63 protein-coding genes and 3 pseudogenes (1 of these 66 running past the window's edge) are annotated in these 57,671 nt (G+C 23.2%); 35 read left to right on the forward strand and 31 right to left on the reverse strand.

All coding sequences use genetic code 4. The features are described 5' to 3' along the window. The 4 genes from AAHM95_RS00005 to AAHM95_RS00020 form a co-directional block, all read left to right on the forward strand. Positions 1-643, forward strand: a 643-nt coding sequence (locus AAHM95_RS00005; protein WP_342273751.1) for a hypothetical protein, incomplete at its 5' end; no start/stop codon positions are given. A 3-nt stretch (positions 644-646) separates the two neighbouring features. Continuing rightward, positions 647-2,929, forward strand: coding sequence for a hypothetical protein (locus AAHM95_RS00010; RefSeq protein ID WP_342273752.1), 2,283 nt, complete (start codon positions 647-649; stop codon positions 2,927-2,929). 143 nt (positions 2,930-3,072) lie between these two features. After that, the gene (locus AAHM95_RS00015) at positions 3,073-4,314 is read left to right on the forward strand and encodes a hypothetical protein (protein ID WP_342273753.1); all 1,242 of its coding nucleotides are present in this window, start codon (positions 3,073-3,075) and stop codon (positions 4,312-4,314) included. Then, a complete protein-coding gene (locus AAHM95_RS00020; RefSeq protein ID WP_342273754.1) occupies positions 4,265-6,283 on the forward strand; it encodes a hypothetical protein in 2,019 nt (672 codons plus the stop codon). The genes AAHM95_RS00015 and AAHM95_RS00020 overlap by 50 nt, the downstream gene beginning before the upstream one ends. On the opposite strand, the gene AAHM95_RS00025 is transcribed toward AAHM95_RS00020, so the two are convergent. After that, positions 6,280-6,585, reverse strand: coding sequence for a hypothetical protein (locus AAHM95_RS00025; protein WP_342273755.1), 306 nt, complete (start codon positions 6,583-6,585; stop codon positions 6,280-6,282). The genes AAHM95_RS00020 and AAHM95_RS00025 overlap by 4 nt on opposite strands. A gap of 150 nt (positions 6,586-6,735) precedes the next feature. Next, positions 6,736-8,442 carry a hypothetical protein gene (locus AAHM95_RS00030; RefSeq protein ID WP_342273756.1) on the reverse strand — a complete coding sequence of 569 codons (1,707 nt, stop codon included), beginning with the start codon at positions 8,440-8,442 and terminating at the stop codon, positions 6,736-6,738. Positions 8,443-8,505: 63 nt separating this feature from the next. Here AAHM95_RS00030 and AAHM95_RS00035 point away from each other — a divergent pair, with 63 nt between their 5' ends. Further along, positions 8,506-9,666, forward strand: a complete 1,161-nt coding sequence (locus tag AAHM95_RS00035) for an Mbov_0401 family ICE element transposase-like protein (RefSeq protein WP_342273757.1) — start codon at positions 8,506-8,508, stop codon at positions 9,664-9,666. Between the two features lie 304 nt (positions 9,667-9,970). On the opposite strand, the pseudogene AAHM95_RS00040 reads toward AAHM95_RS00035, so the two are convergent. The 4 genes and pseudogenes from AAHM95_RS00040 to AAHM95_RS00055 all read right to left on the reverse strand — a co-directional run. After that, positions 9,971-10,501 (reverse strand): annotated as a pseudogene (locus AAHM95_RS00040) (lipoate--protein ligase family protein); the annotation flags it as partial. Positions 10,502-10,538: 37 nt separating this feature from the next. After that, the gene (locus tag AAHM95_RS00045; RefSeq protein ID WP_342273759.1) at positions 10,539-10,874 is read right to left on the reverse strand and encodes a biotin/lipoyl attachment domain-containing protein; all 336 of its coding nucleotides are present in this window, start codon (positions 10,872-10,874) and stop codon (positions 10,539-10,541) included. Positions 10,875-10,963: 89 nt separating this feature from the next. After that, complete coding sequence (locus tag AAHM95_RS00050; RefSeq protein ID WP_342273760.1) at positions 10,964-12,013, reverse strand: alpha/beta hydrolase; 1,050 nt, start codon at positions 12,011-12,013, stop codon at positions 10,964-10,966. 256 nt (positions 12,014-12,269) lie between these two features. Then, a complete protein-coding gene (locus tag AAHM95_RS00055; protein WP_342273761.1) occupies positions 12,270-12,716 on the reverse strand; it encodes a hypothetical protein in 447 nt (148 codons plus the stop codon). Here AAHM95_RS00055 and AAHM95_RS00060 point away from each other — a divergent pair. Beyond that, entirely contained in the window at positions 12,715-12,936 is a 222-nt protein-coding gene (locus AAHM95_RS00060) for a hypothetical protein (protein WP_342218931.1), read from the forward strand. The two genes, AAHM95_RS00055 and AAHM95_RS00060, sit on opposite strands and share 2 nt — an antisense overlap. A gap of 191 nt (positions 12,937-13,127) precedes the next feature. Here the strand turns inward: AAHM95_RS00060 and AAHM95_RS00065 are convergent, their stop codons facing one another. The 14 genes from AAHM95_RS00065 to rpsB all read right to left on the reverse strand — a co-directional run bounded on the left by AAHM95_RS00065 (position 13,128) and on the right by rpsB (position 27,749). Further along, a complete protein-coding gene (locus tag AAHM95_RS00065) occupies positions 13,128-15,818 on the reverse strand; it encodes an endo-beta-N-acetylglucosaminidase (RefSeq protein WP_342273762.1) in 2,691 nt (896 codons plus the stop codon). 6 nt (positions 15,819-15,824) lie between these two features. Next, positions 15,825-16,703 carry a hypothetical protein gene (locus tag AAHM95_RS00070; RefSeq protein WP_342273763.1) on the reverse strand — a complete coding sequence of 293 codons (879 nt, stop codon included), beginning with the start codon at positions 16,701-16,703 and terminating at the stop codon, positions 15,825-15,827. Further along, on the reverse strand, positions 16,684-17,388 hold the full coding sequence (locus tag AAHM95_RS00075; protein WP_338974972.1) for an ATP-binding cassette domain-containing protein: 705 nt from the start codon (positions 17,386-17,388) through the stop codon (positions 16,684-16,686). Before AAHM95_RS00075 ends, AAHM95_RS00070 begins: the two co-directional genes overlap by 20 nt. Before the next feature lie 2 nt (positions 17,389-17,390). After that, entirely contained in the window at positions 17,391-18,119 is a 729-nt protein-coding gene (locus AAHM95_RS00080) for a hypothetical protein (RefSeq protein WP_338974971.1), read from the reverse strand. A gap of 88 nt (positions 18,120-18,207) precedes the next feature. Then, a complete protein-coding gene (lplA, locus tag AAHM95_RS00085) occupies positions 18,208-19,200 on the reverse strand; it encodes a lipoate--protein ligase (RefSeq protein WP_338975246.1) in 993 nt (330 codons plus the stop codon). Positions 19,201-19,207: 7 nt separating this feature from the next. Next, on the reverse strand, positions 19,208-20,344 hold the full coding sequence (locus tag AAHM95_RS00090; protein ID WP_338974969.1) for an alpha/beta hydrolase: 1,137 nt from the start codon (positions 20,342-20,344) through the stop codon (positions 19,208-19,210). Positions 20,345-20,383: 39 nt separating this feature from the next. Further along, complete coding sequence (locus AAHM95_RS00095) at positions 20,384-21,886, reverse strand: FAD-dependent oxidoreductase (RefSeq protein ID WP_342273764.1); 1,503 nt, start codon at positions 21,884-21,886, stop codon at positions 20,384-20,386. 142 nt (positions 21,887-22,028) lie between these two features. After that, the gene (locus tag AAHM95_RS00100; protein ID WP_338975244.1) at positions 22,029-22,190 is read right to left on the reverse strand and encodes a hypothetical protein; all 162 of its coding nucleotides are present in this window, start codon (positions 22,188-22,190) and stop codon (positions 22,029-22,031) included. Between the two features lie 204 nt (positions 22,191-22,394). Further along, positions 22,395-23,648, reverse strand: a complete 1,254-nt coding sequence (locus tag AAHM95_RS00105) for an acetate kinase (RefSeq protein ID WP_342273765.1) — start codon at positions 23,646-23,648, stop codon at positions 22,395-22,397. Positions 23,649-23,666: 18 nt separating this feature from the next. Next, positions 23,667-24,659, reverse strand: a complete 993-nt coding sequence (pta, locus tag AAHM95_RS00110; protein ID WP_342273766.1) for a phosphate acetyltransferase — start codon at positions 24,657-24,659, stop codon at positions 23,667-23,669. Positions 24,660-24,682: 23 nt separating this feature from the next. Continuing rightward, a complete protein-coding gene (gene pyrH / locus AAHM95_RS00115; RefSeq protein ID WP_174481596.1) occupies positions 24,683-25,411 on the reverse strand; it encodes a UMP kinase in 729 nt (242 codons plus the stop codon). Between the two features lie 63 nt (positions 25,412-25,474). After that, complete coding sequence (locus tag AAHM95_RS00120) at positions 25,475-26,059, reverse strand: hypothetical protein (RefSeq protein WP_342273767.1); 585 nt, start codon at positions 26,057-26,059, stop codon at positions 25,475-25,477. A 20-nt stretch (positions 26,060-26,079) separates the two neighbouring features. Then, entirely contained in the window at positions 26,080-26,958 is an 879-nt protein-coding gene (gene tsf / locus AAHM95_RS00125) for a translation elongation factor Ts (RefSeq protein WP_338974964.1), read from the reverse strand. Positions 26,959-26,963: 5 nt separating this feature from the next. Continuing rightward, positions 26,964-27,749: a 30S ribosomal protein S2 gene (gene rpsB / locus AAHM95_RS00130; RefSeq protein ID WP_342273768.1), complete on the reverse strand. Its 786-nt coding sequence runs from the start codon at positions 27,747-27,749 to the stop codon at positions 26,964-26,966. 404 nt (positions 27,750-28,153) lie between these two features. Between rpsB and AAHM95_RS00135 the strand changes: the two genes are divergently transcribed. Both AAHM95_RS00135 and AAHM95_RS00140 read left to right on the forward strand, forming a co-directional pair. Then, positions 28,154-28,357 (forward strand): hypothetical protein, encoded by a 204-nt coding sequence (locus tag AAHM95_RS00135; protein ID WP_342273769.1) that lies wholly within the window; start codon positions 28,154-28,156, stop codon positions 28,355-28,357. 136 nt (positions 28,358-28,493) lie between these two features. Continuing rightward, on the forward strand, positions 28,494-28,622 hold the full coding sequence (locus AAHM95_RS00140) for a hypothetical protein (RefSeq protein ID WP_338974961.1): 129 nt from the start codon (positions 28,494-28,496) through the stop codon (positions 28,620-28,622). Between the two features lie 76 nt (positions 28,623-28,698). Here the strand turns inward: AAHM95_RS00140 and AAHM95_RS00145 are convergent. Further along, positions 28,699-28,917: pseudogene (locus tag AAHM95_RS00145) on the reverse strand (transposase); the annotation flags it as partial. Between the two features lie 74 nt (positions 28,918-28,991). On the opposite strand from AAHM95_RS00145, the gene AAHM95_RS00150 reads away from it, so the two are divergent. The 3 genes from AAHM95_RS00150 (at position 28,992) to AAHM95_RS00160 (ending at position 30,867) form a co-directional block, all read left to right on the forward strand. Next, positions 28,992-29,270 carry a transposase gene (locus AAHM95_RS00150; protein WP_338975565.1) on the forward strand — a complete coding sequence of 93 codons (279 nt, stop codon included), beginning with the start codon at positions 28,992-28,994 and terminating at the stop codon, positions 29,268-29,270. Between the two features lie 41 nt (positions 29,271-29,311). Beyond that, complete coding sequence (locus tag AAHM95_RS00155) at positions 29,312-29,710, forward strand: IS3 family transposase (protein WP_342273770.1); 399 nt, start codon at positions 29,312-29,314, stop codon at positions 29,708-29,710. A gap of 39 nt (positions 29,711-29,749) precedes the next feature. Then, positions 29,750-30,867 (forward strand): IS3 family transposase gene (locus tag AAHM95_RS00160; RefSeq protein WP_338975281.1). Its coding sequence is split into 2 segments (ribosomal slippage): positions 29,750-30,020 and positions 30,020-30,867, totalling 1,119 coding nucleotides; the frame shifts between segments, so codons are not numbered across the junction. Between the two features lie 525 nt (positions 30,868-31,392). Here the strand turns inward: AAHM95_RS00160 and AAHM95_RS00165 are convergent. The 7 genes from AAHM95_RS00165 to AAHM95_RS00195 all read right to left on the reverse strand — a co-directional run bounded on the left by AAHM95_RS00165 (position 31,393) and on the right by AAHM95_RS00195 (position 38,541). Continuing rightward, complete coding sequence (locus AAHM95_RS00165; RefSeq protein WP_252319773.1) at positions 31,393-31,992, reverse strand: LemA family protein; 600 nt, start codon at positions 31,990-31,992, stop codon at positions 31,393-31,395. 143 nt (positions 31,993-32,135) lie between these two features. Beyond that, entirely contained in the window at positions 32,136-32,825 is a 690-nt protein-coding gene (gene radC / locus AAHM95_RS00170; RefSeq protein ID WP_338974938.1) for a RadC family protein, read from the reverse strand. Continuing rightward, positions 32,815-33,096 (reverse strand): hypothetical protein, encoded by a 282-nt coding sequence (locus AAHM95_RS00175; protein ID WP_338979221.1) that lies wholly within the window; start codon positions 33,094-33,096, stop codon positions 32,815-32,817. Before AAHM95_RS00175 ends, radC begins: the two co-directional genes overlap by 11 nt. 67 nt (positions 33,097-33,163) lie before the next feature. Next, complete coding sequence (locus tag AAHM95_RS00180; protein WP_338976242.1) at positions 33,164-33,940, reverse strand: Nif3-like dinuclear metal center hexameric protein; 777 nt, start codon at positions 33,938-33,940, stop codon at positions 33,164-33,166. Positions 33,941-33,948: 8 nt separating this feature from the next. Beyond that, on the reverse strand, positions 33,949-35,301 hold the full coding sequence (locus AAHM95_RS00185) for a sigma-70 family RNA polymerase sigma factor (protein WP_342273771.1): 1,353 nt from the start codon (positions 35,299-35,301) through the stop codon (positions 33,949-33,951). Between the two features lie 32 nt (positions 35,302-35,333). Continuing rightward, entirely contained in the window at positions 35,334-37,109 is a 1,776-nt protein-coding gene (gene dnaG / locus AAHM95_RS00190) for a DNA primase (RefSeq protein WP_342273772.1), read from the reverse strand. Between the two features lie 16 nt (positions 37,110-37,125). Next, a complete protein-coding gene (locus tag AAHM95_RS00195) occupies positions 37,126-38,541 on the reverse strand; it encodes a glycine--tRNA ligase (protein WP_338974931.1) in 1,416 nt (471 codons plus the stop codon). A gap of 1,034 nt (positions 38,542-39,575) precedes the next feature. Here AAHM95_RS00195 and AAHM95_RS00200 point away from each other — a divergent pair. Beyond that, a complete protein-coding gene (locus AAHM95_RS00200) occupies positions 39,576-40,202 on the forward strand; it encodes an Mbov_0401 family ICE element transposase-like protein (RefSeq protein ID WP_342273773.1) in 627 nt (208 codons plus the stop codon). Here AAHM95_RS00200 and AAHM95_RS00205 read toward each other — a convergent pair. After that, a pseudogene (locus AAHM95_RS00205) lies at positions 40,199-41,438 on the reverse strand (IS256 family transposase). The gene AAHM95_RS00200 and the pseudogene AAHM95_RS00205 sit on opposite strands and share 4 nt — an antisense overlap. 284 nt (positions 41,439-41,722) lie before the next feature. Here AAHM95_RS00205 and AAHM95_RS00210 point away from each other — a divergent pair. Beyond that, positions 41,723-42,586 carry a DegV family protein gene (locus tag AAHM95_RS00210; RefSeq protein ID WP_281748924.1) on the forward strand — a complete coding sequence of 288 codons (864 nt, stop codon included), beginning with the start codon at positions 41,723-41,725 and terminating at the stop codon, positions 42,584-42,586. A 353-nt stretch (positions 42,587-42,939) separates the two neighbouring features. Here AAHM95_RS00210 and AAHM95_RS00215 read toward each other — a convergent pair whose 3' ends face one another. Continuing rightward, entirely contained in the window at positions 42,940-43,182 is a 243-nt protein-coding gene (locus AAHM95_RS00215) for a hypothetical protein (RefSeq protein ID WP_342273774.1), read from the reverse strand. A gap of 642 nt (positions 43,183-43,824) precedes the next feature. Here AAHM95_RS00215 and AAHM95_RS00220 point away from each other — a divergent pair. From AAHM95_RS00220 to AAHM95_RS00260, 9 genes are all read left to right on the forward strand, one after another. Further along, positions 43,825-44,172 carry a SemiSWEET family sugar transporter gene (locus AAHM95_RS00220; protein ID WP_342273775.1) on the forward strand — a complete coding sequence of 116 codons (348 nt, stop codon included), beginning with the start codon at positions 43,825-43,827 and terminating at the stop codon, positions 44,170-44,172. A gap of 5 nt (positions 44,173-44,177) precedes the next feature. Next, positions 44,178-44,546 (forward strand): SemiSWEET family sugar transporter, encoded by a 369-nt coding sequence (locus AAHM95_RS00225; protein WP_342273776.1) that lies wholly within the window; start codon positions 44,178-44,180, stop codon positions 44,544-44,546. A 155-nt stretch (positions 44,547-44,701) separates the two neighbouring features. Further along, positions 44,702-45,985 (forward strand): methyltransferase domain-containing protein, encoded by a 1,284-nt coding sequence (locus tag AAHM95_RS00230; protein ID WP_338974905.1) that lies wholly within the window; start codon positions 44,702-44,704, stop codon positions 45,983-45,985. Between the two features lie 11 nt (positions 45,986-45,996). Continuing rightward, the gene (locus AAHM95_RS00235; protein ID WP_342273777.1) at positions 45,997-46,746 is read left to right on the forward strand and encodes a protein phosphatase 2C domain-containing protein; all 750 of its coding nucleotides are present in this window, start codon (positions 45,997-45,999) and stop codon (positions 46,744-46,746) included. An 84-nt stretch (positions 46,747-46,830) separates the two neighbouring features. Then, complete coding sequence (locus AAHM95_RS00240) at positions 46,831-47,802, forward strand: serine/threonine-protein kinase (RefSeq protein WP_338977401.1); 972 nt, start codon at positions 46,831-46,833, stop codon at positions 47,800-47,802. 12 nt (positions 47,803-47,814) lie between these two features. Beyond that, a complete protein-coding gene (rsgA, locus tag AAHM95_RS00245) occupies positions 47,815-48,696 on the forward strand; it encodes a ribosome small subunit-dependent GTPase A (protein WP_281749493.1) in 882 nt (293 codons plus the stop codon). 13 nt (positions 48,697-48,709) lie between these two features. Then, positions 48,710-49,396, forward strand: coding sequence for a ribulose-phosphate 3-epimerase (locus AAHM95_RS00250; protein WP_281749492.1), 687 nt, complete (start codon positions 48,710-48,712; stop codon positions 49,394-49,396). Next, on the forward strand, positions 49,386-50,048 hold the full coding sequence (locus AAHM95_RS00255) for a hypothetical protein (RefSeq protein ID WP_342273778.1): 663 nt from the start codon (positions 49,386-49,388) through the stop codon (positions 50,046-50,048). The genes AAHM95_RS00250 and AAHM95_RS00255 overlap by 11 nt, the downstream gene beginning before the upstream one ends. Positions 50,049-50,221: 173 nt before the next feature. Beyond that, a complete protein-coding gene (locus tag AAHM95_RS00260; protein WP_342273779.1) occupies positions 50,222-51,127 on the forward strand; it encodes a hypothetical protein in 906 nt (301 codons plus the stop codon). A gap of 144 nt (positions 51,128-51,271) precedes the next feature. Here AAHM95_RS00260 and AAHM95_RS00265 read toward each other — a convergent pair whose 3' ends face one another. Then, positions 51,272-51,421: a hypothetical protein gene (locus tag AAHM95_RS00265; protein ID WP_342273780.1), complete on the reverse strand. Its 150-nt coding sequence runs from the start codon at positions 51,419-51,421 to the stop codon at positions 51,272-51,274. Between the two features lie 748 nt (positions 51,422-52,169). Between AAHM95_RS00265 and AAHM95_RS00270 the strand changes: the two genes are divergently transcribed. The 13 genes from AAHM95_RS00270 to AAHM95_RS00330 all read left to right on the forward strand — a co-directional run. Then, positions 52,170-52,688, forward strand: a complete 519-nt coding sequence (locus AAHM95_RS00270; RefSeq protein WP_342273781.1) for a hypothetical protein — start codon at positions 52,170-52,172, stop codon at positions 52,686-52,688. Positions 52,689-52,822: 134 nt separating this feature from the next. Beyond that, positions 52,823-52,978 carry a hypothetical protein gene (locus tag AAHM95_RS00275; RefSeq protein WP_342273782.1) on the forward strand — a complete coding sequence of 52 codons (156 nt, stop codon included), beginning with the start codon at positions 52,823-52,825 and terminating at the stop codon, positions 52,976-52,978. 2 nt (positions 52,979-52,980) lie between these two features. Next, positions 52,981-53,445 (forward strand): hypothetical protein, encoded by a 465-nt coding sequence (locus tag AAHM95_RS00280; RefSeq protein WP_342273783.1) that lies wholly within the window; start codon positions 52,981-52,983, stop codon positions 53,443-53,445. A gap of 2 nt (positions 53,446-53,447) precedes the next feature. Continuing rightward, positions 53,448-53,741, forward strand: coding sequence for a hypothetical protein (locus AAHM95_RS00285; RefSeq protein ID WP_342273784.1), 294 nt, complete (start codon positions 53,448-53,450; stop codon positions 53,739-53,741). A gap of 4 nt (positions 53,742-53,745) precedes the next feature. After that, entirely contained in the window at positions 53,746-53,904 is a 159-nt protein-coding gene (locus AAHM95_RS00290) for a hypothetical protein (protein WP_342273785.1), read from the forward strand. 3 nt (positions 53,905-53,907) lie between these two features. Next, entirely contained in the window at positions 53,908-54,144 is a 237-nt protein-coding gene (locus AAHM95_RS00295) for a hypothetical protein (RefSeq protein WP_339041654.1), read from the forward strand. Between the two features lie 11 nt (positions 54,145-54,155). Beyond that, positions 54,156-54,983: a hypothetical protein gene (locus AAHM95_RS00300; protein ID WP_342273786.1), complete on the forward strand. Its 828-nt coding sequence runs from the start codon at positions 54,156-54,158 to the stop codon at positions 54,981-54,983. Between the two features lie 16 nt (positions 54,984-54,999). Further along, the gene (locus AAHM95_RS00305) at positions 55,000-55,158 is read left to right on the forward strand and encodes a hypothetical protein (protein WP_281747961.1); all 159 of its coding nucleotides are present in this window, start codon (positions 55,000-55,002) and stop codon (positions 55,156-55,158) included. Between the two features lie 34 nt (positions 55,159-55,192). Continuing rightward, a complete protein-coding gene (locus AAHM95_RS00310) occupies positions 55,193-55,381 on the forward strand; it encodes a hypothetical protein (protein WP_174481134.1) in 189 nt (62 codons plus the stop codon). Between the two features lies 1 nt (position 55,382). Next, positions 55,383-55,568, forward strand: coding sequence for a hypothetical protein (locus AAHM95_RS00315; protein WP_281748210.1), 186 nt, complete (start codon positions 55,383-55,385; stop codon positions 55,566-55,568). Positions 55,569-55,585: 17 nt separating this feature from the next. Continuing rightward, the gene (locus tag AAHM95_RS00320) at positions 55,586-55,960 is read left to right on the forward strand and encodes a hypothetical protein (RefSeq protein ID WP_338961095.1); all 375 of its coding nucleotides are present in this window, start codon (positions 55,586-55,588) and stop codon (positions 55,958-55,960) included. 18 nt (positions 55,961-55,978) lie between these two features. Further along, on the forward strand, positions 55,979-57,160 hold the full coding sequence (locus tag AAHM95_RS00325; RefSeq protein ID WP_342273787.1) for a hypothetical protein: 1,182 nt from the start codon (positions 55,979-55,981) through the stop codon (positions 57,158-57,160). 14 nt (positions 57,161-57,174) lie between these two features. Next, positions 57,175-57,671 carry the 5' portion of a hypothetical protein gene (locus AAHM95_RS00330; RefSeq protein ID WP_342273788.1) on the forward strand. The gene runs 586 nt beyond the window's last position, so only the first 497 of its 1,083 coding nucleotides appear in the window; its start codon is at positions 57,175-57,177; its stop codon lies off the right edge, out of view.

The raw sequence follows: 57,671 nt of genomic DNA on the forward strand, positions 1-57,671 counted from the left end.
AATTAATAAATTAAAAGAAAAAGCAACTGATTTATTTACTAGTGCAGAAAAAAGAGCAATTAAACACGCACAATTAATTCCATTAAATTCACCAGTATTTATGGGTTGTAAAATTCAACCTTTGTCATTAGATAAATGTGCAATTACTATTTATCATCGTAATCCTAAATATAAACCAATTACAGTTGTTGATAGTATTCTTAAAGCAAAAACTTTTGTTACTCAAATACATCCATTTCATTGATATCGTTGATATAGTGGTTGATACATTGGTTATGGTGTTAATCGTAATAAATGATTAAAAGCAATAGCATTTGCTCCACCAGTTGTTCAACAAGTAATTAGAGATAGTTTTAAAGTATATAGAGAAATATTTAGAACTATTAGAACTTATCATAAAGTAGTAAATGTTATTAATAATCCTATTGAAAATATTAACAAATCATTTAAAAATGTTGGTTTAAAATTTTCAGTAAACACTTTATTTGGTACTGGATTATTACATCATTTAGAAAAATTTGCATATAGTCAAGTTGTAGAAAAGGGTAAGAAAAAGTTGCAAAAAGAAATTATCCATATTTCACATAGAAAAACTAAAACAAAAACTAAGCATTATAAAAAAGCATTTTTTAAGGAATGATAAATTATGATTAATAAACTTTGAACTGATGTCAGTCTTGAAAATTATAATAACTGATATCCATTAACTGGAAAAATTACAGAAACCCCACAGCAATATATACAAACATGATCTAATGTTAATGATTGATTTAAAACTTTTGCTATTCGTGCTCAAAATGATATTAATGCTTATCTTGATTTTATTTTATCTAAATTTCCTTTCGATAGTTTTAAAGATGAATTAATTAAAGAAACATTAAGAGATATGGTTTATGTTATGGTTGAACATTGAGTATTTAATCGTACACCAATTGAATTTAATGTTGATGCTACTATTCAATTTAATAATGGTACTCAATTTAGTGCAAATAGTACTCCTACAATTAATGTTTGAGATTTAGCACCTAGTAGAATGAAAATATGAGCAAGATTAACAGAATTAAAACAAATATTTTCAAGTTATAATGATGATGAAATAGATGTTGAAAAAATTGACTTAAAAGCATTTTATACTAGAAATCAAGTTGATGAATTAATTGAACAACAAAAAGAATTTACATTATCAAAACAAATTAAATTATATGATGATTTAGTTGATGATAATGAAAATGAAATATATAGAGGTCCTGTTAGTAAATTTATTAATAAAGGTTATGTTGCAACAGATTATGATAAAGAAACTGAAACAATGATTTTAGATTGACCAGATGAAATTGGAACATTACCACCAGAAGCATTACAAAATAATCCGCAAATTGGTGATTTTACTCATGCACCAACTTGTGATTTTTCTGCTAAACAACAAAAACGAATTACTACTAATGAAAATGAAATTACCAAATTAAATACTGAATTAATTAAAGCAAATGAAAATATTAATGATGTTAAAAATAATTGATTTAATATTGAAACTAGTCCTTTATGAAAGAAAGTTAAAAATGAAAATATTAAAACAGATATATGATATATTATTGATTGAACATATTATTTTATCGATAGTAAACAACTTATTATAAGTAATAATAAATTAACTAAATCTAATATAAGAATTACTAATAGTCAAATAGAACAAAAGCAAATAATAATTGAAAATATTGATGTTAATATTGATAAAGTAACATTATTATATGATGTTGATTTAATAAAGTTTATTGCTACTAATAACACAAAAAAGTATAAACCAATAATTCATAATATATATCAATATCAAGGAATAGGTACACCAACTGAATTTATAGCAGAAGAAAATACTGAACGTGATTATTATACAAAACTAGAAACTAATAATTTATTAGATAAAAAACAAAATAAATTAATTGCTGGTACTAATATAACTATTGATGAAAATAATAAAATTAGTGCTATTGGTGGTTCTACTGATTTAACTGATTATTATAAAAAAGAAGAAATAGATAAAAAATTAGAAGATACAAAAGCATTATTTCCAATTGCTTTTTCTATGAATGCTATTGGTCAAGAAATTCCTAATTTAGAAACTACTAATAAAACAGTTGTTGGTGCTATTAATGAAAATAAAAGTAATATTGATAAAAAACAAGATAAAGAAAATTGAAAAATAATAGGTAAAAGTCTTGATAATCGTACATGAGAAGATTTTGCTCTTAGTTTTAATAAATATTATAGAGTATTTATAACATGAGATAAACCACCTTTTAATCAAACAAGTGTAAAACTAAAAATAGAGTTTAAGAGTTCTGCATATATAGGTGGAGATTATATGCTTGTTAAAGGTAAAATTGATAATGAAGATGCTTCATTAATTATTAAACTAGGAACTGTTGATGGTAATAAAAGTCAATTAATTATTATTGGTGGAAATAAACAATATGGGAATATATTTTCATTAGAAGAATTACAAGATACTATTAAAGTTGATATTAAATCAAAATTACAAATAAGGTCTGGTAGTTTAACTACAAATGAAATAGAAGAAAATATTTGAGATATTGAATTAAAAAATAATCCAACACCAAGTCCAAGTGGTTCAAATTGAAAAGAAGTAGGAACAAGAGAGAAAAATAAATGAGATAATTGACAAATTACTTATTATTTTCAAGAGAATAAACATTATAGAGTTTATTATTCTTGAAGTATATATAATCCAGTTTATACTATTCAAGAATTTATTATAACTGATAAAAAAATTGCTGGTGTACCAATACAAACCTTTAATGATAGTGCTAATATAGTAATTTTATCAGTTCAACATGCTAAATTTATTACTATTTATAGTGGAAAAGGTAATTTAAAAGGTAATGTATGAAAATTAGAAGAATTACAAGAATAATATTATGTTTTTTAAAATTATAAAAATTATTTTAGGTTTAATTGGAGTAATTCTGTCATCAGCAACAGCGGGTTTAATTATATTTATCATTGTAAAAATAATATTAAAAATTAATCAAATATTTTAGAAAGGTGGTGAATATTATGTTAAGTTTATTTAAAAGAAAAGATAAAACAAATACTAGTGATAATCAAAATGAAAAAGTAAAATTTTTAACTAATAAAAATAAAAGTACACATGCTTCTATTTTAAATTATTTTGGTTTTAATGATTTTAATCATGAAACTTATTTTACTGATTTTGTAGCAGAAAATAATGCTAATTTATATAATGCTCCATTAGATATTAATAATGAAACTATTAAACAATATTTAATTCAACAAGAATTTTATAGAAAAAATTGAAATTCTATTTTTAAGTTAAGTAAATTAGGAATTAGTGGTTATTTAATTTATATTGCTAATGATGACTTATATTTTCAAGTAGTGGATATACAACAAAGAGTTTATGATATTACTGGTAAATTAATTCAATGTACTATTTTTTATGATAGTTATCAACAAAATGCACAAACTGTAAGATTATTTGAAATTTATACACTAAATAATGAACAAGTAACTATTAATCGTGCAATTTATAGTATTAATGATAATAAAAAACAATTTCCATTATCTTTTAAAGAATATAGTAATAATCCTAATTTAGAACAAGAACAAACACTAAATATTAATTATATACCAATAGCAATTATGCGAAATAAAGCAAATGAATTAGCAGATTGTAATAAAGTAATGGATAAAATTAAAGCATTAGATGTCATTTATGAACAAATTGTTTTAGATACCATTTTAAATTCACCTAAATTTATATTTAGTCAAACTTATGGTAATGTTCAATCAGCATTAGAAGAAGCAGTAAGAACATTAGTTACTAAAAACTACATATTTAAAAGTGGTGGAGATAATAATGAACAAAACGAAAATATCAATATGACAAATAGTAATTTTAAAGGTAAAAATTTAACTGATATATATGATTGAAATGTTAATGAAATATTTAAACGTTGTGGTATTCATATACCAAGTCAAAAGAAATCTGCACAACAATCAGTACCCGAAAGTACAGCTGTAAATATTTCTACTATTAATTATATTGAACAAAAATTATGGCAATTTAATATTGATATTCTTAAATTTATTCAAATATTAGTACGTTTAGATAAAGATTTATTAAATAGTAAAACATTTAATATTAATGATGAACAAGAAATTAATAATTTAACTGTTAAATTAAAATTATTTAATCCCGAAAATAACCAATTAATAGGAGAGAACAATGGAAAACAACAACAAACCACAAACGAAGTTTCCACAGAAACAAACTAAACTTAATCAAGCAGAAGTAGAAAATGATTATTTAATTGATAATATTCCTTATGATTTTACAAATATGATGGGTGCTACTAGTGACCCAGATATTAATAGAGCATATGATGAATTTAAAAAAAGAACAATTTATATTTATGAAATTGAACGTTTATTTAAAAATAATGAAAATAATAGTTTAAAATTTTCAGCAAATACTATTAAAATAGGTTTTATTGATATTGATAAAGTATTAAAAACTACTGCTGTTGAAACATCTGATTTTACTATGCAATTAAATCAAAGAGCAAGTACTAATATTAATGATAATACAATTGAATATAGTATGACTGATATTAAAAATTTAATATTTCAAGAAATAAATTTATTAAATCAATTTAAGTTATATGCAGTTAATATAAATGAACCTTTAACTGAAAATAATATTGATAATTTATATATAATTAATAATTATTCACAACCTTATCAAAATCCAAAAACTAGAAGTACTAAAAGTATAACTATTATTAAAATTAAAGATTTTAAAACAAGAGATGGTTATCCAATCATTATTAAATTACAAAAACCATTAGATAAAGATACAAAAGTTACTGGTTTAAAAATTAAAGCCCCTAGAAGCATGATTTTTGGCAATATAAAGGTACTTGGTGAAGTTGACAATATGGAAGTATACCCAAAGTTATTTGTTAAAGATAAGATAGCATTTCCGCTATTATCAATGCCTATTGAAACTCAACCAAAAGTTAGAATATTACAACAATGATTTAGTGAACAAATATTACCTTGAAACTTAGCAAAACAATTTATAGGACAAGAAAAATCAGTTTTAGATTTAATTAAAATTAGTACTGGAACTGAAACAAGAAGAGAAGTTATTAAAAATGCAAGAGTGACACATGCTTGATTAGGATATGAAATGGGTACTGTTTGAGATGGTAAGTGACCATTAAAAAAACAAAAAGAATTAAAAGATAAAGAAGTTTGAAATTTTGCTGGTGAAAGTCAATTTTATAGTTATGTTGCTACAAATGATAAATTTGATGATATTGAAATTGAAATAAAAGACGCACCAACTAATGATAGTTTACAAAAAGTATTATTAGGCATGCTAAGTTATACATATAATTATAATAGGAATTTTGATGGTTTTAAACCAGATACTTTAAATTCAAAAATAGCAGAATTACGTGCTAAATTTGAAGGACAAAAACCAGAAGAAGTTATTACAAATTTATTTAAACAATGGGAATTAGATTATCCAAATTATGTAAAATTACAACAAATACAAATTTTAAAAAAAATAATAAATATGCTTTCTAAATATATTTATTCTACTAGTTCAATTAATAAGGGTTTGAATGATGATTATAAACTTTTATTACCTTATTATTTTGAATTAAAATCAAATCCAATTCATACAAATCCAACTGATGTTTGAGAATTTAAAGATGTAAAAGTAATATTAAAATCTGAATATTTTGATTTTACAGATATTAATAATATTAAATTAAAAAATAATGATATTAGTCAAAATGAATTATTTAAACTAGATGATAACCAATTTAACTGACTATCTATTACAAATGAATTAGAAAGTAATAATATTCCATCATTAATTCCTGCTGATTGAACACTAGGTAATGGTGAATATGGTAAGTATTTTACAAGAGCAATTATTGATAAAAATAAAATTGAAAATGCTTTAAATTTATATGGTTCAAATAAATCTCAATTATTTTCTAAATTAGAATTTTATAAAGAAATTGCACAAATTGATAATAATAGTGAATTTAAATTACAAATCGAAAATCCGATTAATAACTTAAATCGGATTGAACTTAGTGGTATATTTGGCTCTGGAAATTATGATTTAATTTTAATAACTGATAAACAAGAAATAAATTTAACTAATATTAATTTATTTGATAAATATAACGAAAATATTTCTTATATAAATTTAGAAATTTAGATTTTTTTATTGAAATATCCAACTGGATAAATTCCATCTCACTTTATATCAACATTAGGATAAGTTGGATTAATAGATAAATATAAAGTTATTTTATGAATATCATCTGTTTTTCTTTCTCATATTGTTGTACAAGACCCCCCCCAGTGAACATTACCATCATAATCTAAGTAATATTTTAAATCATTTACTTTATTATGTGCTATTGAACCAATTATTAAACCAGTTACTCCACTTACTGCACCAGTTAGTGCTAATGCTAATGTTATTTTACTTAAATTTGTTTTTATTCATGTTTTCATAATAAATTTCTCCTTTTTTCCTTGATTTTACTTATAAATTGTACTATTTTTGATTATTTTTACAAGTATGCTTTTAAATGGAAAATAATGCCTAAATAAAAGGCGTTTATTTTGTGATACCTATACTATTAATGATATTCAACTTGTTTATTATATAGCAAATGTGAAGATGCTTTTTTTGACACTAGCATTATTTTTACCCCTAATTACATTTTTATATGGATATAGTGAATAAAATAAAGCATCGTAAGGGTCTTGGTACATATTTTTATCAGGAATGTTAGTTTTTGTTTCATCATAACGTAATTCTTCTAAACATTGAGTAGTTTTTGGTAAATCATCTTGATTTGCATAAAAGTTTCCATAACTCATAATATTTCTCATTCAAACTACTCTATTAGTTAATCCTGCTTCTTGATTTAAATTTGAAGCATGTTTAATAGCAGTTTGTGTTATTAGAATAGTATTATGCTCATCTATTAATTTTTGATTTAATCAATCAATTGCTGTTCTTGCTTTATCATCATAAAAATAAATTGCTTGGTCAAAATTTTCAAAATTATCCATTAATCCTAAAATTTCATTTACATAAGCATTAATTTTTTCATTTTCATTAATAAAATCATTAGGTGTAACTACTAATTCACAAATAATATAAGCATCATAATATCCAGTATTATTATATTGTTTAAAACCAACTATCATAAATACAGTATGGTCTTTATGTCCAGTTGCTCAATCAACACCAACTGAATAAAAATCAAATTTATACATATCTTTTTCTTCATTATAAAATTGTTTTAAATCATATGGTTGTCAATATTTTACTGTTTTTTGAAATGGAAAAATTGTTGCATCACTATCTAAAAATTCAAAACCATAAAAAACAGTATTAAATTCATCGGGATTACTTTTTTTCATTTCTAATAATGTTCTTTTTTGAATGTCTGGTAATTTATTTCAAAATGGTTGAATAGTAAATCTTAATATAAATAAACCTAAACCACTAAAAATTTCTTTATTTTCATAATAAACTTTACCAACTTTTTTAAGATTTTCCATAATTTTATCATTTAATGGTAAAAATGGCGTGCAATACTTTAAATAAAATGGATGGTATTTATCGTATGGATTACATGTAAAAGTAATGAAAAAACTTTTATAAAAATAACGAGTAATCTTTTGTCCAAAGGTAGAACTATATATATTTTTATCAATAAATGTTCAACTTCACTCTTTAATAGGTTCATTTGATACTTTAATACGATTACTTCTAAACATAGAGTTTTGTAAACGTTCATATCGATATGTTAATTGCTTTTCAGTTAATGTTTCTTTTTCTTCTGCCATAATAATTTCATCTGTTCTTGAACCTAAAAAACTTGAACCACCTGCTTCTTTTCCAAAAATTTTATTACCATTAGCATAACCAATAAAGTCAATTTGTTGATTATTAGGAAAAATAATACAACCACCATCCTTAGTAATTTTTCATTTAATTCCATGTGGATTATTAGGTAGTAAATTAATATTATATGTATCTAATAAAACTTGACAAACATTCATTAAAGCACCAATTGTAGTTTCACTATGAGTATTTTCATATCTTCTTACTTCTTGAACACTACTATCACTAAAATTACAACATATAAATAAATCAAATGCTAAGCAATTTCAAGTTTTTCTTGTTCCACGTGCTGTTGGTATAAAACGATAAAAACAATTAGTAGTAAAATATTCGGCTCATTCATCACCAACAAATTTTTTAAAAATATCTCAACTAAAACCATAATTATTATCACTAAAATTAAGATTATATTTTTTATTTAATTGTGCATAACTAGTGATAAAAGCCATATTTACTCCTTATTAACATATATAAGTTAAAATTAAATTATTTAAAAGAAAGGAACATTAAAAATGTTAACACTACCATTCCCTAATCATTTTGATTGAGACAAACACTATTTTAATCAAGATGAATTAAATTTACAACAAACAGAAGAATTATTTAAAAAAATAGATGATTATTTATGAAATACATGTAATAAATCTTTATATAAATCATATAGATTTAGAAAAAGAAAATTAAAAACAAAAAAAGGTTTATTAAATTATAAACGACGTATTTGTACATATTATAACCCAAAAACACAAAAAAAGGAATTTGTTTCATTATTAGATATATATCTTGGTGTTAAAAAGTATAGTAAATTAGCACCAGATGTTATTAAACAAATTTTAAAATATTTTGCTGATGGTAAAAAGTATCGTGATGTTTGTGATACTTTTATTGAAGATTTAATAAGTAATAGTACAGTTTGTAGAAGATATCAAAAATTTGAATTACCAAAAGCAAATATTCCCAAAATACCATTACAACCAAATCAAAATTTATATGTAAATATTGATGATGGTCATCGAAAATTTAAGTTTAATGAAAAACACAATACTAAAAATTGTAAAAAATGTTCGATGAGATTAATAGTAATGTGTACTGGTAAAAAGAAAAATGGAAAATTAATTAATAAAAGAGCAGTTTGTAAAATAAGAGTTTCAAAAACAGAAATTGGTGCTGAAAAAACCGCAAAATTAATAGAAAAATATGGTAATTTATTTTTTGAAAACTTTGACCAAGCAAATTTAATAGTTTGTGGTGATAGTGCAAAATGAATTAGAAAAACTGCTACAATTTTAAATGCCAAATTTATTTTAGATAAATTTCATGCTTTTCATGTTTTATTTCTTGGTATCATGGCTGGAAGAAGAAAAAATCAAATTGCTAAATTACACTATCAAAATGCAATAAATTTATTTGCCAAAGGTGAATATTATGAATTAATTGATTTTTTACAATCATTAACTTTACAATATAAAAAATTAAAAGTTGGTTATTTTATTAATGCAAAAGATGGTGTATTAAACCAAGCATTAGTTGAAAATATTGGTTGCTTTACTGAAACTAATATTAAACAAATTTTAAAGCATATGATTGGTGATAGAACTTATAACATTGATATGTATACAAAAATGGTTAATTTTAAATGCTATCAAATAAATACTGCCATCCAGTTATTATAAATTAAAATAAAAATCCCTAATTAAGGGATTTGCCTAAGAGACCACGTACTTTACATACGCTTAGTAATCATAACGGTATACGGTTTATCTTAAAGGACTTTATTACATTATAACATATTAAAAACTTATTAAAGATGCTTTAATAAGAATTTTTGAGTTATAAAAGTAAGTATTATTGTTGACTAATATTTTTCAAGTGTTAAGATTAACATACAATTGCATATTGAAGTCAAAATTATTCTCGTCTAACTTTATAATTTTAAGACAAATTTGAATATTATTGACAACATCGGTACGCTCCCATTTTACGACTTGGTTTAAGTGCCAAGATCATAGCATCCAAATCAATATCATAAAGTAATGAATAACCACCATAAATAATATTTTCTTCTTTTAACATAGCTGCTCCAGAAACTTTTTTACCATTAATTGTCAAATCATTTTTTCCACTTTGCATGATATTTTTAATCCCCATATCTTTAAGCACTTTTATAATTGGCTTATAGAATTCTTGGTAATTAGCATAAATCGAATTAGTATTAGAATTTAATGGAATTAAAAAACAAAAATTTACTGAATTTGAATCAATAAAAATAGCTCCTCCTCCAGTATCACGACGCACAACTGGAATATTATTTTTATCCAAATATTCTTTATTAACTTCAACCTCTGGATTTTGAAAATATCCCAATTGAATATGAGGATCACAAATAAAAGGAAATATTATCGTTTTGTTTTTTACTTTTAAATTATGTAGTGCTCATACTTGAATCGCTAAAGCATAAGCTCCATCTTTGATATATTTACCATTTCTTATAGGTTCAATTAAAATCATAATATTCCTCCAATTTTATTAAGTTTGTAAATCAATTTTAATTATCTTCAAGTTCTAAAAATTCTTTTTCAACTACATCTGTTAATTTCAAAATTCAATTATCTTTAGACTTTTTTGAATTGAAAAGAGTTGGATTTTCAATTGCTCTTTGATTATATTCCAAAACCTTTCTTGTTAGTGGACTGCGCGCATGCAAAATAGCTTTTGAAGCCTCTACTGTTAATACTAAATCATTTTTATTAACTACATCATTTTCTGTATTATATTTAACATAACACGCCATACCCATATCATCTTGTAATTTGGGTGTAGGACTAATTATGTATATATTATCTTTTTTTTCTATTATTAAACAATTTGCATTTTTTTTCATTTTTTACCCCCTAAAATAAAATAAGAAATGTTCAATGAATAAATTAAGACTATAGTAACTTTTCTTAACTCTATCTAATTATTATTCATTTAATATTTATTAATAAAATTTTTTATCTCATTAATATAAGTTTGATGAGCATTTGGCAAAGTTTCAACATGACCAATATTTTCTAAAAATAAATAATTATAATTTTTATTATTACCTTTAATTTGAAAATTATGAATAACATTTGACATGAAAAATGGGACAAAATCATCTTTTTTACCATGAATTAATAAGGTAGGAACTTTAAATCCTGTTTTTAGTTTTTTTAATAAATCATATTCTAAAATATTTGTATTTGTAAATTTTTGATATCTTTTAGATATACCATTACTAATTAATCATCAAGGTTTTTTATAACGATATTGCATAACGTAACGAAATTGAACAAGTAAATTAGAGAATCCACAATCAGTAATTGCTCAATTAATTGAACTGATTGGTGCATAATTCAACAAATAATAATTAATTGTTGATGCACCCATACTATTACCAATTAAACCAATTGTTTCAACTTGATAATTAGTCTTTAATCAATTAATTAAACAATTAACATCTTGCGCACAAGTAAGACCAGTATCACTATATTGACCATAAGTTTTACCATGAGCAACACTATCAAATGTTAAAATATTATATCCTTCTTGATAAAATCAAGACACTAACCTTAAAGCTAAATATTTATTTTCAGTTCAACCATGAAAACCAATAACTCATTTCTTGCTTTTATTTTTTTGAATAACAGCTAAACAACTAATATCTTCATTATTATTATTTTTAATAACAAATTCTTGATAATTTTCTTTTTTTCAATCAATTGGATAACCATATTTATTAAGTTCTTTAATCTTACAATCATAATAATGATAATCAAAACTATTAATATCAACTAATTGATCATCATTAATTTTAACATTTCCTTCTTTTTGATAAGTAAAACAAAATTTAAAAAATTGTTTTTGATATTTTTTTGAATAAAAATAAACAAAAGGAAATAATAAAATAACTAATAAAATTTTGCTAAAAGAATAACAAAATTTTTGATAACCATTCATTAAAATTTCGTCACTAACAGAATCATTTATTACCTTCATTTCCCGGTCTCTCCTATCTAACAAATTTGTATCAAATCCATATTTGATTAAAAAATAACTAGTTTTATTTCTTATGTACCATGTCCTTTTTTTGTTACAATCTAATTTTCCTTAAAAAATATTTTTTTTCAAGATCTATTTTTAAATTTTATAATTTTTCTTTTTTTAATTATAAAAATAATATATTATTCAATATTTAAATAAACTTATTGTATTTTTAAAAATTAAAAAATAAGAATATATTTTGTTTAATTGCTTATTTTCTAGTACCATGTAAAAAAGAAAAATATGATCCAACACCAAACAAACCAATAAATGTTAGGCAAGAAAATACTGGTTGATAAATATTGGTGAATGATAGTTTATAATCAACTGAAGGAACAATCTGAAAAAAATTATAATAATTTTTATCACTTTGACTATAAAAAATAAAATTAATTCAAGTTATATATTTTTGTGGTACAAAATATCCAATAATAATGGTTGGTGTTGAAATTGTATATGTCATATCAATAAAAAAGTCACCAAATAAAATAGAAGTTAAAAAAATAATTATATTAATTGTTTGAATTATATAAGGATTTTTTATAGAACCAGAAATTAATAAAGCCAAGAAAAAAATAACAATAATATTTAGACTAATACTAAATATAAGACCAAATCATTGTGAAAAAGTTTTCATTGCTAATATTCATACTGTCATGATATTAGTTCCTTGTAACTGATCAAGAAAAAATAAATATCCAAGTAATATAAATACTGTACAAAAAGAAATAACAAAAATAACAATTAATAAACTTAAAATAAATGCAATCTTATTGATACCAAAATTGTGTAATTGTTTTAAAAAAACTGATTCGCGTCATTGACAAATAAGATGACCAATTAAAAAAATATTAAATAATATTGGTAATAAAATATAACTAGAAACTATAATATAACGATTATATTTAATAATTGACTGTGATGTTAAAAAATAAACTAAACTAAGTAAAATAACGGGCATTATTAAAAAGTAAATATAAGTTCTAAATGTTTTTAAAATTGTTTTAAACATATAACTTATACAATGACTAAAAATTACTATACTATTTTTATTTTTCATATTTCACCTTTAAATTTCTATATTAAACACAAATGATTGTTGAGCAATAACATTATTGTTATAAACTGGTTTAATCATTAATTTTAACTGATTATGAATAGATTTTAAATTTTTTAAAAAATAATAGTTTTGATTAGTTTCGCCAACACGATATCATTTTTTTTCATCAAAATAATAAATAGCATAATAACTTAAATTTTCAATATTAACAGCATCTCATTGAAAACGAGCATTGTATAGTATTTGATTATTAACTGTTCGATTAATTACGTATTCTGATTTTGGATTTGAAATTACTGTATTTTCTTTGATTTGATTATTAGTTGTTGGACTATTTATTTCAAATTCACCAACATTAAACTTAAAATTATTATTAGTTGCTTTAATTTGTAATCCTAATTTAGAAATACGATTAAAAGTATTAATACCACCAATTTTCTTTAAATCCAAAGTAATTTTAACTCAACCACCTTGTAACTCTTCTTCATTATTTGGTGAAAAAGTTTGACGGTTTGCTATTAACGATTTTTGATCAGTAGTAGTAACTAAAAAATTAACTTTAGCATTATTATCACCATTAGTATTATAAATAAAACTGATCTGATGGTCATTTTTAATTAAATTAGTTCCCATAATATCTCAATCATAAACTTTACTTGTATTTCAATCGCCATTAATTATACTACCTTCTTCATTAAAACCCGAACCAATAGCAATTGAATTTCCTTTTTCATACAGTTGATCATAATCATAAAAACCAGAAATTTTAGAGATATCTAATGGTTGTTCTGGATGAGCATCATCATAAATTTTTCATTGATAAGTTGGTAAAATATCAGTTAATCTACGATTTGTTCATGGATAATCATTAGCAACAATACTATTACCATTTTGATCATGATTAACAAATTTAATACCACTACCCATTGAAAAATTAGTTTTCTTATTTAAAATTTGATTATCATCAAATAAAGTAGTTCGTTCTTTAACTAAATCACCAATGCCATAACTTGATGAGTTATAACCATTATTAGTTAAATAATTATAAATAGTATCTTTAACAAATGGATTTGGTTTTCCTTTAGTAACTGCAGTTTTTATTCTAGGATCCGATATAAATGCTGCCTCTTGATAATTATCACTTGCATTTCAACCTTGATAATCATTTGCATTATTATTTGCTTGCATACCAATATTATTATTTCTAATAAAAGTATTTGTTCCTGAAAATTGAATATTATTAAATAAATTTGTTGTTTGTGTCGCAAATAAATAAGCTCTAGTACCATTAACATTATGATTTTTAGCTCAATTATAAGCATAAGATCCAAATGTTCCAGCACCATTATCTAAAAAATCAGAAATTCCAGTATACACATTTTTATTATATTGAGGTTTACCAGCAATCATTGTTTCTGCATACCCTAATTGTCGAAAATCATAACTTCCAAAAAATTGGGCATTAGCTCCAGCATCAAGAATAGTATTTAAATTTTTACCACTATAATTTGGATAATCTGTTAAAAATGATGTTGTTTTATCTGGTGTTTCACCAAAAGTTAATTGAATATCAGTTGGTGTAACTTCACCATTAGTTTTACGATAACCACTATCTGCCATTTTTAATGTTTCTATATCATTATATCCACTAACACCTTTTGAAACTGTAGCACCATTACGATAAAAAATTATTTTTAATGCTTGAATATTTGGATCACTAGCAGTAGCTACTTTATAATTAAATTCTTTAATAATTTCGGCCATAACATTATAATCTAAAACTGTACCATTGGGAGCAGCGCCGTTTGGTTCATTATTAATAAATCAACCATCAAAGCCATTATAATTAGCAATATTAATTAAAATATCAACTATTTTATAAGTACCATCACTATTTTTGCTAAGAAAATCTTTTAACATTTCTTTTGTTAAACCATGATATCCATCAAGAAAAAGATTACCAAATATTGGTGTTCCATTAATGTGTGCACTATCAATAACATCAGCTGGTGGTGGAACAATTGGCCCTTCAAATCAAGAACCTGATCAATTAATAAAATAATTAGTATATTGTCAATTTAATGGTGTATTTTCAAATGGATTTTTTGTCCCTACTATTGTATTATCAAAAGTACGATGTTTTCGTGTTGAAAATCCTAGTTGATTATAATTAATATTCTCATCTTGGTTACTTGAGTTGTATGTTGCTACAAATTGACGTTTCTGTAAAGGTACTGTTGCTCGATTATACTTTGCATCATAATCTTTTTGTGGATTCCAATCTAAAATTGAATTCATTCTTAAATATTTTCGAGCTGAAGAAGTTATACCAAAATCAGAAGCATAATTACCATTAGGCATAAAACCTTTATTCAAAGGAACGCCAGTCACTGCTTGTTTTTTAATGTTTTGTGTTCATTGAAAACCAGTATTAAATTTTGAATAATTTAAATAATGACCAGTATTGCTTGGTTTAACATTTCCCAAATCATTAATATTACCAATATTATTAATAATATTTTGCGAGTTAGTATTATCAAAATTAATACCATCTCCATAATCTGAATTTGTTCAGTCAAAATTTGGTAAACCATTTAAATAATCACTACCATCTAAACTACCAATATTACAAGCAACTACTAAACTAGCAGGAGCAGAAATTAAACTAAAAACACCAAAAAGTAATAATATTTTTTTCATTATTTTTTATCCTTTCATTCCTCAATTAAAAAATCTTTTTGATAAATAAGAAAACAACATAGTAAATATCAAGATTCCAATTAATGTTTGCCAAATACTAGTAAAAACAACAAATGATATTTCATTATAATTTTGAATAATTTGACTTATTCCTAGTGGATCTAAAAATTGATATGAAGTAATCAACATATTAAACCAAATAAAATATTTAGTTGGACACAAATAACCAATAATAATAAATATTAAATTATTGTTAGTTACTGTTGGTTGAATTAAAACATCCGAAAAAATAATGAAAAATATGGTAAAAACAGCAAGCATTACAAATGATAAATTAAACTTAGGGAAAAATGTTGTAATAAATATGTTAGCAACTGTTAAAAAAAATGTTAATAATATCATAGCAAATATATAGAAAATTCAAATAAATCATCTAATATTAGAAAGCAAATTTAGATGAAAATTAAATATTGAAATTAAAGAATAAATATTATAACAAATAATATTAATACTTACTGATAATGATACCATTATTAAATTTGATAAAAAAATTGTTAAAATAATATAATATTCATTAATACCAATTATTTTTATTCTTTTTAAAAAGTTTTTCTTTCGCCACTCAATCATAAATATTCCTAAATAAAAAGATGAAATAAAAACTGATATTGATAAAAAATTTAACAAAATGGGAGGTAAAATTTGATAGTAACTATAATTATTTCATAATCATGATGATAATGCAGAAATTAAAAAACCTAATAAAAATACAAAAATGTAAGTTCTAGGATTTACAAAAATTACTTTTGAAATTAAAGAAAAAAATCTTGAAAATTTAGAAACAGTACTTTGTTTGAATAATTCTTTAGTTACCATTAACTTCATTTTGATAATACTCCACCATCATTTTACGTAAACTACCATATTTTTTTATAATTGCATCAATACTTTGGTCTTGATAAATTTCACCATTTTTTAAAATTACTACCCGATCACAAAGTAATTCAACTTCTTCTGGTGTGTGTGAAACAATTAATAAATTAATTTTTTTAATTTCTTTTCATGACTTAATAAAATTAACAAGTTTAATTTGCATTTTTAAATCTAAACCAGTAACTAACTCATCTAAAATTAAAATTTCAGGATCATTTAAAATTGATAAAAAACAATTAAATCTTTGTCTTTGACCACCCGAAAGTAAAGAAATTTCTTTTTTCAAAATATCATTTAACTCAAAAACATCAATTAATCCTTTGCCTTCTTCACTTTTAATATATTTTTTATTTTTATAAAATTTAATTAAATCAATAATTCGTGTACCAACTGGTCAATAACCTTCTTGAAATTGAACACCAATTTTCCGACTAACCTTTTTACCAACATCATCAAGAAATAATACTTTACCTGATGTTGGTTTTAAAACTTGTGAAATTATTTCAACCAAAGTAGTTTTACCAGAACCATTAGCACCTAAAATAGCAAGTGATTGTGAAGCAGGTATCTCTAAATTAATATTTTTTAAAACCTGATTTTTACCATAATTTTTACTTATATTTTCTAGAATAATCATTTTTATTTTCCTTGTAAATTATTATTTAAAATTTCTTCATATAATTGATTAAACATTTTTTTCATATCAGAATCCAAAATTAATAGTGGCTTTACTGTATTGGCAATGGGTGGTTTATTTCACATATATTCACCTTTGTTATTTCGTTCCACATATTTATCAAAAGTATAAAAATCAATATCAATTGATTTTTCAATTGTTCTACCTAAATCTTGAATTCAAATTTTTACTCATTGAAAATAAAAACCAGCTTCAAAATACTTCATAACTCATAAGTTTAAATATTCATTTGCATTAATATAATTACTACTTGGATCATTAATTTTATTAATAGTAAACTCAATAAAATATGTTCGCAATGTTAAGGCCATGTATATTTGCATTGATTGTGAATGAATAATTTTATTATTAATATAATCATTAATATCTGCTGTTGGTATACCAATTTCATCATAGCCAGGTTTACCAGCATTTTTACTTGCTGAATCACGGTATTTATCAAATTCAGCAAGATAAAAATTATTAAAACCATTAACAATATCATCATTAGTTTTACCTACTTTATCAATAGCATCTTGATATAAAAATTGTCAAACATTTAATTGATTTCTATCTTTTTTTGGTCAACCACGTGTTGGATAAAGAATATCATTTATACTATTTGTTTGATCAAAACTATTATTTACTAAAAATGTAATAACATTGCTAATTGGTGTTATAAAAATAAACATTATAAATAAAATCCATAAATATTTCTTCATATTTCCTCTTTAATATTAGTTATAAAAGTAAGAATATCATAAATAAGAATTTTATTCATTATTTTATTATACTTTTTATGATTTCTTCAACAAGAAAATTTTCACCAAAAATTTCATTAATATTAGCATTTTCAATGATATTAGTAATAGTTGCTAAATTATATTTTTGTTTTTCTAGTTTTTTTTCTAAACTAGTAGTACCTGCTGAGCCTAGGAAATCACCATATATTTTAATATTTTCAATAATTCCTGCCTTAACATTCATTCAAACGTGAATAGTTCCTTTACTAGGAAAAAGTGTTTTATGCTTTAAATCAAAATCTGGAGATTTACCATAAACTCAATCTCAAGTTCGATATTTAGTATTTGCTAATAATTCAATATCAGCAATCATTTTTTCAGAAAATTCCATAATCTTTGTATTTTTTGTACTTTTTAATTGTTCAATAATTAAATTTTGAAATTCTTCAATTGTTATTGGTGGATTTAATAATGGTAAAATATTTGTTACTCGTGCTTGTACTGATTTAATACCTTTTGATTTTAATTTATCCAAATCAGGTTTTAATACTTTTGGTAACATTTGCATATCAACATTAAAAAGAATAGTACCATGATGTAAAATTCGATTTTTATATGTATATTGGGCATTACCCGATATTTTTTTATCATCAACTAAAATATCATTTTTACCACTAAATTGAGCATTTAAACCTAGACTTTGTAAAACATTAACTATTGGTTTTGTAAAAAGAGCATAATTACGAGCATTATCTTTATTTTTATCAAAAATAAAAGTAAAATTTAAATTTCCTAAATCTTGATAAACAGCTCCACCACCAGATAATCTTCGTACAACATTAACTTTTTTTGTTCTTACATATTCATTATTAATTTCTTCAATTGTATTTTGGTTTCTACCAACAACAATAGTATTATTATTTTGTCATAATAATAAGATTTCATCAGTTATATAAGGATTAGTAATCAAATATTCTTCGGCTGCTAAATTAAAATATGGGTCTTTGCTATTATTAATATAATAAATCATTATTAATTTAATCTCCTTTATCTTCAGTTTTAAAATTTGTTCATTTATTAACAAATTTTAAAGTAGTTTTGCAATATGTATCATAATCGGTAGTGACGGCTCTTATATGTTTAGCAAATGGCATAATTAATAATTCACTTATTGTTTCTTCTTCATAATTTATTTTCTCTTCATACATTTTTTGTGCCATTGTTGCTGGTACAGTTTCATCATCATTACCATGAATAAATAATACAGGAATTGAAGAACAATATTTTAATTTATTAATAGGATCAATACTATTAATATTAAATTTATCTTTTAACCTAAAGAAAAATTTAACACCATAATAAAATCAAAATCAATGAAGGTTAAAGTATTGTTTACCCATAATTTTAATAATATGACTAAAACTATCAAATCCACAATCAGAAATTGCACATTTAACACCAAATTTACCAGTATCAAATCGAGATATTGTTTCCAAAACAGTACTAGCACCCATACTATTACCAATTAAAGTAATATTGGGGGGTTGTTTAAAATCTGTTTCTGTTAAATAATTATTAAGACTTAAAATAACAGCATATAAATCATCTGCTTCTTTATTGCCAAAAGTAATTGCATCATGAATATTATTACTACCATGACCTCTTGTATCATAAGTAACAATACTATATCCCTGCTCATAAAAATGTTTAACTAAATATAAAATGCTATAGCGATTTTGTTGTCAACCATGAGTTGCAATTATTCATTTATGATTTTTATTAGATTGATGATTATTAATGAAAAAAGCTGATAACAAGCGATTATCATAAGTAGTTATCGTCATATCTTGTGCTTCCATCATATCCCAATTACTATCATCAATCATTAGTTGTAGAGAATTTTGTAATTCCATATCTCGATTATAAAAACTCAAAGTATTAAGATCAATTTTATCAAAATTTGGATTAGTACTTCGTCCAATTCGTTGAAAATTTTCCATAACATTTCGCATCATTAAACCAATAAAAAAATTAGTAATTAAAAAAGGAATAATCCATAATGGAAAAGTAAATATCAAAATAATTTTTAATCATCAAGCAATTTTATATTTACTTTCTTTAACTGGTGAAGTCATTCTTGCTCTAAGTTTTAAATATTTTTCATTACTAACCATTATATTTTATTCCTCTCAAAATTAATTTGATAAGGCAATCTATTTTTTCTTACCTTTTAAATATGGATCTGGATATGTAACATCTTCTTTTGTTAAAATTCTTGTTGCTAAAAGTGCTGCCGCAGTAACAAAGTTATAAGGCTTATTAAAGTGTGGTAAAAAATACATATCAATTAATGGAATTTCATCAATAGTAACCTTTTTCAATATTGCTAATGAAAACATTGCAATTGTTTCTGTATGATCATGAGTTGAACCAATTTCAGCTCCAACAATACGACGAGAACTCTTTTCTCATATAATTTTAATTTTTACTTCATGATTTTCACTCATAAAAGGTGGAAACACTGTATCTTGATAAAAATATGCTTCTACATTATTAGAACCAAAAATTGCTTTTGCAGAAACTTCTGATAAACCAGTAGCACATAACTTTCAACCAAAAACAGCAATTGCATTTGTTCCTTGAACACCAGGAAAGGCGATTCTTGTTTTAGGATCTGTTTTTGCAACATTTAATCCAGCAATTAAACCACTACGTACAGCATTAGTTGCTAAGGCAACATTAACATTTTTATTTCAAGCATTTGAACGAATATTAATACAATCACCAATTGCATAAACATTAGGATCTGAAGTTTGAAAATATTCATTAACTTCAATTGCACCACGAGGATCTAAGTTAAGTTGAACTTTACCATTCTCATCTTTCAAGATAGCAGTATTTGGTAAGAAACCAACAGCCATAATTACTAAATCAGCTTTATATATTCCTTTATTAGTTTTTACTTCACTCACTTTATCATCTTTAATAATAAATTCTTGTAAAGTTTCTCCTAATTGTAATTTTACTCCTACTTTTTTCATATCTGCTTCAACATCATTTGTAAATTCTTCATCATAATAACGAGGCATAATACGATTTTCAAAATCAATTAAAGTAACTTCTTTTTTATCTTTATAAAAAGCTTCTACTAATTCAATACCAATATAACCTGCACCAATTACTACTACTTTTTTTACTTCCGGTTTACTCAAATCAGAAATAATTTCTTGAGCATGTTGGTATAGTTTTGATAAATGAATGCCATTTGTTAATTTAACACCATTTAAAGTATCTTTAACAATCGCACCATCTTTATGAGCAATTAAACCAGGAATTTCTTTACCACCTGGATTTAAGATTGGTCATGAACCAATTCCTAATACTAACTTATCATAACTTTCAATAAATACTTCATTAGTATCTAAATTTTTAATAGTAACAGTTTTTGCTTTACTATCATATTTAATCATTTCATGTTTTTCTTTAATTTTAACACCTAATGCTCTTAACTTTTCAATTGTGGCATAAAATAATCCTTTTGGATCAGTAAATTCTTTACCAACTCAAAGCGCAATTCCACATCCTAAAAATGAAATATTATCATTACGATCATATGCTACTACTTCACTATTTGGATTAGACCTCATAATTGCCTTTAATGCTGTTGTTCCGGCATGATTAACACCTATAACAACTATCTTTTGTTTTCTTTCCATGCTAAAATCCTCTCTTACTTATTACTTTTTTTCAATTTCTTTTATTGTGTAATCACAAATACAAATATATACATTATTTTATCACTTTTTATTTAATAGTTACAACTCTTTCTTTGTTCAGTAAATGAATATAACAATAATTTTAAGAAACTGAAATTGCCATTGCTGATGGACTACTTCCATCATGATCATGATGATATTTATTAATTTCTAATAAGCCACGACAAGTATCTCAATTATTATTTAAGAACGGCTTATTAGTTTGTTTATTTTTTTTGTCATAATTATTTATTTTATTTATCATGCTTTTATCAAAATTTTCAATTTCATCTTTTTCAAAAATTATTAAAAATTTTCTTTTCTTTAATGTCTTTATATGTCATACTTTTTTCTCCTTGAATCTTTAAAGTATTTATTTTTAATTAAAATTTGATAATTATTAAGTATTTTCACTTAATTTAAACATTATATATCAAAACAAAAAACCTTAATATATTTTTTTCATTTTTTAAATATTTTTTAATAAATTATATGTATCTTGACAAATCATTAATTCTTCATTTGTTCTAATTTTAAAAATAGGAACTTCTGATTGTTTATCACTAATTTCTAAGTAATCATTATACTTATCATTATTTTTATTAGTTACTAATTTTAAAGTAAACACTTTAATTTCCTCAATAACTAATTGACGAATAATTGCAGAATTTTCACCAATACCTGCTGTAAATACTAATGCATCAATATTACTATCTAAATCATTACCATATTGAACAATATAATTAGCAATTCTTTGAACAAACATTTTTATTGCTAATTGTGATTGTAAATGATATTTATGGTTTTTATCATTACTACTTGCAAGAACATCACGTAAATCAGAAGAATGTCCACTAATTCCTAATAAACCTGAACTTTTATTTAAATCATTAGTAATAGTTTCAATAGTTGCTTCTGCTTTAACATTACACATATAACCATGAATAGAAGGGTCAATGATACCACTTCTAGAACCCATAATTAAACCATCTAATGGTGTTAATCCCATGCTAGTATTAAAACTTTTACCATTTTTAATAGCACAAATACTAGCACCATTACCTAAATGACAAATAATAGCATTAATCTTATCTTTTGGTTTATTTAAAATATTAGTTAATTTATCTAAAATATAACGATAACTAGTACCATGAAAACCATATCTTCTTACCTCATATGTTTTATATCAATCATATGGAACTGAGTAAAGATATTTTTCTTCAGGAATAGTACTATGAAATGAAGTATCAAATACTGCCACATGTTTAGCATGTAGAACTAATTTTTGAAAAGATGATAATCCTTTTAAAGCTGGTGGATTATGTAATGGTGCTAATGGAATACATGCTTTGATACCAGCAATGACTTTCTCATCAATAACAATTGAGTTATTAAATTTTTGACCACCGTGAACCATACGATGACCAATTCGTTTAATATCATCAAAATTATTAATGACCTTATACTCAATTAATGCATCAATAACTGTTTGTGCTCCTATAACATGATCGGCAATATCTTTCGTTACTTCATGTTTAATAAAGTTATCACCATTAGCAATTTCAATAATAAAATTACTATTTTTAATAGCTATCCTTTCAACTAAACCTTTACAAAGAATAGTAAAATGAGGTTGTTTATCATTATTAATAGCATTAAAAAGTTGAAATTTAATAGAACTACTTCCAGCATTAATAACTAAAATTTTATTTTGTTCTGACATATTTGTTTTATCTCCTTATTAATTCTTAATTAATGTTTGAATAGCAGTGATCAATGCTGTGTAATAAATGTCATCAATAGTAGCACCACGAGAAAGATCATTAACTGGCTGATTTAAACCCAAAACAATAGGACCAATAGCTTTATAATCACCTAATCTTTGGGCAATTTTATAACCAATATTAGCAGCATCTAAAGTTGGGAAAATAAATGCATTACAATGATTTTTAATTGTTAATTCTGGGAATTTTTTATTTCGCACTTCTTGATCTCAAGCAGCATCAAATTGAATTGGTCCTGCTACTTGCACATTCTTTAATTTTAAATGCTGAACAAAGTTAGTAGCATTACGTACTTTATCAACACTTTCACCACTACCACTAGTATTAGTAGAATAAGATAACATTGCTAATTTAATTGGATTAAATTCTAAAAGTTCGCTAAAGTGAATTGTAGATTTTGCAATATCTGCTAATTGTTCAGCTGTTGGATTTAAATTAATTGAACCATCACTAAATAAAAATATTTCTTCATTTTTATTCATAATAAATGTACTTGAAACAGTTTTAGTACCTGCTTTTGGTCCAATAATTTGTAAAGCCGGACGTAAAATATCAGCAGTAGTAAAAGTAATACCACCAACAAAACCATTAACTTCTTTATTATTTAATAACATCATTCCATAGTAATTACGACTTAATACCAATTTATTAGCTGCTTCTAAAGTTAAACCCTTTGCTTTTCTTAATTCATATAATTGATTAGTAAAATTTGTTACTTGATTTTCTTCAATAGATAATGTTTTAATATTAGAATTTTTAATATTACTAGGAATTTCTTTATCATTATTAAATAATAAAACTGGTGTAATAAAATTTTTAACAGGTGAATTATCATTAATAATTTTTAAAGCTACTGCCTGTACTTTTTCATTATCACCTTCTGGAAATAAAATTCTGATTGATGTTTTGCTTTTTTGTAAAATAGATAAAATAAAATCTAATAGTTTCATATTATCTTCTCTCCTTTAATTTGTTAATTTTGATTGCTAATAATAGTTGCAATTGCTTTATTTTGTACTGCTTTAATGATATTATTTTCAACCTTAATATCAAATACCATAATTTTCAAGTTAGCTTCCATGCACATTGTTGAAGCAGTTAAATCCATTACTTTTAATTGTTTATTAGTAATATCTTGATATGATAAATGTGAATAACGAATAGCATTTTTGTTAATATTTGGATCTTTATCATAAACACCATCAACGCCATTTTTTGCCATTAATAATATATCCGCATTAATTTCAGTAGCACGAAGTGCTGCTGCAGTATCCGTTGTAAAGTACGGTGAACCAGTACCACCAGCAAAAATACAAACATAGCCTTTTTCAAAACTACTAATAGCTTTTTTGTAATAAAAAGGTTCAGCAACTTGATTAATCTCTAATGATGTTTGCACAATAACTTTTACGTTAAGAGCTTTTAACTTTGATTCAATTACCAAAGCATTCATAATAGTTGCTAACATTCCCATATAATCAGCATTAATTCTTTTTAAACCAATCTTTTCTCCTTGTTTAGCACCACGTCAAATATTACCACCACCAATTACTAAACCAACTTCTACTTTTGCCTTAACTAGGGTTTGAATTTGTTGACAAACATTATCAATACTTTCATTATTATATAATTCATTACTACCATCACCTAAAGCTTCACCACTAATTTTTAATAATATTCGTTTATATTTAAATTGTTCCATTTTTGATCATCCTCCTTAAATTTAATATTATAAAAAGCCACAGATTGCTTTGTGGCTTCTTATTTATTTACTATTATCACTAGATAATGAATCATTATTTGCGCTTTCAGCGACAGTTTCTACTAATTCAACGTTAGCAATAACTTTTTGTGCTAAATGATCTTTAACAAAAAGTTGTGCTTGTGGAGTAATAATTGTTAAACGTTTTTTAATTTTTTTAATACCCTGTTCATAAACAATTTTTAAAACATTTTTCTTTTGTTCCAATGCAACAATTTTACTAGTATTAACGCTTTGTCCAAAGAAATAAATATTATGTTCATCAACTGCGATACCAAAATCAAAACTAAAAATATATGCTAATCCTAACATGATAACTAAAAATATATACTCTACTATTAATAAACTTAAAAAAGCAGGATCAGATTTAATATATTCTGGTTCAAATGTTCAAACTTGCATTCCAATTGGAACAATCGAGATAACTAAACCAATTACCCCAACTATTAATGTTGCTACTAATAATTTTAAATTCAAAAATTTAATAGTTGTTTTTGGTTTATTAAAACTATATCATCCTCAAACAAGAATAACTAATAATAATATAAACATTACTAATGCAATATAATATATAATTTGAAAATTCACTTTATTTACCTCCTAAATGTTTATTTGGCAGAACTATCAATTTTTTCACCTAATTGATAACGTATCATAGCTATAATTGTAGCATGATTTTTAGTTAAATACTCTTTAACCTTAATTGTATTATCTTTAATATAAAGTTGATCAACAATAGTTAATTCAGATAATACTTTTTCAAAACGACCTCTTATAATATTTTCAAGAATATTATCAGGACGTTTTTTTGCTTTCAATTTTTCTTCTTCTTTTGTTTTTTCACTAATAATTGATAATTCTTTATCACGAACTGTTGCGGGTATGTGATCAATATCAATATATTTAGCATCTGCTGATACTAATTGCATAGCAACATTATTTGGAATATCACTTTCCTTATCAACACCTTTGATAATAACTAAACCACTATATTTACCACCACCATGGACATATGAACCAAAAACTTCATCACTATTTTTACTTAAATATTGAAAACGATTTAAAACAATATTTTCACCTAATTTAGCGATAGCAAATCTTATCTCATCATTTAAACTTTCACTACTTCCATCAGCTTTTAACATTAAAGCTTCTTCAATAGTTTTAGGTTGATGTTTTAAAATTGTTTCTAAAATCTTAGTAAATAAATCATTAAAATCTTCTAAATCAGCAACTTGTTCAGTTTGACAATTTAATTCAGCAATAATTGCATTATTACCACTAATAACAACTTTAGTAACCCCTTCAGTGGCTTTATTAATACTTTTTTTCTCTGCTTTTGCTAAACCTTTAATTTTTAATAGGGAAAGTGCTGCTTCAAAAATATTATTTTTTTCCATCAAAGCTTCTTTACAATCAGTAATTGGTAAATCGGTTGTATCTCTTAATTTTTTCAATAATTTAACATCTACTTTAACTTCTGACATATAAACTATTCTCCTTTATTCTTTATTTTTTCAATTCCATTTTCAGTTTTATTTTGATCAAGACTAGTAGTTTCTTCTACTACTATTTCTTTTTTATCAATAACTGGTTTTACACTTTGTCCTTCATTAATAGCTTCAGCAATTTTCTTTGTAATTAAAGTAATTGATTTTGTAGCATCATCATTACCAGGAATAATATAATCAATATTATCTGGATTTGAATTACTATCACAAATCGCAATAATTTTGATACCAAGTTTAACTGCTTCTTCGACAGCAATTTTATTAGTAATAGTATCAGTAACAAAAATAGCTTCTGGTAATTTATACATATTTCTAATACCACCAAGATTACGTTCTAAACGCGCTTTTTCTTTAATTACTAGCATTTGCTCTTTTTTTGTTAAAAGTTTAATTTCTCCACTTTTTTCTTTATTTTCAATATCAATTAACTTTTTAATACTTGATTTAATAGTTTTAAAATTAGTTAAATTACCACCTAATCAACGTTCTGTTACATAAGGTGAATTACAACTAATTGCAAGTTCTTGCACAGCTTCTTTGGCTTGTTTTTTTGTACCTACAAATAAAACTTTACCACCATTTTCACTAGTTTCTTTAACAAAGTGACAAGCTTCATCTAATTTACGCATTGATTTTTGTAAATCAATAATATGAATACCATTTTTTTGACCAAAAATATATTTACGCATCTTTGGATCTCATCTTTTAGTTTGGTGACCAAACTGAACTCCCGCTTCAAGGAGTTGTTCACGTGTTACAACTGACATATTGTCTCCTTCTAATTTGTTTTTCTTCCATTTATTTCTAACATTGGCCACTTTTTAATTAAAAAGCACTAGGCAATGAATTCACAAATGTGTTGCTTATTTTCATTAAATTAAGCCTATATATTGTAGCATATTTTTTATATTTTAAACAAATTATTTTTAAATATAAAAATAGAATTGTATTTTAATAAACTATATTATAAAAATATTTTTTTATTTTTCTTAAAAAAATAATACCAATAAAAACACACAATATATTATAAAAGTAAAAAGTAAATTACACATATAAAATATTTATTTATGATATAAAATAACAAAAACTTAATATTAAGTTTTTTAAACTAATTACTTTAATTTTAAAAGTAAATAATTTTTTTATATTTAAAAAGGAAGATGGAAGAAAAATGTTTAAATCTAAAACACAAGAAAGACAACAACTTAAATATCATTTGCAAAATCAACAAAATAGATTAAAAGAAACTGTACTAGAAGAACAAACAATATGTGGAGTTACAGAATCATTTGTGAAACTTACTGAACAACAATTAAAAAAGCACAACTATGCTAATAGAAATGAAGTAACTAATTTAGAAATAGATTTGCCATAGAAACAAAGACTAAAGGAACAACAAATTGTGGCATTTGTTCTGGTGATGTTTTATATGATAAAGAAATAAAAGCAAGTAAAATAAAATAGTACAAAACATAAAAACTGTTTATTATGCTCCACCTTCTACCCATTCAATGTGAATCCCTAAAAAACAAGATAAACAATGAAATGAAGAAATGAAAAATAAAAGTAATCAAAATGCTGGAAGTTCTCATTGAGATAGAAAACAAAATAGTAATCCTTTTAGTTCTCCATTTAAATAAAATTAAATATAACTATATAAAAAGAAGAGTGAAAGAGGCTTTTTAATAATCTGTGTATCTTTGTTTTACAAAGTTACTAATTTAGATTAATTCTGTCTTCAAATTTTATCATAAAATGAGCAATTGCTGTATTTCAATTTTGAATAGGCAATGTTCATTTTTTTGTTATATTTTCAATTGCCAAGTAAAATATTTTGAAAACTGCCATATCATTAGGAAAAACTTTTTTATTTCTGATGATTTTTCGTAATTGACTATTAACAGATTCAATAGCATTTGTAGTATAAATCACTTGGATGGGTTACACTTTATTGGACACTAATTACATAGACAAGTGAACAAATTAGTTAAAAGAAAGGAATTATAATTATGGTCACTATTAACTCATATTCAGATGAATTTAAAAAACAAATAGTAGCTTTATATCAAAGTGGCAAATCAGTATCTTGCCTTGTTAAAGAATACAATGTTACAAGAGCAGCTACTTACAATTGAATTAAGCAATTTACTAATTCAGGTAGTTTTAAAACTAAAGATAATCTTTCAGATTTAGAAAAACAATTAATTCAAGCAAATAAAGAATTAAAACAGTTACGAATGGAAATTGATATTTTAAAGCAAGCAGCACTAATAATAGGCAGAAAGTAGAGATTATTGCAAATAATAAATCTAAATATAAAATTCGCACAATGTGTCATTTTTTAAAACTCTCTAAATCAACATATTATTTTAATTTAAAGAAAAAAAATAAAATTCAAAATAATATTTATGAACAAGCTGTTATTAGTGCTTTTAAAGAAAATAAAGAAGTTTATGGTACTAGAAGATTAAAAGTCATACTAGCAAACCAAGAAATTTATTTATCACGCAGAAAAATTAAAGAAATTATGAATAAGCATAATTTAATATCAAAATACACTAAATTATCATTCAAAAATTATCATAATAAAGTCAATGATAGTCAAATAACCAATCTTGTTAATAGAAACTTTAATAATAGAATTAAAAATGAAGTTATTGTTAGTGATTTAACTTATGTTCAAGTTAATGGTGGATGGGTTACACTTTATTGGACACTAATTACATAGACAAGTGAACAAATTAGTTAAAAGAAAGGAATTATAATTATGGTCACTATTAACTCATATTCAGATGAATTTAAAAAACAAATAGTAGCTTTATATCAAAGTGGCAAATCAGTATCTTGCCTTGTTAAAGAATACAATGTTACAAGAGCAGCTACTTACAATTGAATTAAGCAATTTACTAATTCAGGTAGTTTTAAAACTAAAGATAATCTTTCAGATTTAGAAAAACAATTAATTCAAGCAAATAAAGAATTAAAACAGTTACGAATGGAAATTGATATTTTAAAGCAAGCAGCACTAATAATAGGCAGAAAGTAGAGATTATTGCAAATAATAAATCTAAATATAAAATTCGCACAATGTGTCATTTTTTAAAACTCTCTAAATCAACATATTATTTTAATTTAAAGAAAAAAAATAAAATTCAAAATAATATTTATGAACAAGCTGTTATTAGTGCTTTTAAAGAAAATAAAGAAGTTTATGGTACTAGAAGATTAAAAGTCATACTAGCAAACCAAGAAATTTATTTATCACGCAGAAAAATTAAAGAAATTATGAATAAGCATAATTTAATATCAAAATACACTAAATTATCATTCAAAAATTATCATAATAAAGTCAATGATAGTCAAATAACCAATCTTGTTAATAGAAACTTTAATAATAGAATTAAAAATGAAGTTATTGTTAGTGATTTAACTTATGTTCAAGTTAATGGTAAATGAAACTATATTTGCCTATTAATCGACCTATTTAACCGCGAAATTATTGGACATAGTGTTGGAGTTAAAAAAGATGCATCATTAGTATATCAAGCATTTATGCAATCAAATCACTGTTTAAAAGATATTGAAATATTTCATACTGATCGCGGTAATGAATTCAATAATAAAACTATTGATAAACTTTTATTAGCTTTCAACATAACTCGATCTTTAAGCAAAAAAGGATGTCCTTATGACAATGCTGTTGCTGAAGCAACTTTTAAAACTTTCAAAATTGAATTTATTAATGATAAAAATTTTACATCATTAATCCAATTAAAATTAGAATTATTTGATTACATCAATTGATATAACAACATAAGAATTCACAGTACTCTAAACTACCTAACTCCAATTAGTTATCAAAAACAAATGTCTACCAAAAAATAGTCCTAAAAAGGGTTGCCATTCCATATTAACTTTCTCCTACTTGGTCACTGCGTGTAGTAGATATTTAAAGGATGTTAATAATAAAAATTTTAAAATTTTACAATTACAAAAAAAAGACAAGAATTTTATTCTCGTCTTTTGTCATTTATTTTTAATTCAAGGGTTTAAAAAAGAAAGGAGCTATTTTTAAAACTTTTTAGTTATCGACATCTTCGACACGCTCCCAAAATATTAAAAAAGAAAAATTTGAAAAAATTTGAAAAAAAATATTCATATTACTTTACTACTTTCTTTAATATTTATTAAGAACTTACTTAATGAGTTAGATTATACCAAAATATAATTTTTCTTAAATAAAAAATGAAATAAAGAATAAAATAATTAAATCTAATTAATATAAATTTTAATTTTAAATAAAATACCCTTTCTTCAAACAAATCATAAATGTTTATTCAAAACAATTTATTTGTCTAAAGAAAGGGATAAAAAACTAATTTAAATATATTTTCAAAAATAAATTTAATTTTATAAGTCAATTTTAATATCTTGACGATCGCTATCTGATGCAAGAAAGTAATCTTTTGAAACTAAATTTAATGTTGATGCTACAACATTACTTGGAAAGGTTTTAATTTTACTATTGAACACTTTAACATTAGCATTATAAAATCTTCTAGCAGCAGCAATATTATCTTCACAATCTTTGGCACCTGATTGTAATTGTAAAACAGTAGTATTTGCTTTTAAATCAGGATAATTTTCTAATAAAGCATTAAATTTTCCAAAAGCTGCATTAAGTCCACTATCTGCTTTTGAAAGATCACTCATTGTTTCCATTTTTCCACTTCGTAAAGATACAACATCTGTTAATGTACTTTTTTCAAATTTCATATAACCTTTAGTAGCATCTACTAATTTTGTTAATAAATCAAAACGACGCTTTAATTGTACATCAATATCAGAAGCAGTTTCTTCAATTGATTGTTGTAATCTTAGAAAATTATTACGAGAAACAATAAATAAAATTATTGGAAATATTAAAACAAAAGATAAATAAACCATAATTTTTCCAAATAGTGACGGTTGGGCAGTAAATGATTCATTGCTAGGTTTAATTGTTGACATAATTTTCTCCTTTCTTATCAATATCTAATAACAAACTATGTTTAATAACTAGTCCATTCTTGGTAAGTTAAATATTATTTACACACTAAACCATAATAATTTTACTATATTTTTAAATTTAAGTAATGTATTTTTTTAAGTTTTTATTTAAGCTTATAATATTTTTTATTTAAATTTATACTAAAATAATTACCTTTGCCAATAATAATATGATCAACTAAGGTAATATTAAAAACCTGAAAATTTTTTTTAATTTCTTCGGTGATATATAAATCAGATAGTGAGGGTTCACTATTACCACTAGGATGATTATGAATACAAATTACTTTACTTGATTTATGAATAAGTGCCAGATGCAACATATCTTTAACATCAATTTTCATAGTATCATTAGTACCCTTATATAATAAATTTTGATGAATTAATTTATTTTGATTATTTAATAATAATAAATAAAAATGTTCTTGCGTTAAATTTTGATAATATGCATTAACTAAATTAAAAACATCTTCGGGAATAATAATTTTAAAATATTTTTTTTGACTTTCAATAGTTCTTATTCTTTTTACTATTTCTAAACAACTTAAAATTTCTAAAGCCTTACTAACACCAATACCTTTAATACTCATTAAAGATTTAATAGTTACTTTATTTAAATTTTCAAGACCATTAAAATTAGTAATTATTTCTTGCGCTAAAAATAATACATTTTTTTCTTTAGTTCCTGTTCGCAAAATAATTGCTAATAATTCATTATCACTAAGAGCGTCAAAGCCATATTTAATGGCTTTTTCTCTTGGTTTTTTTGTATTATTAAGTTCTTTAAAATTCATAAAAAGGCGGTATTAAATGTGTTAATTTTTCTTGAAATTTATTAAATTCATCTTTAATTTTTGCTAAATCTTTACTATCATCTTTAGAACTGTCTCATTTACTTTCAATACCACCTGGTAACTTAATACTTCCTGAAACACTATTTCATAAATTTTTAATAACAGGAATTGCTATCCCCGCTAACACGGCACCCATTAAAAATTGAGCAAAACCACCACTAACTGCCTGACACTCTTGATCAGTCATTGGTTCTAAATCTTCTAAAATCATATTTATCAACCCCCTAAAACTTATTTTTATTTAAAAAATAGTTTTTTCCTTTTTAAATTTTATAAGTTTAAAAAAAAGTAATAGGATTTTCTAAATTATATTTAAAAACTTTAACTTTTGTTGATAATTTTTCAATAAGTAATTGAAAAAGAAAATCAACAAATTTTTGTTCCATATAATGACCAACCAAAATAACATTAATTTTTCTATCTTTAGCTTCCATAATATAGTTTCATTTCATTTCTCCAGTAATTAATAAATCAATATTGTTAGATAAATTACTAATAATATCACCACCAGCACCAGCAGATAAAGCAACAGTCACTATATTGTTATCACTCAATTTATTATTAACCAATTGTATATTTGCAACATTAAAATATTTTTTTAAGTTATTAATCAATTCTTTTAATGGCATTTGTCTATCAAATTTACCAACTATTGCCAACTTTTCTTCATTAATAAAATGAATATTTTTAATTTTTAATTCTTTAGCCATCAACATATTCATACCTACTAATGATATATCAAAATTAGTATGTAATGAATATACATTAATATCTGCTATTAGTATTTTACTATATAATTCTTTTTTTCAATTTGAAATATTAGATTGATTAATATCTTTAGCAAAAACTAATGGATGATGAGAAATTATTAAATCAATATTATTATTAATGGCCTCAGTTAAAACTTCATTAGTAACATCTAAACAAACTAAAATTTTATTAATATTGGTTTTTGTTTTTGATTTAATTTGTATTCCTGAAAAATCTCATTCACAAACATCTTTTAAAGGAAAATATGTTTCTAAAACATTAATTATATTATTGATAGTTAACATGTTAACTATTATCCTTTATAAAATTCTTTAATATGTTTAGATTTAGACGGATGTTTTAATTTTCTAATTGCCTTTGCTTCTATTTGTCTAATTCTTTCTCTTGTAACAATAAATTCTTTACCAACTTCTTCTAGAGTTTTTGGAGAATCGTACTTAGTAATATGACGATGAACAACCTTATCACTTAACAATTCTGTTTTATCTAAACTAGTATCATAGTGTAACTGTAAATTATTAACTACTGTTTTTAATTCAGTAATTTCTTTTTCATCTTCACAAAGTTCTAATAATCTTCTTAATTTTGTTGGTAAAATTCCAAAACGCATTCTAATAACTTTTTCTTCTCGTTTTGTTAATACTTCAGCAAAAACACGATCCAATTGTTCTCTTAATCAATGTCTTTCAGCATATTCATCGGGAGATAGCATATTTTTATCTTTAATAAAATCACCAAAATGTGTATCATCTTCTTCACCAATTGGTTTTTCTAAAGATACTGGTTCAATAGCAAGTTTTTTAATTTCACGAACACGATCGGCTGTCATGTTTTGTCCCATTTTATTGGCAATTTCCTCATGAGTAGGATCACGACCTAATTCTTGTGTTAAGTTTCTTTCAATTCTTGTTAACTTATTAATTCTTTCAACCATATGAACAGGTACACGAACCATTTTACCTTGATCAGCTAAACTTCGTGTAATTGATTGTCTAATTCATCAAGTAGCATAAGTTGAAAATTTAAAACCACGGCGATAATCAAATTTATCAACTGCTTTAATAAGACCAATATTACCTTCTTCAATTAAATCAGCAAAATCTAAACCACGATTTAAATGTTTTCTAGCAACAGAAACTACTAATTTTAAATTTGATTTAATTAATTGCTCACGACCATATGTTCTTTCCTCAACATCTTTTGATTCTAACATTTTAGCATATTTAATTTCCTCACCTTGACTCAATATTTGACTTGTTCCCAAAATATTAAAATAAGACTTAATTCCATCTTTTCTTCTTGTATCATTAGAGATCCCCATTGTATTTTTAAAACTCAAATCACTAACTAAAATATCAATATCTAAATCATCAGGTAATTGTTCATCATCAATATCGGGAAAATTAGCATCATCTTCAACTTCATCCATCAAAATATCAGTAAAGACTACTCCTTCTTTTTCTAACCGATCAAAAATTTCCTCAATCGTATCATCATCTAATTTTAAATGTGCAAACTCTTTAATGACATCTTCTTGTTTTAATTCTTTTGTTTGACTCTTTTCTAATTTTTTAATTAAATTACTTTCTACTTCCTCTAAAGTTAAAAGTTTTTTCAATTTCGTTTTTTGTTCTATAGCAGCCATATTTTCACCTTATCCTTAATTTATCATCATACTTATTTTTTCTTTATTTTATTTTTTAATACTGATATTTCTTTTAATAACAATATTTGTTTTTCAATATTTTTTTCAGATTTCAATTTATCATTGATCATTTTTATTTCATAATCAATTAGTTGATTATTAATAATTTTTAAGTAATCATTAATAATTTGAGGTTTTAAATCAAACTTTTTATTTTTATACTTATCAAGAAGTTTTTCTAAAATATTTAAAAGTGAATTACCTTTAAGTTCTTCTAAAATTAAATCAAAATTAATTGCTTCTATTTGATTATTTTGATATTTTTGACTAATTAAAAAGTATAAATTCATAAAATCTTGATTTGGAAAAATAAATTTTTCTTTTTCTAAAATTAAATAAACATTTCTTGATAACATTACTAAAAAAATAAGTTGTTCTTGTGCTTCAAAAAAAATATTTTTTACTTCTATTTTAGATTTATTTTTGATACTAAAAGTTGTAGTTACTAAATTATTATCAATATTTAAAATTTGTATTAAGTCTTCAGTGGATAAATTAGTTATTTTTGCTAACATATTTAAATAAAACTTTTGAGTAATAACATCATTGATTTTTGTTCAAATTGGAACTAATGATTTTAAAAATTCATTAAGTTCATAACTATCTTTTTTAATGTTATATTTAGTTAATGATAAATTAATTGCAAATTCAAAAGGATGAATAGTTTTTTTTATTATTTCATAAAATTTTTGAGGAAATTTATTTATTAATTCATCAGGATCAAATTTAGTATCATTATTGATAATTTGTACTTTAAAATTATTTGATAATAAAACACTAGCTATTTTTAAAGATGCTATTTTTCCTGGTAAATCACCATCTAAAAAAATAATAATATTAGTAGTAATTTTTTTTAAAAGTAAAATATGTTCTTTTGTTAAATTTGTTCCCATTAAAGCAACAACATTTTTAATATTTTGATTATTTAGAGCAATAACATCCATAAAACCTTCAGTCAAATAAATAACTTCATTTTTTTTAATATAATTTCTAACATTATTAAAGTTATATAAAATTTTACTTTTCTTAAAAAAATCTGTTTCTGGACTATTAATATATTTATAACTTTTATCTTCTCTATTATAATTTCTTGCAGAAAAACCAACACAGTCTCCATCTTCATCTTTAATAGCAAACATAATTCGATTTGAAAAGGTAGGAAGAAGTTGATCCTTATTATTAATTTTCATAAGTCCTAATTTTACAAATTCAATATTATCTTTATAACCTTGTGCATTAAGATAATCTATTAATTCATTATTAATAGGTGCATAACCAATATTAAAATATTTAATATTTTCAGTAGTAATATTACGATTTTGTAAATATTTCATTGCTTCTTGACCAATATCAGTTAGTAACTGATAACTAAAAAAATTCATTGCAATATTATTTAAAATTTTTAATGGATTTTTTTTAGTTTCAACATTAAATTCAGATAAATTAATATCAAACTCTTTTAAATTTAAATTAACATTATCTGCTGCTTCTTTAAGAGCATTAATAAAATTAATATTTTTATATTTTTGTAAAAAAATAAAAACATTTCCTTGTTCACCACAAGAAAAACATTTATAAATTTGTTTTTCTTGTGAAATTGATAATGAAGGAGTAGAGTCTTCATGAAAAGGACAGATAGCTCAAAAATTATTGCCTTTACGGATCAAATTTAAATATTTACCCATAACTTCGACAATATTAATTTTTGCTTTAACTTCATTAATTTTTTTATTAAACTCGATATCCATATTTTTTCACACAATTCTAACAAATAATGTCTAATTTGTCATATAAATATTCTTTAAGTTGATCAACTTTAACTATAACTTGATTTGTAGTATCACGATCTCTAATTGTAACAGTACCTTTAGTTTTTGTGTCATAATCAATTGTTACACAATACATAGTACCAATACCATCTTGATAACGATAAGATTTACCAACACTTGATGATGCTTCATAAATTACTCTTAATTGTGTTTTATTTAACATTTCAAAAATTTCATATGCCTCTTTACCTAATTTTGTTTTATTTAAAGACATAACAGCTACTTGATAAGGGCAAATACTCTTATTTAATTTTAACACTAACCGTTCTTTATCGTCTTTTAAAACTTCTTTTGTAAATGCTTCACAAACTAAAGCTAATAAAAGCCTTTCAACACCAATTGAAGGTTCAATAACTGAAGGAATAACCATTCTTTTTACTGTAACATTAGGATCTTGAATCTCAAAATTTACACCAGAATTCTCACTATGTTTTGTTAAATCATAATTCCCACGATTAGCTATACCACATAATTCACTCATACCAAAAGGAAAATTATATTCAATATCAGTAGTTGCTAATGCATAATGTGCTAGTTGATTTTGTTCATGATTTTTAAATTTTATATTTTTTGAATTCAATAAACCTACTAGAGAGAGAAATTCTTTACATTGATCAACTCAATAATTAAATCAAGTATTATCATTTTTATCCTTTGGAATAAAGAAAAATTCTAATTCCATTTGTTCAAATTCTCTAGTACGAAAAATAAAATTACCAGGAGTTATCTCATTTCTAAAGCTTTTACCAATTTGACCAATACCAAATGGTACTTTTTTATTACAACTATTTCTTACATTATTAAAATTTATAAATATTCCTTGTGCGGTCTCAGGTCTTAAATAAATTTTATTTTTATCTTCTTTTAAAACACCTTGATATGTTTCAAACATTAATTGAAATTGTCTAACTTTAGTTCAATCTTCATTATTGCATTTAATACATTTAATATGATTTTGATTAATATATGTTTCTAATTTTTCATTACTTCAATTATCACAATTAATACTAGGAAAATAATGATTAATTAAATTATCAACTCGAAAGCGAGACTTACATTTTTTACAATCAATTAATGGATCACTAAAATTACTCAAATGCCCTGAAGCTTCTCAAACTTTAGATTTCATAATAATTGAACTATCTAGCCCAACATTGTATGGATTTTTTTCGACAAAAAAAACTCATCAACTTTTCTTAATATTATTTTTAAGTGCTACACCAAGCGGACCATAATCTCAACTATTAGCAAGACCTGAATAAATTTCTGATCCTTGAAAAATAAAACCATTTTCTTTTAAATGAGTAATTATTTCCTTCATTGACTTATCATTGATAATTTTATTAATCATTGCCCCTCCATTAATCATAAAAATTTTCTTAAATATCTTAAATAATACATAAAATCTCTAAAAAGAATAATCTTGTTAATAATATGTTCATAGATAGGTTTTGTCAACCTATTATAAGTGTTATATATTATTAAAAACAATATAACAACTAATTATTAAAATATTTATGTAATTATTAATTTATTATTATATTTTTGACAGTGGTTTTCTAAAATATTAAGAATTTTATTAAGTTCTTCTTTTTCAACTTTATTTATTAATATCTTGATAATTTAATAAATAAAGTTGATATATTTTTTTAAACAAAACAATGTCAAAATTAATTATAGCTAATTTTAAAGAACAATTTTTACAAAAAACACCACCCAAATCATAATTAATTAAATACAAATTAGTTATTTGATTACAATTAATACAATTAGTAAAGTTAAACTGAATTCCTTGAAATATTAAACTATGAAATAAGAAAAAAACATAAACTTTCTTAAAATTACTATTTATCATTAACTGTTCATATAAATTAAATAAAAAAGAAAAGATATTTTTATTATTAATAATAATTTTTTCTAAATAATTAATAACTATCTTGTTAAAACTCTTAATCAATTGATAACTTTTTTCATTTATAAAACTATTAAAACTTTTTATTTTTTTATATGTTATACATAAGTTTGAACAATCATAATTTTGATTAAAAAATAAAGGACGGTTGTCAAATTTACGAAATAATTAATTATCATATTAGTAACTTATTTCCAAAAATGAATTATTTGAAAAATAATGAAAATTAGACAAAATTACTCTCTTTAACCCTTAAATTTTTAAATTTATATTCGATGTATTTTAAAAAATATACATTTAAAAAAAATAAAAATTATTCTCAAAGTTATTAAGGAAAAGACAAGAAATAATCTTGTCTTTTTTTGTAATTGTAAAATTTTAAAATTTTTAATAACCCTCTTTAACGCTATTATCAACACGTGTTAGGGAACTAAAAAAGTGAACTACAACACAGTTGTTAAAAATAGTAGTGGATGGGTTACACTTTATATGGAATGGTAACTTATAAAAGAAGAATTTATGAATATTTTGATGAAGAATTACAAAAATGAATTCGTGTTTGTTTAGTTGATGAAATACTACAATTACCTAAATATAAAAGAATTGGTGAAGATATTGAAGACACTATTATTGAAAATTTTGCTGATGGAAAAAGATATCGTGATATTTGTGCTATTTGTAAAAAAGCAGGTATTAGTGTTAGTAGTGTTCATAGAGTTTTTAAAAATTTTGAAATAGTTGAAGCAAATCCAGTAAAAGTAAAATTAGAAAAAAATCAACCTATTTTTGTAGCAATTGATGATGGTCATCGAAAATTTTGAAATTTTAAACGTAAAGGTATAAAACACTCTATGCGATTAATAGTAACATATACAGATAATATTAATCACAAAGTACAAAATAAAAGAGTAAAAGCAATTATAAGACCCACAAGAACAGCAATTGGAGTTAAAAAGACTGCTGAATTTGTTAAAGAACATTGTCAAAAATTTTATGAAAACATTGAACAAGCAAAAATTATTATTTGTGGTGATAGTGCAGGATGAATTAAAGAGAGGCTTTTTAATAATCTGTGTATCTTTGTTTTACAAAGTTACTAATTTAGATTAATTCTGTCTTCAAATTTTATCATAAAATGAGCAATTGCTGTATTTCAATTTTGAATAGGCAATGTTCATTTTTTTGTTATATTTTCAATTGCCAAGTAAAATATTTTGAAAACTGCCATATCATTAGGAAAAACTTTTTTATTTCTGATGATTTTTCGTAATTGACTATTAACAGATTCAATAGCATTTGTAGTATAAATCACTCTTTTGATTTCTACTGGATAACTAATAAAAAACCATTAAATTATCTCAATTTTTATATCAAGATTTAGTAATTTGAGGATATTGTTTATTTCATTTACTTTCAAACGATTCTAAAGCTTGCATTGCTTGTTCTTCACTACATGCACTATAAATTGGTTTTAAATCTGCAACTAGACCTTTTCGATGTTTGTATGAAACATATTTTAAACTATTTCTAATTTGATGAACAATGCATAATTGATGTTCTGTTTTAGGATAAACTGATTGTATTGCTTCTGACATGCCTGTTAAATTATCACTACAAGCAATAAGAATATCATTTAAGCCACGATTTTTCATTTCTGTGAAATTAGATAATCAAAACTTAGAACCTTCATTTTCACTAATTCATAATCCTAAAACATCTTTTTTGCCTTCTAAATCAACTCCTAATGCTATATAAACTGATTTGTTAATAATCCGTTTATCTTGTCGTACTTTAACTACTATACAATCAAAATAAACAATAGGATAAATACTTTCTAATGGTCGATTTTGTCATGCTTTAACATCATCAATAACATCATCAGTAATTTGACTAATAACACTTTCACTAATATCAGCACCATGATATAACTCTTGCAACTGCATTCTAATGTCAGATAATGTCATTCCTTTTGCATACAAGGAAAGAACTTGTTGATCAAAACCATCAAATCTTCTTTGCCTTTTAGGAACTATTACAGGAGTAAAATTACTATTGCGATCTCTTGGTACATCAATTTCAATTTTACCTTGTTGAGTTATTAATTTTTTTGAACTTGTACCATTACGAGCATTTTCAGTAGTACTATGTTGATTTTTTTCATATCCTAAATAATTTTGCATCTCAGAATTCAACATTTTTTCTACTAATCTTTTTGTTAATTCTTTATATAAACCGCCAGGTTTAAAAACTGTTGTTAAATCTTCAGTATTTTCTAGTAATAAATCTACTGCTTTTGATATTGGATCATTATTATTAAAGTTATCTTTTTTAGCCATCTGTAACTCACTCTTTCTAGTCATTTAATTATATTTACTAGAATTAATTAAACATAGTTATTTTTGTAAGTTACACAGATTACTAAACATTTCCTATTATTTATTTAACTTAAAACTAATTAAAAAATAGTCTTAATTACTCAATAATTAAGACTATTTTTATTTTTACTACTAATAAGTTTATAGTCACTTTATATTTTTTCAAATTAAAACGATATATAGTAAAATAAATTTGTTATAATTTTACTATAATTTATTAGTATAAAAGGTTAGGAGCAAACAAAATGAAAATTGGAATTGTAAGTGATTCAGCTACTGGTTTTACCCTTGAAGATATGAAAAAATATCCTGAAATAATAATTATTCCTTTAAATATTATTGAAGGAGAAAATGCTTATGATGATAATAATATTGATATTGATAGTGAAACAATTCGTAAAAAGATGATTGATGAACACTATATTTTAAAAACTAGTCAAACTAGTCGTGGTAAACTTGAACAATATTGAGATAATGCTTTGAGTAAATATGATCAAATTTTATTTTTACCAATTGCTAATAATGCTTCAGGACAATATGCAAGTTCGCAAGTTTTACAAAAAGAAGAAAAATATAAAAATAAAGTCCATATTTTAGAAACAGGTGCTGCTTCAATACCTTTAAAATTTATGGTTTTAATTGCTTTTACTCTTGTTAAAAATGGAAAAAAAATTCCTGAAATTTTAGAAATTTTAAATAAATTCCGCAAAACTTATGAATCTTATATTGCTCCTAATGATTTAAAATTTTTAGCTCGTGGTGGTAGATTACCAATGAGTAAAGCAAGAATTGGTAATTTTTTACGTTTTAAACCAATTTTAAGATGTAAAGAAACAATTGATAATATTGGTAGAGTTAGAACTTTAAGTAAAGCTATGGAAGAAATGTTAGATATTATTACTAAAATTAAAGATGTTACTAAAGAAACAATATATATTATTGATGGTTGATGTAGAAAAGATATTATTGATGAAGCAATTAAAAAAGTAAAAAATAGAGGATTTACCAAATATAAAGTTGAACCATTATGTAATATTTTAAAAACACATACTGGTAATAATACTATTGGTTTTTCAGTAGTACCTAATCAATGAGTAAAAGAAGTCTAATAAAAAAGTAGTTTTATAAAAGATTGATTAAGTATGCTGTTTTTTTAGAAAAATATATAAAAAAATTTAAATCTAAAAAAGAATGTTAGTAAAGGTTAATTTAGTTTACTAACATTTAGATTTTTTTCAACTTATAAATTATAAATAATAAAATATTAAATATTATGATTTAAATTCTTATTAATAGTTAAAGTTTTAAACTAAAGAAATAATTGAAAAAATTTAATAAAATAAATATCTATAAATCAAAGTAATGGTTTTTTAATTTATTGAGCTTTAACTATAAAATTAAAAAATATTTTTATTAAGTATCCTTAACCATTTCATAGTACAACTATTTTATTTTTTTAATTTTAATAGCGATTTTCATTTAGTGGTATTTTAAATCAAAAACCTTCATAACAAACAACATTTCCAAAATTATTTTTATATTTTTGATAAGAACGACAAATATTATTATAGGCTTGATAATAGCGTTTTTTATTAGTTTTATCAATGTGGTAAACTTTTAATATTGCTTCTTCCATAGTGTCATAAACACCTAAACAGTTATCTTCTTTATCATATTTCGCATAAATAAAATTATTTTTTTTCATTTTTAACTCCAATACTTTTTTATATATTCCCATAATTTAAGATTTACTTAGAACATAGATTATATTTATAATATTTAGGATTTTAAAAAAATACGAAATGGTGTAAGAACATTAAATTAGTTTGTAAATTTATAAAAAATAAAATGATAAGTTAAATTTATGACAATATTAAAAATATTGTTAATAACATAAATTGAAAACAAATTATTTTTTATAGAATATAGTTTTAATTGAAAAATTATTATTTATTGTTTATTTTTGAATTCTAAGTAAATCTTAATTTAAGTCTATAATTGAAAAAATGAATATACAATAAAAAAATCACTTTTTTATAAAAAGGCGAATTTATTTCATAATTTTATATTTATTGTAAAATTAAAATTTTATTTAATTTTTAACTAATATTTTTTAAATTTATTATTTTATTTTAAATAAATTTTTACTATTTTAGTGGTTTTTTATTTTTTTATTATAAATTATTTTTAATTTTTTTAGATTTATTTGAAAAAATATTAATTAAACACTTTCTATTTTAAATGATTAAAAGTAAAATAATGTTGTTTTTAATAAAACAAGAAATAAATATATTAATAGTTTTAAAAAAACTACTAAAATATTTTTAAAATTTAATGGAGGATGAAAATGCAAACTTTTATTGGAATTATAGGTTATTTAGCCGCAATATTATCTATTATAACATTTATTCCACAAGCAATAAAAACAATAAAAACTAAGGAAACTAAACATATAATCTTATCAACTTATATAATTTATAATATTGCTAATCTTTTTTTCTTGATATTTGGAATACTTTCAGTAACATTACCAGTAATGTGACCAGAAGGTGCTGATACTCTTGAAATTGCAATTTGAGGTTCTACCTTAATAATACCGTATACAGTAACAATGACTGCAACTAATTGTATTATTTATGTTAAAGTAAAAAATATGAAAACGTTGGGCGAAAATACTAGAACTTTGGAGGAATAAAAATAATGGCAAATACTGAATGATGAATTATTACTATAATAGGGATTATTGGAGCACTTATTGCTGTTATAGCATTTTGTCCACAATCTTTAAAAACAATAAAAACTAAAAAAACAGATGGTATTTCTTTACTTACATTTATTCTTTATACAACAGCTAACAGTTTATGAGTATTATGGGGCATTATTCATTTATCATATCATGGCGGATCTAAATCAACAATTTTAATGAAAGATTTAGTTATAATTTGTGCTAATACACCTTGTGCAATATGATCAGGAATTATTCTTGGTATTAAAATTAATAATATGTATAAATATTGTGAAGTTTGTAAAAAATGAAAAGGTAAAGTAAATATAAAGAGCAACTTTTAATAGTTTATTTTTTATTAAAAATAATAATTTATTACTAAAAATGCATTGTAATGATGCATTTTTTAATAGTTATAATAGTAAAATACTTATCAAAATTAAAAATAATAATTTAAGTTATAATATATGTATAATTAAAAATTTTGTGGGGTTAAATAATGATAATTCAAAATGATGTTTATAAAATTCTAGTACAAGTAATCCTAGAAAAAGGTCATTGTAATGTTTTATTAGCACAAATGATGCGAGATAAAAATCTAACATTATCAGAAAAAGAAGCAATTGAAAAGATAGTACTAGGAACTTTAAAAAATCAAATTTATTTAGATTATATATTAAATCAAATATGAAATGTTTTGAAATCAGTAATTACTATTCCTTTTCACATAACTATTTTATTATGAATAGTTTTATATGAAATCTATTTTTTAGAAATTACTAATAAAGAAATTTTCATTGAAAATACTTTAAAAAAAGTAAGCACCATTGATAATAAACTAACATTTATTATTTCTAAAGTATTAGATTTATGTTTTACTGAATTTAGATCAGAATTTAACTTACAAAAAGAAAGTAAACAAAATATTAAATTAATTAAATATAGTTATCCTAGTTGATTATATTCTTTAATAAAATCACAATTTAGTATTAATATTGCAAATCAATTGATAAAAGATAACTTAAGAATGCCATTAATTAGTTTTAGAGTTAATACATTAAAAACTACTGTTAATAAAGTGTTAAACAATGAAAATTATAAATCTTTTAACTTTTGTTTAAGCGAGATAGTATCTGATGGTATTATTAGTTCAAAGTCAATTTTTAACACAAAATTATATGAAAATGGTGAAATTATTAAACAAGACCAAGCAAGTATGTTAGTTAGTCATTTTTTAGATCCACAACCATATGATGAAGTATTAGATATGTGTGCAGGAATTGCTAGTAAAACAGCTCATATGGCAGCTTTAATGTCTAATCACGGTAAGATAGTTGCTTGTGATATCAATGAAGAACGATTAAAAATTGGTGCTACTTATTTAAAAAAATTAGGCGTAACAAATACTGAACTTAAATATGGTGATTCTACAATATTGGATTTTAATAATAAGTTTGACAAAATTTTAATTGATGCTCCTAGTACTGCTTGAGGTTTAATTAAAAGAAAACCAGAAGTTAAACTTATCAATTGAAGTAAAGAAGAAATTAATCACTTAATTACTGTTCAAGCAAAATTATTAAATAAGGCTTATCAACTTTTAAAACCCGAAGCGATAATTGTGTATGTTACTTGTACTTTCAATATTAAAGAAAATCAAAATCAAATTGAGAAGTTTGTTAAAAATCACGCAGATATGACAATCATTGCAGAAAAACAATTTTTTGGTTTTAATAACAATACTGATGGATTTTATATTTGTAAATTAAAAAAAGGAATATAGGGGGTCAGTTTATGAAAATAAATGCTAGTTATAAAACAGATGTTGGTAATTATCGTACAAATAATCAAGATGCCGTTTTATATTTAACAAATAATACGGGACAAGTTATTGGTGTTGTTTGTGATGGTTTGGGTGGTCATAAATGTGGTGAAGTGGCCAGTAATATGGCTGTTAGTATGTTAAAAAAATTTTTTGAAACAACAGATTTTACTAAATTAAAATATGATAAACAAATTCATGCATGATTACAAGAAAAGATAGATATTATTCAAATTGAAATGAATAATTTTAGTTTAAGTACTGAACAAGCGCTTGATATGGGAACAACTATGGTAATAATTTTAATTACTAATAACAAAGCTTATTTAGTAAATATTGGTGATTCACGTATTTATCAATATAGTGAACAAGGATTAAAACAGTTAACAGTTGATCATAATATTTTAAATCTATATTTACAAAAAAACACAACTAAAGAATCAAGTGTTGATTTAAATCACACTTATTGAAAGGCATTAACTAGTGCTCTTGGTCCACGTAAGCCATTAAAAACCGATATTTTTCATTTACCCTTAATAATTCCATCATATTTTCTTTTAACTAGTGATGGTGTTCATGATTTTTTAGAAGAATATGAAATAGTTAATATTTTAGAAAAAAATGGAAATATTAATAACAAAGTTAAGTTATTAATTAAGCAAGCATTACTTAATGTTTCAACTGATAATGTTACTGTATTATTAATGGAAATAAAATTTTAGTCTTTTGACATTTTTGTGTAAAATATAAATTATAAATAAGTTAGTAATTTTTAAAAAATAAATTTAAAAGTAATGGTGAAACTAATGGAAATAAATAAATTATTGAATAATCGTTATCATATTTTAAAAATTATTGGTTCGGGTGGTATGGCTAAAGTTTATGAAGCACAAGATAAATATTTAAATCGGCAAGTTGCTTTAAAAGTAATTAATCCAATTTCACCACTAGATGACTTAATAAAAGAACGATTTTTGCAAGAAATTAGAGCAGTATCTAGAGTTAGACATCCCAATGTTATTTTGGTATATGATGTTTTTATTGATAAGAAAGATTGATGCTTAGTTTTTGAATTATTAGAAGGTAAAACATTAAAAGAATATTTAAGTAATTATTCAGTTTTATCAGTTAATGAAGTTATAGTTATTATGAAAGAAATTTTAAAAGGGGTTAATGCGTGTCATGCAGTCAATATTATTCATCGTGATTTAAAACCCGAAAATATTATTTTAACTAGTAGTGGAGCAATTAAAGTTTTAGACTTTGGTATTGCTGTTATTGATGATTATGAAGTTAAAAAACATGCTAATCAAGTTGTAGGAACAATGAAATATATTGCTCCAGAAGTAGTAAAATTTCAAAAACCAACAATTCAAAGTGATATTTATGCTTTAGGTATTATATTATATGAATTATTAGTTGGTAAACCACCTTTTTTTCATAAAAATCCACAAATATTAGCGGCCAAACATATTAAAGAACCAATGCCATTAATTCATGAAATTAATAAAAATATTCCACAAAGTTTAGAAAATATTATTTTGAAGGCAACTGCTAAGGATATTAATGATCGCTATCGGACAATTAGTGAATTGAGTAATGATTTAGATTGTTGTTTAAAAATGGAAAATAAAAATAATATGTTATTTAAGAAAAATTACTTAAATTCACAAAAATTAAAAAAACCATTTTATTTAAAAAAAGAATTTTTATCATCTTTAATTTTAATTATATTATTACTTATTGGTGTTATTATAAGCATATTAATTTTATATTAATTGGAGGACACTATGAACTTTAAACAAGGAATAGTTATTGGAGTTGCAAATAACTTTGTTGAAGTAAGAATTGAAAATCAAATTTATTCTTGTTTAATCAAAGGAAATTTAAAATTTCAAACAGCAAAAATTTTAGTTGGTGATTATGTTAAAGTTAATTTTAAAGATGATAAAAATCCTTTGGTTGAATCAATTTTACCTCGATTTAATGAACTATATCGACCAAGCATTGCTAATGTTGATCAAGTATTAATTGTTAGTTCTCTTGTTAATCCTTTTCTTAGTAGTTTTCTATTAAATAAATTATTAACTATTTTTAATTATTATCATTTAAAAATAATTTTAATATTTACAAAAATTGATTTGGTAACTAAAGATAATGAAGTTTGAACAAAAGTTAAAGCATATCAGAATTTAAATTTACCAGTAATTTTTATTTCAAATGTTAAAAAAAATGGTATTGAAGATTTAAAAAAAGTTTTTACAAACAAGTTATCAATATTAACAGGTACTTCAGGAGTGGGAAAGAGTTCAACTTTAAATAGTTTGGATAATAATTTAAAACTATGAACACAGGATATTTCTACAAGTTTAAATCGTGGTAAACATACCACAACTAAAACTCGCCTTTATTTTTTACATGATGGTATTATTGCAGATACACCTGGTTTTTCGGTCTTTCAATTGCAAGGTTTAAGTAGTATTGATATTGCTACTAATTTTCCTAGTTTTACTAATATTTGACAAAATTGTAAGTTTCGTACTTGCTTACATCAGCAAGAACCAGAATGTGCAATTAAAAAAGCAGTTGCAAATAAAATAATTTCTGGTTTTTTTTATGAAGATTATTGTAAAATTTTAATAGAATTCAATAAAATTAATAATTTAAAATAAAGGATGGTAATATATGAAAAAAGAAGTAACAATTGCCGCTAGCATTTTAACTGCTAACTTTCTATCTTTAAAAGATGATTTATTAAATTTACAAAATGCAGGAATTAATTGAATTCATTTTGATGTTATGGATCATCATTTTGTTGAAAATTTAAGTTTTGGTGCAAAAATATTAAGTGATGTATGTAAATTTAGTTCTAATATCAATATTGATTGTCATATGATGGTAAAGATAACAACATTAAAAGTATGTGATTATTTAAAACCATTTATAATTTTACCGCAAGTTAAAAATATTACTTTGCATTATGAAGCATTAACAGAAGAACAATTAAAAGAATTTCTGCAGTGAAAAAACCCTGGTTTTAAAAAAGGAATTGCCATTAATCCTGATACACCAATTTCAAAAATTTATGATTATTTGAAAGATCTTGATACAATTTTAATTATGAGTGTGCAACCAGGTGCGGGTGGACAACGTTTTTTAGATTTAACTATTAATAAAATTAAAATGTTAGTAAAACATATCGATAATAATTTTCCAAATATTACAATTGCTGTTGATGGCGGCATTAATAATTTAACAGCAAATGATTGTATTACTGCTGGTGCTAATTACCTAGTAGCGGGTAGTTATTTATTAAATAGTGATAATTCAGTAAAAAAACAAGTTGCGATGTTAACAAATTATGAAAAATAGTGATATTAAACAATTAGTAATTGTTTGTCGTGATTATAATTTAAATTGAGAACAATTTATTAATCCAATTTTTATTGGTGTTGAAACTGGTGTTTTATCATTATTAAAATATAAAAAACCAATTAAGTTTATTTGTGGTGATAATGATACCATTAATAAACAACAGTTAAAGATTTTAAATGATCAAAGTAAAATACATAATTTTGAAATTATTACTTTTAATAAAGAAAAAGATTTTATTGATAGTGAACTTGCGATAGTTACTGCAATTTCCAAAAAAATTAATTTTCAACAAATAGTGATAGTAAGTGATGGAATACGTTGGGATATGTTACTTGCTAGTATTAATATAATAAAAAAATATGAATGTTTTAACCCAATTTTATTAGGTGAAAATAATTATTGTTTTTTATTAAAAGCAAAATCAGAATATATTTTTTACAATTGACAATTAACATATAAATATATTTCTTTTTTTAGTTTAGACAATGAAGAAGTAATTTATAATTTTAGTGGTTGTAAGTTTTATCCAAATCAGGATATTACTGTTACTAATAATAGTACACAAACTATTAGTAATGAATTTAACAAAAAAGAAAGACCAAAACTAATTATTAAAAAAGGAAAATGTTTAGTTTTTTTACATAAATAATTTTTTAAAATTTAGAAAAACTAATTATTATTTTATGCCAAAAGTATATTAATAAAATCTTAAAAAAAAGATAGTATAATAAAAATCATAAACTTAATATAAGTTTTATAACCCTTATTTTTATTAAAAATAAATGGGTTTTTTTTATTTTTTAAAAGAGGAGAAATTAAAAAATGGTAAAAGAAAAAATGTTATCTGCAACAAAGTTAATAAAAAAACTTGAAAGTATAAAGTTAAGATATCAAAAACAACATAATACTCAAATTCCTTATTTTAAAAGAATTATTGAAGAATTAAAAGGAATATTTTTGGTTGCAGATATTCCTAATGTTATTAAAAATCTTAAATATCTTCAATATAATTGTGGAAAAAGTACAAAAAAATATTCTGATAAAGCAATAATGCCAATTTTATCTTTGTTTACTGTAACTATTAGTTTTTTAGAAGCACAAGCAAATAAGGGAACATTGGCAATAGATTTTAAAAATATATATAAATATGATTTAAGTAATGTTTTAACTACTTCAGAAGATAAGTTATTTGTATTAGGTTTACAAACTGATTTAGAAGTTGAAATAAAGCATAGAGATAGTTCTAAAAGTTTAGATGATTTAACACTATATGATAGTTCAGACATTAGTGAAATTTTTAAAGAAATGCAAGAAAAAATACATGATTTAAAAATACTAAAAGAAGCTAAAAATAAAATATGTGGACAAATTAATAATTTTAATTTGAATTTCAAAAATGAAAAACAATTAGCAAGAAGATGGTGACATTGACCACTTAAATTTTTGACTTGTGGAATATGAGAAAGTAATAAAATTAAAGCAATTAATAATAAATATAGTAAGGATAGTTTTGATAAATTAATTTGCGAACATAATGGATTAAATACTAAAATTAATAAGTTAGAAAGTGATATTGAAATGTTAAAAACTAAAGTTAATAAATTAGAAAAGAAAACTAAAATATTAGGAAGTAGTAGTTTAAATTATGGTAAAAAATGAAAATCAATAAATGATTTAGATGAACATAATATTGTAGAAAAGAGTTTTTCATATCAAAATTTATTATAAGACGTTATTATTTGGTGATAATTTATTTTTTTAATTTAAAATAAAAATTAATCTCTTTAAAATTTTATTTTTAAAGAGATTAATAATATTTTTTGTTAAAAGGATATAATTTAAGCAATAAGAAATAATAATTATAAAATTATTTTAAATTTTAGTAGTTTTAGATATTTTACTTGGAAGTAATGTTGTGGTTGTAATTCCCATTAGTAGTAATAAAGGTCATTCAAATTCTAATAATGTATCTAAGTCTAATTTATTTGTTAATAAAAAACCTAAATATAAAACTACTGTCAATAAAAATGCAAATATTATTGTTAATAATTTAATTATAAAATAAAATGGGAGCGTGTCGAAGATGTCGATAACTAAAAAGTTTTAAAAATAGCTCCTTTCTTTTTTAAATCCTTAAATTAAAAATAAATGACAAAAGATGAGAATAAAAATCTTGTCTTTTTTTTGTAATTGTAAAATTTTAAAATTTTTAATAAACCTCTTTAACGCTATTATCAACACGTGTTAGGGAACTAAAAAAGTGAACTACAACACAGTTGTTAAAAATAGTAGCTAGCATGTGGACTTGCATGAATAAATAAAAAGTGGAGTGATACCTAATAAAATATACTAACCATTAATGGTAATTCTTGGGGTGGGAGCGAATTGGAAACTAGTATATATAGACCTGTTGTAGGGACCTATTGTATTAATTCTATTCTTTATTTAACCAACCTTGCCACTCCCCAGTGAGCAAGTGTTGGTTTTATTTTTTATTTTTTTTGAAAAATTTTTTTGGGCGAGAAAATAAATTTCAAACTTGTAAAAAAAATTGAGCGGTGCCGGTTCAATTAAAATATTAATTTATTAAACATAAATTAAATAAATATTGAATCGAATGCCTCGATTTATTTTTAAAATTTCATAATTTATTTTTGAGCCCAGTTTTCATGGAATGAAAAAAACGAATAGTGTGATTATTAATAATTAAAAAATCAAAATATATGTTCTTTATGCTAGAAGCAACAGAACATATTAGGAAAGGATTATTATGCAAATAGAATTTAAAAAAGAACAAATTGTAAAAGATAAACCACAATCTATTCTTATTGATTATGGTGAATATAAATTACAATGTCCAAAATGAATGGTTAAAAATAATAGTTTTATTGCTGATGATAAATATACATATTGAGTTTTTAATTTAGAAAATATTAAAAGAGAATTAAGTGGTAATGAATTAATAAAATTATTAGAACCCTATATTAAAGACCAAAAAATAACTGTTAATCAACCAATTACTCCAAAAGAATATTATCTTAATGATATCAAACTTGAACCATTAACATTTTATGAACAGCATAATAGTTGATTTATTGGTGAAATAACAGATAACAAAACTAAAATTACTAATCCTTGTTTTAAATATAACATTACGTGAGAAGAGAACAGAAAAGATTTTAAAATAAATAATCCATATAAACATGATGATTTACCAATTAATTATATAGTTACTTCCTATAAAGAAAAATCAACTCATAATGAAAAAGTATTTTTGTTGAACATGTAAACAAAATAAATTAGATTATTTATTCTTTAATACTAAGGATATAAAAAACAAGAAAATATTTTTAAGAGATAAAAATAATAAAGCAATTTGTTATGACTGTATTTTAAATATTAGGTTAAGTAGGAGGTATAAATATGAATAAAGAAAAAATAATTAATTATCTTGAAAATGAATTTATGGAATTACTTAAAGATGATATTAGTAGTGAAATTAAAATTAATATTAGTAATTGAAAACTTAAATTAATAATGAAATTACAAGAAAAAATTAAAAATGGTGAATTTGATTAATTATGCAATATGACTTAATTATTGGAATTGACCCCGCTGGAATTGGCAACAATGGAATTGTTATTTATTCAAATGAAACTAATAATATTATTTTTAATGAAACGTTTAATACATTAACTGTTTTATGAACTAAAAATATGTATAAAGAAAAATTTCAATTAATTAAAGAAAAATTTATTAATAAAAAAATATTAGTTATTGTAGAAAATTTCTTTTTAAGTTCAAAACAATTATTAACTAATCCATTAGCAACTCCTAAAATTATTGGTGCATTAATGGTATTAGTACAAGATGTTTTCAACTGAGATTATTTCGAAAATCACCCAAAAAATAAAAATAAAATAACAGAATATAAAGGAAATATAAAATTAACAAAACATGAACAAGATGCTTATAAGCATATTCAATATTATTTAAAAAATCATAAAAAAATATTAATTTTTGATAATTATTTAAGGAAATTATAAAGATGAAAGAGAAAGTAAATTATGTCAAATTAACAGTAAAACTAAGTAACACTATTGAAGCAAAATATTATGAAAAAGGTAATAAAGAATTATATTATAGTGTTCGAGGTCAGTGAAATGGATTAAACTATGTTACTTTAATTTTTAACAACCCAAAATTTTATAGACGCTGTATTTTATTAAACAAAAATGATGAAATTATAGTAACTGGTCAAATCTTTAATACTTTAAACATTCCTAAAAATCGTGCATTTTGTTCAATTAATGTTAAATGATTTAAAAAATGAAAAGAGTAAAAAAATGATATTATGAAAAATTTTATTAATAGTACCAATATTAATAACAAGCATAACACTAATAATATTTTTAATATTTATTATTAAAGAATTAAAAAATGAATATAAAGTATTAAAAATATTAAATGAAATTGCTAATCAAATTAAAAATAAGGAGAAATAATTAATGATAATATTACCTACTTTGTTTGAAAATAAAGATGAAATTGAAATATTATCACCATTTCCAAAAGCAATTCATACAAGTAATGATATTAGAGCAATTATTTTAAGACAATATCCAAATGTTAAATCAAAACACATAATTGTTTCTGAACCAGAAAGTAATGTTGCATTAATAGTTGGTGATAATGATGTTTATCAAGGTTGAATTAAAGTAACAATTAAAAAATTAGAAAATTAAAGGAGAATAAAATGCCAAGTATAGAAAATACACAATCAAATTATACTTTAACTAAATTAATTAGAACTGGTATAAGTCCAATTTGTGCAATGATTGGTACAAGTGCTTATTATGGTCAAGTGATTGTAAATCCAGTATTAGGTTCAATTAATAGTTTATTATTTGGTAAAAAATTAGGTTTAGATATTTGAAATTTAAATCAAAGACCAAATACTAAAACTAAATTAATTAATAGTTCTAAAAAAATATTATTAGGTTTAGGAACAATTGGATTAGCAAATTATAGTAAATGAACAAAGAATAATATTACTCCAATTATTCCACCAACACCAATGCCAATAATTACTACAACTACAACTGAGGGTCCTCCATGATTACTATTAAATAAACAAGAAAATCAGTCATTAATGGATTGAGATACATATATTAGTTTAAATGCTTATGGTATATCAAATCTTATTAGTGGATTAACTGAGTTAATACCTAATAAATTTGAAACAATAAGAAAGATTTGTAATATGGCTACTGGTGGATGTTTAATATCAAGTGGTGTTGCAATGGGTATAAATAATGATTTTAATAATGCTTATGCTATACCTACAATAGTTGCTGGTGCAAATGAAATTATCCATAATTTACTACCTATGGAAACTACAAATCATATTGAAAAAATGCAAGAAACACCATTTAATGATGAAACATCAAGATTAGTAAATGATAATAGATTTACTATTAATAGTGAAACAACTAGTCAATATGGTAGTGATAATATGAGCGAAGTACCATTAAATCATGATAATGCTTCACTAAATTGAGATTATAATCACATGAGTTTATAAAGGAGGTGAATAATTTATGAATAAAGAAAAATTACTTGAATATTATAATAATGAAATTCAGACATATAAAGAGAGAATGGAACAATTAAATAAAGAAATTGCCTTATTAGTAAGCATTATAAGTAATTCAAAATCGATGATTGAAAGAATTAATGGTGGTCAATTTGATGAATAATTAAAAAATAAATAATTGAAAGGAAAATATTGAAATGAAAGAATTTTTACATGAATTAATAATTATTGGAACAAGTGTTGGAACATTAATTTGCAGAGAAATTATTGTTTTATTAAAAAGATTTATCACAACTCCAAAACATGTTAGAGCAAATAACAAAATTATAAAACATCAAAAAAAATTAGCAAAATTAAATGAAAAGATTAATAAAGGAGAAAAATAATATGACAAAAATTGAATTTAATGAAAAATATAGAAAACAAGATATTAGTATTGATAGAGATTTTGATTTACATATTGATAATTGTTTTAAATTTTCTGATATTGATACATTAGAAAATGCAGTTAATGATTATAAAAAATTAATAAGTGAAATGCCACAATTAGTTAAAGATTGATTATTGGGATAAGATTAGGAGAATGTTAAATGTTAGAAAATGAAGATAATGTTCAACAAACAACTGAACCTTTAACTGAAAATAATGCTCAACAAGAAATAGAAAATAAAGTTAATGAAGCAGAAAATAAGTTAAATAAACTTAATCAAGAAATTAAAGAAAAAGAAATAATTAATATATTTAAAAAATATCAAGTTAAAACTGAATTTTATGATTTTTTAAAATTTAAAACTAATAATTTAGAAAATTCAAAAATTGAAGAAACTATTAAAAAAATTATTAAAGAACAACCAGTATTTAAAGAAATAATTAATACAGGTGGTAAACAACAAACAATAATAACAAATCAACAAAATTCAATAAAAAGTACATTATTGGATTATAAAAAAAATAATAATTTATAACAGAAAGGAAATCAAAAAATGGCAATACAATTCAATAAAAATTTAGATAATACCGAAAAATTAGTAGAAGCACCAGAGTTTATAGAATTTTATAAACAATCAAATTCACCATGATCAAGTTTTTTTCCTATCGAAATGGTTAATTCAACAAAAATTGAATTTATAGTTAAAAAACCAAAAAATTCAGAAATTAAAGTATTAAAATGAAATGATAAAAGCAAAGGATTAGATGTTAGTTATGCTGAAACTGTTAAAATTTTAAAAGAAATTAAAGAAGAAGCGGTTGCGGGTGAAATAATTGCTAATGTTGATTTAAATGCTGAAAATGGACAAAATTTATTAAATACAATGCAATATGAAGTTGCTAATGACTTAGCAGATTATTTAGCAAATAATGATACAAATGTAATTGCAAAATATGCAACTAAAATAGACATTACTGATAAAACACCATTAGGATATTTAAAATCAATGTTAGATGCTTGAAATACTTTATTTCAACTAAGAAATAGTAATAATTGTCGTTTTTTTATTACTAATAATCTTTATGATACTATTGTTTATTTAGCCAATAATAAAGGTCTAATTACTGATAATCAAATTGCTCAACAATTAAGATTAAATGGAAATAATTTATACATCAAAGGTGTACTATGTCAAATTGTAATGGATGATTATATGACATTTACTGATAATAATGAAACTAAAATTATGTCTTTTGTTTTAGCAACACCAAGAGCAATGAAAAGATATATGTTACAAAATACAGTTGTATATGTTCAAGATATTGCTGATGGTAAAGTTGGAAGAAGATATTTAGTTGGTGGAGAAGTAACTGGTGAATCAATACCCTATATAACAGATGAAGAAACAACTTCACGCTGAATGTTATGTGCAATTGTTAATAATGATAAAAATGATTTAAAAACTAAAATTACAAGTTTAACAACTGATATTACTGCAAATGTTAATAACAATAATAGTGAATTAAATACACAAATAAAAAGTACTAATGAACTTAAATCATTAAATCCTAATTTAACAAATCCAACTATTAAATATTTTAGTGATGCACAAGGAAAAACTAATGTAAGTAATCAAAAACAAAAAGCAGGTGACTTATATATAACCATTACTGCTAATGTTAATGACTTAAATTATAAAGGAACAACAAATCCAATTAAAATAACTCTTAAATAAAGGAAATTAATATTATGCCAATCGGTACAACTAGTACAGCAATACTTTTAAACATAAATAAACCAAAACATACTAGAACAAGTAACCAACAAGAAAACAAAAGTTTTTGATGAGAAATTTTAGAAATGATTGGTGTACAAGTTATAGCAGTAGCACTTGCTCCTTTTACTGATGGATTAAGTGAAAGTGTAGCCCTTGGATTAGGTGCAAGTGATTTAATTGCTAGTATTAGTGCTGTTGGTGTAGAATTTTTAACTGATTTTACTATTAATCAAGTTTATGATTATTTAAAAGGAAATGTAACACCATTAAATACTTTTTTTAATATATTACCAGCATTTGCTGGACTTAATAAAATTAGTCGTGGTTATCGTACAAGTAAATTTATTAAACTAGCACAAAAAACTAAAACATTAGAACAAGTGGGAATTAAAGAAGCAAAAAATTTACAAGAAATTATTAGTCAAGTAAGTGGAAAAGAAATTTTAACAGATAAAATTATTGGTAATAA

Source organism: Spiroplasma endosymbiont of Phycita roborella (assembly GCF_964031195.1).
GTDB lineage: Bacteria > Bacillota_I > Bacilli_A > Mycoplasmatales > VBWQ01 > Spiroplasma_E > Spiroplasma_E ixodetis_A.